The 56,100-nt window shown below is 66.3% G+C and carries 52 protein-coding genes and 1 tRNA gene (1 of these 53 only partly in view); 30 read left to right on the forward strand and 23 right to left on the reverse strand.

Annotated features, from left to right (window positions below; all coding sequences use genetic code 11):
• The 3 genes from ASF81_RS07830 to ASF81_RS07840 all read right to left on the reverse strand — a co-directional run.
• Window positions 1-999, reverse strand: partial view of an NAD-dependent succinate-semialdehyde dehydrogenase gene (locus tag ASF81_RS07830; protein ID WP_055807293.1) — the 5' portion only. It extends 375 nt beyond the left edge of the window; 999 of the gene's 1,374 nt are visible here — the first part of the coding sequence; the start codon lies at window positions 997-999; the stop codon falls past the left edge of the window.
• A gap of 93 nt (window positions 1,000-1,092) precedes the next feature.
• Window positions 1,093-1,344 carry a hypothetical protein gene (locus ASF81_RS07835; RefSeq protein ID WP_055807296.1) on the reverse strand — a complete coding sequence of 84 codons (252 nt, stop codon included), beginning with the start codon at window positions 1,342-1,344 and terminating at the stop codon, window positions 1,093-1,095.
• A 72-nt stretch (window positions 1,345-1,416) separates the two neighbouring features.
• Window positions 1,417-2,316 (reverse strand): hydrogen peroxide-inducible genes activator, encoded by a 900-nt coding sequence (locus tag ASF81_RS07840; protein WP_055807300.1) that lies wholly within the window; start codon window positions 2,314-2,316, stop codon window positions 1,417-1,419.
• A 146-nt stretch (window positions 2,317-2,462) separates the two neighbouring features.
• Here ASF81_RS07840 and katG point away from each other — a divergent pair, with 146 nt between their 5' ends.
• Window positions 2,463-4,733: a catalase/peroxidase HPI gene (katG, locus tag ASF81_RS07845; protein WP_055807303.1), complete on the forward strand. Its 2,271-nt coding sequence runs from the start codon at window positions 2,463-2,465 to the stop codon at window positions 4,731-4,733.
• A 67-nt stretch (window positions 4,734-4,800) separates the two neighbouring features.
• Here the strand turns inward: katG and ASF81_RS07850 are convergent, their stop codons facing one another.
• Together ASF81_RS07850 and ASF81_RS07855 are read right to left on the reverse strand one after the other, a co-directional pair.
• Window positions 4,801-5,574 carry a glutaminyl-peptide cyclotransferase gene (locus ASF81_RS07850; protein WP_082503499.1) on the reverse strand — a complete coding sequence of 258 codons (774 nt, stop codon included), beginning with the start codon at window positions 5,572-5,574 and terminating at the stop codon, window positions 4,801-4,803.
• A 5-nt stretch (window positions 5,575-5,579) separates the two neighbouring features.
• Window positions 5,580-6,407: a TerC family protein gene (locus tag ASF81_RS07855; protein ID WP_055807309.1), complete on the reverse strand. Its 828-nt coding sequence runs from the start codon at window positions 6,405-6,407 to the stop codon at window positions 5,580-5,582.
• A gap of 344 nt (window positions 6,408-6,751) precedes the next feature.
• Between ASF81_RS07855 and ASF81_RS07860 the strand changes: the two genes are divergently transcribed.
• The 6 genes from ASF81_RS07860 to ASF81_RS07885 all read left to right on the forward strand — a co-directional run bounded on the left by ASF81_RS07860 (window position 6,752) and on the right by ASF81_RS07885 (window position 13,089).
• Window positions 6,752-7,306, forward strand: a complete 555-nt coding sequence (locus tag ASF81_RS07860) for a F0F1 ATP synthase subunit delta (protein WP_055807312.1) — start codon at window positions 6,752-6,754, stop codon at window positions 7,304-7,306.
• A gap of 72 nt (window positions 7,307-7,378) precedes the next feature.
• Entirely contained in the window at window positions 7,379-8,911 is a 1,533-nt protein-coding gene (gene atpA, locus ASF81_RS07865; RefSeq protein WP_055754289.1) for a F0F1 ATP synthase subunit alpha, read from the forward strand.
• A 33-nt stretch (window positions 8,912-8,944) separates the two neighbouring features.
• Entirely contained in the window at window positions 8,945-9,823 is an 879-nt protein-coding gene (locus tag ASF81_RS07870) for a F0F1 ATP synthase subunit gamma (protein WP_045809980.1), read from the forward strand.
• 37 nt (window positions 9,824-9,860) lie between these two features.
• Window positions 9,861-11,399 carry a F0F1 ATP synthase subunit beta gene (gene atpD / locus ASF81_RS07875; RefSeq protein WP_055807316.1) on the forward strand — a complete coding sequence of 513 codons (1,539 nt, stop codon included), beginning with the start codon at window positions 9,861-9,863 and terminating at the stop codon, window positions 11,397-11,399.
• Between the two features lie 201 nt (window positions 11,400-11,600).
• Complete coding sequence (locus ASF81_RS07880; RefSeq protein WP_039243854.1) at window positions 11,601-11,870, forward strand: ATP synthase F1 subunit epsilon; 270 nt, start codon at window positions 11,601-11,603, stop codon at window positions 11,868-11,870.
• Between the two features lie 85 nt (window positions 11,871-11,955).
• Window positions 11,956-13,089 (forward strand): serine hydrolase domain-containing protein, encoded by a 1,134-nt coding sequence (locus ASF81_RS07885; RefSeq protein ID WP_055807318.1) that lies wholly within the window; start codon window positions 11,956-11,958, stop codon window positions 13,087-13,089.
• On the opposite strand, the gene ASF81_RS07890 is transcribed toward ASF81_RS07885, so the two are convergent.
• The 3 genes from ASF81_RS07890 to ASF81_RS07900 are packed head-to-tail and all read right to left on the reverse strand — an operon-like array spanning window position 13,074 to window position 16,602.
• Complete coding sequence (locus tag ASF81_RS07890; protein WP_055807322.1) at window positions 13,074-14,588, reverse strand: DHA2 family efflux MFS transporter permease subunit; 1,515 nt, start codon at window positions 14,586-14,588, stop codon at window positions 13,074-13,076. The genes ASF81_RS07885 and ASF81_RS07890 overlap by 16 nt on opposite strands.
• 25 nt (window positions 14,589-14,613) lie before the next feature.
• The gene (gene rarD / locus ASF81_RS07895; protein WP_055807326.1) at window positions 14,614-15,540 is read right to left on the reverse strand and encodes an EamA family transporter RarD; all 927 of its coding nucleotides are present in this window, start codon (window positions 15,538-15,540) and stop codon (window positions 14,614-14,616) included.
• Between the two features lie 15 nt (window positions 15,541-15,555).
• Window positions 15,556-16,602: an aspartate-semialdehyde dehydrogenase gene (locus tag ASF81_RS07900; RefSeq protein ID WP_055807329.1), complete on the reverse strand. Its 1,047-nt coding sequence runs from the start codon at window positions 16,600-16,602 to the stop codon at window positions 15,556-15,558.
• A gap of 142 nt (window positions 16,603-16,744) precedes the next feature.
• On the opposite strand from ASF81_RS07900, the gene zapE reads away from it, so the two are divergent.
• Both zapE and ASF81_RS07910 read left to right on the forward strand, forming a co-directional pair.
• Window positions 16,745-17,836, forward strand: coding sequence for a cell division protein ZapE (gene zapE / locus ASF81_RS07905; RefSeq protein ID WP_055807332.1), 1,092 nt, complete (start codon window positions 16,745-16,747; stop codon window positions 17,834-17,836).
• A 35-nt stretch (window positions 17,837-17,871) separates the two neighbouring features.
• A complete protein-coding gene (locus ASF81_RS07910) occupies window positions 17,872-18,372 on the forward strand; it encodes a YbjN domain-containing protein (RefSeq protein WP_055807335.1) in 501 nt (166 codons plus the stop codon).
• 85 nt (window positions 18,373-18,457) lie between these two features.
• Here the strand turns inward: ASF81_RS07910 and mdh are convergent, their stop codons facing one another.
• On the reverse strand, window positions 18,458-19,420 hold the full coding sequence (gene mdh / locus ASF81_RS07915; RefSeq protein ID WP_045809972.1) for a malate dehydrogenase: 963 nt from the start codon (window positions 19,418-19,420) through the stop codon (window positions 18,458-18,460).
• Window positions 19,421-19,558: 138 nt separating this feature from the next.
• On the opposite strand from mdh, the gene ASF81_RS07920 reads away from it, so the two are divergent.
• A complete protein-coding gene (locus tag ASF81_RS07920) occupies window positions 19,559-20,452 on the forward strand; it encodes an SIMPL domain-containing protein (RefSeq protein WP_055807339.1) in 894 nt (297 codons plus the stop codon).
• Window positions 20,449-20,850 (forward strand): HIT domain-containing protein, encoded by a 402-nt coding sequence (locus ASF81_RS07925; RefSeq protein ID WP_369814906.1) that lies wholly within the window; start codon window positions 20,449-20,451, stop codon window positions 20,848-20,850. The genes ASF81_RS07920 and ASF81_RS07925 overlap by 4 nt, the downstream gene beginning before the upstream one ends.
• Here ASF81_RS07925 and ASF81_RS07930 read toward each other — a convergent pair.
• Entirely contained in the window at window positions 20,847-21,683 is an 837-nt protein-coding gene (locus tag ASF81_RS07930; protein WP_055807345.1) for an aldo/keto reductase, read from the reverse strand. The genes ASF81_RS07925 and ASF81_RS07930 overlap by 4 nt on opposite strands.
• 47 nt (window positions 21,684-21,730) lie before the next feature.
• On the opposite strand from ASF81_RS07930, the gene ASF81_RS07935 reads away from it, so the two are divergent.
• Complete coding sequence (locus tag ASF81_RS07935) at window positions 21,731-22,702, forward strand: alpha/beta fold hydrolase (RefSeq protein ID WP_055807348.1); 972 nt, start codon at window positions 21,731-21,733, stop codon at window positions 22,700-22,702.
• Here the strand turns inward: ASF81_RS07935 and ASF81_RS07940 are convergent.
• A complete protein-coding gene (locus ASF81_RS07940; RefSeq protein ID WP_055807353.1) occupies window positions 22,699-23,703 on the reverse strand; it encodes an LLM class flavin-dependent oxidoreductase in 1,005 nt (334 codons plus the stop codon). The two genes, ASF81_RS07935 and ASF81_RS07940, sit on opposite strands and share 4 nt — an antisense overlap.
• Window positions 23,704-23,805: 102 nt before the next feature.
• On the opposite strand from ASF81_RS07940, the gene ASF81_RS07945 reads away from it, so the two are divergent.
• From ASF81_RS07945 to recA, 7 genes are all read left to right on the forward strand, one after another.
• Entirely contained in the window at window positions 23,806-24,066 is a 261-nt protein-coding gene (locus ASF81_RS07945) for a hypothetical protein (RefSeq protein WP_055807356.1), read from the forward strand.
• A 93-nt stretch (window positions 24,067-24,159) separates the two neighbouring features.
• Window positions 24,160-24,657: a hypothetical protein gene (locus tag ASF81_RS07950; RefSeq protein WP_055807359.1), complete on the forward strand. Its 498-nt coding sequence runs from the start codon at window positions 24,160-24,162 to the stop codon at window positions 24,655-24,657.
• On the forward strand, window positions 24,654-25,451 hold the full coding sequence (locus ASF81_RS07955) for a phosphatase PAP2 family protein (RefSeq protein ID WP_055807363.1): 798 nt from the start codon (window positions 24,654-24,656) through the stop codon (window positions 25,449-25,451). Before ASF81_RS07950 ends, ASF81_RS07955 begins: the two co-directional genes overlap by 4 nt.
• A gap of 1 nt (window position 25,452) precedes the next feature.
• Window positions 25,453-26,403 (forward strand): right-handed parallel beta-helix repeat-containing protein, encoded by a 951-nt coding sequence (locus ASF81_RS07960; RefSeq protein WP_055807367.1) that lies wholly within the window; start codon window positions 25,453-25,455, stop codon window positions 26,401-26,403.
• Window positions 26,404-26,469: 66 nt separating this feature from the next.
• Complete coding sequence (locus ASF81_RS07965) at window positions 26,470-28,320, forward strand: M20/M25/M40 family metallo-hydrolase (protein ID WP_055807370.1); 1,851 nt, start codon at window positions 26,470-26,472, stop codon at window positions 28,318-28,320.
• Window positions 28,321-28,399: 79 nt separating this feature from the next.
• Window positions 28,400-30,040 carry an MHYT domain-containing protein gene (locus tag ASF81_RS07970; RefSeq protein WP_055807374.1) on the forward strand — a complete coding sequence of 547 codons (1,641 nt, stop codon included), beginning with the start codon at window positions 28,400-28,402 and terminating at the stop codon, window positions 30,038-30,040.
• A gap of 169 nt (window positions 30,041-30,209) precedes the next feature.
• A complete protein-coding gene (gene recA, locus ASF81_RS07975; protein ID WP_055807377.1) occupies window positions 30,210-31,292 on the forward strand; it encodes a recombinase RecA in 1,083 nt (360 codons plus the stop codon).
• Window positions 31,293-31,699: 407 nt separating this feature from the next.
• Here the strand turns inward: recA and ASF81_RS07980 are convergent, their stop codons facing one another.
• The 4 genes from ASF81_RS07980 to ASF81_RS07995 form a co-directional block, all read right to left on the reverse strand.
• Window positions 31,700-33,904 (reverse strand): 3-hydroxyacyl-CoA dehydrogenase NAD-binding domain-containing protein, encoded by a 2,205-nt coding sequence (locus tag ASF81_RS07980; RefSeq protein ID WP_055807856.1) that lies wholly within the window; start codon window positions 33,902-33,904, stop codon window positions 31,700-31,702.
• Between the two features lie 17 nt (window positions 33,905-33,921).
• Window positions 33,922-35,127, reverse strand: coding sequence for an acetyl-CoA C-acetyltransferase (locus ASF81_RS07985; protein WP_055807379.1), 1,206 nt, complete (start codon window positions 35,125-35,127; stop codon window positions 33,922-33,924).
• Between the two features lie 204 nt (window positions 35,128-35,331).
• Window positions 35,332-35,553 carry a hypothetical protein gene (locus ASF81_RS07990; protein WP_055807382.1) on the reverse strand — a complete coding sequence of 74 codons (222 nt, stop codon included), beginning with the start codon at window positions 35,551-35,553 and terminating at the stop codon, window positions 35,332-35,334.
• A gap of 58 nt (window positions 35,554-35,611) precedes the next feature.
• A complete protein-coding gene (locus tag ASF81_RS07995; RefSeq protein WP_055807385.1) occupies window positions 35,612-36,847 on the reverse strand; it encodes a PQQ-dependent sugar dehydrogenase in 1,236 nt (411 codons plus the stop codon).
• A 188-nt stretch (window positions 36,848-37,035) separates the two neighbouring features.
• Between ASF81_RS07995 and ASF81_RS08000 the strand changes: the two genes are divergently transcribed.
• Window positions 37,036-37,112: transfer RNA gene (locus ASF81_RS08000), tRNA-Met, on the forward strand.
• 464 nt (window positions 37,113-37,576) lie between these two features.
• On the opposite strand, the gene ASF81_RS08005 is transcribed toward ASF81_RS08000, so the two are convergent.
• From ASF81_RS08005 to ASF81_RS15040, 3 genes are all read right to left on the reverse strand, one after another.
• Window positions 37,577-38,272: a DUF3800 domain-containing protein gene (locus ASF81_RS08005; RefSeq protein ID WP_156363193.1), complete on the reverse strand. Its 696-nt coding sequence runs from the start codon at window positions 38,270-38,272 to the stop codon at window positions 37,577-37,579.
• Between the two features lie 402 nt (window positions 38,273-38,674).
• Window positions 38,675-39,541, reverse strand: coding sequence for a hypothetical protein (locus ASF81_RS08010; RefSeq protein WP_235559276.1), 867 nt, complete (start codon window positions 39,539-39,541; stop codon window positions 38,675-38,677).
• 360 nt (window positions 39,542-39,901) lie between these two features.
• Window positions 39,902-40,210: a hypothetical protein gene (locus ASF81_RS15040; RefSeq protein ID WP_156363194.1), complete on the reverse strand. Its 309-nt coding sequence runs from the start codon at window positions 40,208-40,210 to the stop codon at window positions 39,902-39,904.
• Window positions 40,211-40,382: 172 nt separating this feature from the next.
• Between ASF81_RS15040 and ASF81_RS08015 the strand changes: the two genes are divergently transcribed.
• Window positions 40,383-40,694: a hypothetical protein gene (locus ASF81_RS08015; RefSeq protein ID WP_055754317.1), complete on the forward strand. Its 312-nt coding sequence runs from the start codon at window positions 40,383-40,385 to the stop codon at window positions 40,692-40,694.
• Between the two features lie 7 nt (window positions 40,695-40,701).
• Here the strand turns inward: ASF81_RS08015 and ASF81_RS08020 are convergent, their stop codons facing one another.
• Window positions 40,702-41,367 (reverse strand): TlpA disulfide reductase family protein, encoded by a 666-nt coding sequence (locus tag ASF81_RS08020; RefSeq protein WP_055807858.1) that lies wholly within the window; start codon window positions 41,365-41,367, stop codon window positions 40,702-40,704.
• Here ASF81_RS08020 and argH point away from each other — a divergent pair.
• From argH to ASF81_RS08045, 5 genes are all read left to right on the forward strand, one after another.
• Window positions 41,366-42,805, forward strand: a complete 1,440-nt coding sequence (gene argH / locus ASF81_RS08025; RefSeq protein WP_369814907.1) for an argininosuccinate lyase — start codon at window positions 41,366-41,368, stop codon at window positions 42,803-42,805. The genes ASF81_RS08020 and argH overlap by 2 nt on opposite strands.
• The gene (locus ASF81_RS08030; RefSeq protein WP_055807399.1) at window positions 42,802-43,032 is read left to right on the forward strand and encodes a hypothetical protein; all 231 of its coding nucleotides are present in this window, start codon (window positions 42,802-42,804) and stop codon (window positions 43,030-43,032) included. Before argH ends, ASF81_RS08030 begins: the two co-directional genes overlap by 4 nt.
• A gap of 1 nt (window position 43,033) precedes the next feature.
• Complete coding sequence (lysA, locus tag ASF81_RS08035; protein ID WP_055807402.1) at window positions 43,034-44,308, forward strand: diaminopimelate decarboxylase; 1,275 nt, start codon at window positions 43,034-43,036, stop codon at window positions 44,306-44,308.
• Window positions 44,309-44,357: 49 nt separating this feature from the next.
• Window positions 44,358-45,014 (forward strand): hypothetical protein, encoded by a 657-nt coding sequence (locus ASF81_RS08040; RefSeq protein ID WP_055807405.1) that lies wholly within the window; start codon window positions 44,358-44,360, stop codon window positions 45,012-45,014.
• 78 nt (window positions 45,015-45,092) lie between these two features.
• Window positions 45,093-46,082: a cation diffusion facilitator family transporter gene (locus ASF81_RS08045; RefSeq protein WP_055807408.1), complete on the forward strand. Its 990-nt coding sequence runs from the start codon at window positions 45,093-45,095 to the stop codon at window positions 46,080-46,082.
• A 4-nt stretch (window positions 46,083-46,086) separates the two neighbouring features.
• Here ASF81_RS08045 and ASF81_RS08050 read toward each other — a convergent pair whose 3' ends face one another.
• Window positions 46,087-46,944 carry a glutamate racemase gene (locus ASF81_RS08050; protein WP_055807412.1) on the reverse strand — a complete coding sequence of 286 codons (858 nt, stop codon included), beginning with the start codon at window positions 46,942-46,944 and terminating at the stop codon, window positions 46,087-46,089.
• A gap of 129 nt (window positions 46,945-47,073) precedes the next feature.
• Between ASF81_RS08050 and ASF81_RS08055 the strand changes: the two genes are divergently transcribed.
• Entirely contained in the window at window positions 47,074-49,260 is a 2,187-nt protein-coding gene (locus tag ASF81_RS08055; RefSeq protein WP_055807415.1) for a M3 family metallopeptidase, read from the forward strand.
• A gap of 101 nt (window positions 49,261-49,361) precedes the next feature.
• Here ASF81_RS08055 and ASF81_RS14825 read toward each other — a convergent pair whose 3' ends face one another.
• Window positions 49,362-49,649 carry a UrcA family protein gene (locus tag ASF81_RS14825; protein ID WP_082503502.1) on the reverse strand — a complete coding sequence of 96 codons (288 nt, stop codon included), beginning with the start codon at window positions 49,647-49,649 and terminating at the stop codon, window positions 49,362-49,364.
• A 214-nt stretch (window positions 49,650-49,863) separates the two neighbouring features.
• On the opposite strand from ASF81_RS14825, the gene ASF81_RS08060 reads away from it, so the two are divergent.
• Entirely contained in the window at window positions 49,864-50,829 is a 966-nt protein-coding gene (locus ASF81_RS08060) for a magnesium and cobalt transport protein CorA (protein WP_055807418.1), read from the forward strand.
• Here ASF81_RS08060 and ppc read toward each other — a convergent pair whose 3' ends face one another.
• Complete coding sequence (gene ppc, locus ASF81_RS08065) at window positions 50,830-53,529, reverse strand: phosphoenolpyruvate carboxylase (protein ID WP_055807420.1); 2,700 nt, start codon at window positions 53,527-53,529, stop codon at window positions 50,830-50,832. It abuts the gene before it with no gap.
• A gap of 202 nt (window positions 53,530-53,731) precedes the next feature.
• Here ppc and ASF81_RS08070 point away from each other — a divergent pair, with 202 nt between their 5' ends.
• Entirely contained in the window at window positions 53,732-54,922 is a 1,191-nt protein-coding gene (locus ASF81_RS08070; RefSeq protein WP_055807424.1) for a divergent polysaccharide deacetylase family protein, read from the forward strand.
• Complete coding sequence (locus ASF81_RS08075) at window positions 54,922-55,398, forward strand: RNA pyrophosphohydrolase (RefSeq protein WP_055807427.1); 477 nt, start codon at window positions 54,922-54,924, stop codon at window positions 55,396-55,398. Before ASF81_RS08070 ends, ASF81_RS08075 begins: the two co-directional genes overlap by 1 nt.
• Window positions 55,399-55,447: 49 nt before the next feature.
• On the opposite strand, the gene ASF81_RS08080 is transcribed toward ASF81_RS08075, so the two are convergent.
• Window positions 55,448-55,927, reverse strand: a complete 480-nt coding sequence (locus ASF81_RS08080) for an Hsp20 family protein (protein WP_055807860.1) — start codon at window positions 55,925-55,927, stop codon at window positions 55,448-55,450.
• Between the last annotated feature and the right edge of the window lie 173 nt (window positions 55,928-56,100).

The raw sequence follows: 56,100 nt of genomic DNA on the forward strand, positions 1-56,100 counted from the left end.
CTTGCCGCCGGTCACCGCCTTGGCGCCGTGCTGGATCGCCTCGTCCACCTGTTTGGTCAGGGTCTTCAGCGCATCCTCGGACGACAGCGGGCCCAGGTCGGTGGCCTCGTCCAGCGGATCGCCCATGACGGCCTTCTTCATGCCTTCGACGAAGCCGGTGATGAAGGCGTCGGAGACCGACTTTTGGACGATGAAGCGCTTGGAGCCGGTGCAGACCTGTCCGGCGTTGGACAGGCGGCCTTCGACGCCTGCCGCGACCGCCTTTTCGATGTCGGCGTCGTCCAGCACCACGAAGACGTCGCTGCCGCCCAGTTCCAGCGTGGACTTCTTCAGCATTTCCGAGGCGCGGGCCGAGACCTTGGCGCCGGCGCCCTCCGATCCGGTCAGGGCCACGCCCTGGATGCGGTCGTCGCCGATCAGTTCCGCGACCTTGTCCGAGGAGATGTAGAGGTTGGCGACGAACCCTTCGGGCGCGCCGGCCTCACGTACCAGTTCGGCGAAGCGGGCGGCGCAGCGGGGCACGATGCCCGCGTGCTTGTAGAGCACAGGATTGCCGACCGCGATGGCGGGGGCGACGACGCGGATCAGCTGATAGATCGGGAAGTTCCACGGCTCGACCGCCAGCAGCACGCCGATCGGATGAAACTCGACCCAGGCCTCGCCTAGTTCGCTGTCGATCTTTTCGGGTTTCAGGAAATCGGCGGCCTTCTCGGCATAGTAGGCGGCGATGCCGGCGCACAGATCGATCTCGCCCTGCCCCTGAGCCAGGGGCTTGCCCATCTCCTCGGCCATGGTGCGGGCCAAGTCGTCGCGGTTTTCGGTCAGCAGGCCCGACAAGGATTTCAGCACGGCGAGGCGCGGCTGGATGTCGCCCTTGGACCAATCCGAATGGAACAGGCCGTCGGCCTTGGCCAGGGCGGCCTCGACGGCGTCGTCGGTGTGTTCGGGATAGTCCTCGACCAGTTGTTCGGTGAAGGGATTGAGGGTGCGGTAGGCCATGGGGCGTCCTGAAGCTTCGGTCGAACGCCCGGGGCGGCGTCGATCCGCTGTCAGGAAAGCAAACGCGACCTGTCGGGGCGGGTTGCCTGGCCGTCAGTCCGGATCGCTGAACGGCGGCGGCAGTTGGCCGGACTTGAAGAGGATGGTCGGCTCTTCGTCGTAATCCCCCATTTCGGTGTCGGCCGAGACGGCGAAGGCGACGACGCCCAGACGCAACGGCGCCAGGCGTTCGGCCTTGCGACGCGCCTCTTCGGCGTCCTTGCAGCCGACCTGAGGTTCTGCGCGCAGGGCCTTGCCCCGGCCCTGGACATAGGCCTGGACGATATAGACGGTTTCGGTTGCCATCTGCTTCCAAGCGGCCTGTTCGGCGCTCAGGTCAATCGATCAATCGAGCCTCAGTCCGTTTTCACTCTAGCTTCACTCTAGCTTCAGGGCCTCGGCCAGCAGCCGGGCCTCGGCGGCGCGGCTGGAGCCGGCGCGCCAGGCGACGACGATCTCGCGATGGGGCGGGACGCCGTCGGCCTGGTTTTCGAAGGCGCGAATGGCGACGGAGGGGTTGTCGGCCAGACCGGCCTGCACCGCCATCTTCGGCAGGAAGGAAACGCCGAGGCCCGAGCCGACCATCTGGACCAGAGTGTGCAGGCTGGTGGCCGCAAAGACGTCGTCGCCACGCGGGGCCTCGATGTCCAGCGCCGCCAGAGCGTGGTCGCGCAGGCAATGTCCGTCTTCCAGCAGGATCAGATCCTCGGCCCGCAGCGAGCCGGGACGGATGGGGCCGGGCGCGGCCAAGGCATGGTCGGCGGGGGCTGCAGCCATGATCTCGTCATCGCCGATGCGAGCGTGGGCGATGCCCGGCGCATCATAAGGCAGGGCGATGACCGCCGCGTCGATCTGACCTGCCTTCAGCGCCGCGATCAGCCGGGGTGTAAGATCCTCGCGGATGAACAGCTTCAGGCTGGGATAGGCGGCCTTCACCGACGGGAGCTTGGCGGGCAGCAGGAAGGGGGCCACGGTCGGAATTACGCCGAGGCGGAATCGGCCGGACAGCAGACGCCCGGCGTTTTTGGCCGCCTCGACCAGATCCTCGGTGCGGGCCAGGACGTCCTCGGCGCGGCGAACGGCCTCGGCTCCAACGGCGGTCATGATTACGGCGCCGCGCGCGCGTTCGACCACCGGCGCGCCCAGGATGCGCTCAAGCTCCTGCACCCCGGCGCTGAGGGCGGGCTGGCTGACATGAGCGGCCTCGGCGGCGCGCGAGAAGCTGCCGTGTTCGGCCAGGAGCTTGAGATACTGGAGCTGACGCAACGTGGGGAGCATGGAAGGGAAATAGGCCTGCCCTATGCTGACGCCAAGGATAATCGATTGGCTTTATCCGTTTGACCCGTGTCGTATGACCCCATCATCTACAGGGCGATGCAAAAATCGCTCGCCGTCGTGCGCCAGAGCAGCAGGGAGAAAACACCATGACCGACGAAGCCAAATGCCCCTTTTCCGGCCGGACGCCCCGGTCGGTCGCAGGCGGCGGCGTTCAGAACCGCGATTGGTGGCCCAATCAGCTGCGGGTCGATCTGCTGAACCAGCACTCGACCAAGTCCGACCCGCTGGGGGAGTCGTTCGACTACCGCGAGGCCTTTTCCAAGCTGGACTATGAGGCGCTGAAGGCGGATCTGCGCGCGCTGATGACGGACTCCAAGGATTGGTGGCCGGCCGACTTCGGCCATTACGGCCCGCAGTTCATCCGCATGGCCTGGCACAGCGCCGGCACCTATCGCGTCGGCGACGGTCGGGGCGGCGGCGGGCGGGGCCAGCAGCGGTTCGCGCCGCTGAACTCCTGGCCCGACAACGTCAATATCGACAAGTCGCGTCGCCTGCTGTGGCCCATCAAGCAGAAGTATGGCCAAGCCATCTCGTGGGCCGACCTGATGATCCTGACCGGAAACGTCGCGCTGGAGACCATGGGCTTCCGCACCTTCGGCTTCTCCGGCGGCCGCGCCGATACCTGGGAGCCGGATCAGGACGTCTATTGGGGTCGCGAAACGACCTGGCTGGGCGGCGACGAGCGCTATGCCCACGGCTCGGACGGTGTTGTGAAGCCGGGCGACGAGGCCGTGCTGGTCAGCGATGACAATGCGGACGGCGACAAGCATTCGCGCGATCTGGAGAACCCGCTGGCCGCCGTGCAGATGGGCCTGATCTACGTCAATCCGGAGGGGCCGGACGGCAATCCCGATCCGATCGCGGCGGCGCGCGACATCCGCGACACCTTCGCCCGGATGGCGATGGACGATGAAGAGACGGTGGCCCTGATCGCCGGCGGCCACACCTTCGGCAAGACGCACGGCGCGGGCCCTGCCGACCACGTCGGCGCAGAGCCGGAAGGCGACGGTCTGGAGGCGCAAGGCTTGGGCTGGACCTCCAGCTTCGGCACGGGACATGGCGCCGACGCCATCACCAGCGGCCTGGAAGTCACCTGGACCCAGACGCCGGCCCAGTGGAGCAACTTCTATTTCGAGAACCTGTTCGGCTTCGAATGGGAGCTGGAGAAGTCCCCCGCCGGGGCGCATCAGTGGGTGGCCAAGGACGCGGGCGAGATCATCCCCGACGCCCACGATCCGGCCAAGAAGAAGCGGCCGACGATGCTGACGACCGACCTGTCGATGCGGTTCGACCCGGAATATGAGAAGATCTCGCGCCGGTTCCTGAACGATCCCCAGGCCTTTGCCGACGCCTTTGCGCGGGCCTGGTTCAAGCTGACGCACCGCGATCTGGGGCCGCGTTCGCGCTACGTGGGGCCGGAAGTCCCGAGCGAAGTCCTGCTGTGGCAGGATCCGGTGCCGGAGGTGGATCATCCGCTGATCGACGCGACGGACGCGGCGGCTCTGAAGGCCAAGGTGCTGGACTCGGGTCTGAGCGCCGCCGAACTGGTGGGCACGGCCTGGGCCTCGGCCTCGACCTTCCGCGGCGGGGACAAGCGGGGCGGGGCGAATGGCGCCCGCATCCGCCTGGCGCCGCAGAAGGATTGGGCCGTCAACCAGCCCGAACAGCTGGACCGGGTGCTGAAGACGCTGGAGCGCATCCAGACCGAGTTCAATCAGGCGCAGACGGGCGGCAAGAAGGTGTCTCTGGCCGACCTGATCGTGCTGGCCGGCAATGCAGGCGTCGAACAGGCGGCCAAGGCGGCGGGCCACGACGCCAGCGTGCCCTTCACGCCCGGCCGGACCGACGCCAGCCAGGCGCAGACGGATGTCGAATCCTTCGGCTATCTGGAGCCGGTCGCCGACGGCTTCCGCAACTTCCAGAAGGCCCGCTATGCCGTGCCAGCCGAGTCGCTGCTGATCGATCAGGCGCAGCGGCTGACCCTGACGGCGCCGGAGATGACGGTGCTGATCGGCGGCCTGCGAGCGATCAACATCAATACGGGCGGTGCGACGCACGGCGTGCTGACCGAGCGGCCGGGCGTGCTTGCCAACGATGTCTTCGTCAACCTGCTGGACATGGACGTGAAGTGGACGGCGACCTCGGACGCCAAGGACGTGTTCGAAGGCCGCGACCGCAAGACGGGCGAAGCCAAGTGGACCGGCACGCGCGTCGATCTGGTGTTCGGCTCCAACGCCGTGTTGCGCGCGCTGTCCGAGGTCTATGCCGGGGCCGACGCCGAAGGGAAGTTCGTCTCGGACTTCGTGGCGGCCTGGACCAAGGTCATGGAGCTGGACCGGTTCGACCTGCACGGCTGAGCCGGGGCAGAGGCTGGAAAGAAGAGGGCCGGGCGCGTCGCAGCGTCCGGCCTTTTCTTCGTGCGGATCAGCGCAGCTTGATCTCGAACAGGTGTGGCCAGCGTTTGCCGGTGACGAACAGGCGTTTTCCCGCCGCGTCCCAGGCGATGCCGTTCAGGACGTCGTCGTTGGGGTCGAGGTTCGCGCCCTTGGGGACCAGGGCGGTCAGGTCGATGAAGGCCTTGACCACGCCGGTCTCGGGATCAATGCGCGCGATGCGGTTGTCCTGCCAGATATTGGCGAAGACCTCGCCGTCGATCCATTCCAGTTCGTTGATCTGATCCAGCGGCCGGCCGTCGGCAGTGACGGAGACGCGGCCGGTCTCGGCCAGGGTTTCGGGGTCCAGAAAGCGCAGCTGGTCGGTGCCGTCGCTCATGATCAGGCGGCGGCCGTCGGTGGTCAGGGCCCAGCCCTCGCCCGGATAGGAGAAGCCGCCTAGAGGCGAGAAATCGTCCAGCTTCCAGATGAAGCCGATGTGGTTGCGCCAGGTCAGGCTGTAGAGTTTGCCGTTCAGCGTGGTCATGCCCTCGCCGAAGTAGATGGTCGGCAGGTCGCGCTGACGCTCCACGCGTCCGGTCTCCAGATCGACCTTACGGATGAAAGACGGATAAAGGCCCGTGCTCTCGTAAAGGTCGCCGTCGTGGAAGAAGAGGCCTTCGGTGAAGGCCCCTGTGTCGTGCGGATAGGCCCGCACCACCTCGTAGGGCTGGACCGGGACTTCGGCCCTGACCGGCAGGGCGACGCCTGTCGTCAACAGCAGACCGGCGACAAGGCCGGCGAGCCGGGACGACAGGCGCATCATGAGCCTCAGCCCCGCTCGGCGGCGGCTTCGGCCTCGGCCTTCTGGGCGCGGGCCTCGGCGGCGTTCGCCTCGCTGCGGGCCAGTTCGGCCTTTTCCTTCTTGGATGCGGATTTGCGACCCAGCATGTTCAACGCCTCAACACCGGCCGAGAAGGCCATGGCCGCATAGATGTAGCCCTTGGGCACATGATAGCCGAAGCCGTCGGCGATCAACACCATGCCGATCATCAGGAGGAAGCCGAGCGCCAGCATGACGACGCTAGGGTTCTTGTTGATGAAGTTGGCCAGGGGGTCGGCGGCCAGCAGCATGACGGTCACAGCGACCAGGACGGCGACGACCATGATCGGCAGGTGCTCGGTCATGCCGACGGCCGTCAGGATCGAGTCGATCGAGAAGACGATGTCCAACAGGATGATCTGGAAGATGGCCGCGCCGGCATTGGCGATGACCACGTCCTTCTTGTCCATGACATCGTGGCTGGGCGTGGGATCGACCGTGTGGTGGATTTCCTTGGTCGCCTTCCAGACCAGGAACAGACCACCCGCGATCAGGATCAGGTCCTTCCACGAGAATTCATTGCCCATGACGGTGAAGACCGGCTGCACCAGACCAACCAGCCAGGCGATGATCGACAGCAGGGCCAGACGCATGATCAGCGCCAGGCCGATACCGATGCGCCGCACCTTCTGCCGCTGATGCTCGGGCAGTTTGTTCGACAGAATTGAGATGAAGATCAGGTTGTCGATGCCGAGCACGACCTCCATCACGATGAGGGTCACCAATGCGGCCCAGGCGGCCGGATCGGAGAGCAGGGGGGTTATGCTGTCGAGCATGGGGTTTCCTGGTGGAGGATAAAGCTTGAGCGGAAAGCGCTAGGGCCGACGCAGGTTCCGATCAAGCGATGGGGTGCGGCGTCATGGTCGCACCCCCCTGGGCGCGGTCGCCCTCCCCACGCTGTGTGGAAGGAAACGGCGGCGCGCTCTCGCCCTGCGGCATCGGTGCGCCTTCACGCAATGTTGCGAGCGGCGAAACCCCGTGCTATCAGGCGCCCGGCTTGAAGGGGGCGTATTTACGGATACGGCCTCCGTCGTGCTTTCCGTAAGCATTTCAAGCTTTTGACCGTTGCGAGCCTCGCAGTCGGTTGCGACCCTGACACAACGACCTCGGACCCTAATCAGTGGCTGATGATTTCAGAACGACGGAAGTCGGCGATCGCTACGCACAGGCGCTGTTCGACCTGGCGCTGGAAACCGGCCGCCTGGACGCCGTCCGCGCCGACCTGAAGTCGCTGAAGGCGGCCTGGACCGAAAGCGCCGACCTGCGTCGCCTGGCCACCTCGCCCGTCATCGCCGCGCCGGACCAGGCCAAGGGTCTGGTGGCCATCGCCGCCACGGCCAAGTTCGAGCAGACCACGACCAACTTCCTGGGTCTGCTGGCTCAGAACCATCGCGCCAAGGATCTGCCCGCCGTGATCGCCGGGTTCGAGGCGCGCTACGCCAAGCACGCCGGCGTCGTCGCCGCCGAGGTCGTCTCGGCCCAGCCGCTGGACGCCAAACAGGTCGCCGCCATCACCGCCGCCCTGTCCAAGAGCCTGGGCAAGGCGCCGGAACTGACCGCGCGCGTCGATCCGTCGATCCTGGGCGGCCTGAAGGTCAAGGTCGGTTCGAAACTGTTCGACGCCTCGCTGAAGACCAAGCTCGACCAGATGAAGTTCGCCCTCAAGCGCGCCTAAACGCGCTCCCGCCACCAAGAATGCGCGCCTGAACGGCGCACCCGCAGAAGACTGAAGAACAGAGAGCCCGTCATGGACATCCGCGCCGCTGAAATCTCGGCCATCCTCAAGTCGCAGATCGCCAACTTCGGCGTCGAAGCCGATGTCTCCGACGTCGGCAGCGTGCTGTCGGTCGGCGACGGCATCGCCCGCATCCACGGCCTGGACAATGTCCAAGCTGGTGAAATGGTCGAGTTCACCAAGGCCGGCGTGAAGGGCATGGCCCTGAACCTCGAGCGCGACAACGTGGGCGCCGTGATCTTCGGCGCCGACGCCGCCATCGCTGAGGGCGACGACGTGCGCCGCCTGGGCGAGATCGTGGACGTTCCGGTCGGCAAGGGTCTGCTGGGCCGCGTCGTCAACCCGCTGGGCGAGCCGATCGACGGCAAGGGCCCGATCCAGTTCACCGAGCGCCGCCGCGTGGACGTCAAGGCGCCCGGCATCATCCCGCGCAAGTCGGTTCACGAGCCGATGCAGACCGGCCTGAAGGCCATCGACACCCTGATCCCCGTCGGCCGCGGCCAGCGCGAGCTGATCATCGGTGACCGTCAGGTCGGCAAGACCGCCGTCGCCGTCGACACCATCCTGAACCAGAAGAACGTCAACAAGACCGACGACGAGAGCGCCAAGCTCTACTGCATCTACGTCGCCATCGGTCAAAAGCGTTCGACCGTCGCCCAGATCGTCAAGACCCTCGAAGAGTCGGGCGCGCTGGAGTACACGATCGTCGTCGCCGCGACGGCGTCGGAACCGGCCCCGTTGCAGTTCCTGGCCCCGTTCGCCGGCACCGCCATGGGCGAGTTCTTCCGCGACAACGGCATGCACGCCCTGATCGTCTATGACGATCTGTCGAAACAGGCTGTGGCCTATCGCCAGATGTCGCTGCTGCTGCGCCGTCCGCCCGGCCGTGAAGCCTATCCGGGCGACGTCTTCTACCTGCACAGCCGCCTGCTGGAACGTTCGGCCAAGCTGAACGAGGATTACGGTTCGGGCTCGATGACCGCTCTGCCGATCATCGAAACCCAGGCCAACGACGTCTCGGCCTACATCCCGACCAACGTGATCTCGATCACCGACGGTCAGATCTTCCTGGAATCGGACCTGTTCTATCAGGGCATCCGTCCCGCCGTGAACGTCGGCATCTCGGTGTCGCGCGTCGGCTCGTCGGCCCAGACCAAGGCGATGAAGAAGGTCGCCGGTTCGATCAAGGGTGAGCTGGCCCAGTATCGCGAGATGGCCGCCTTCGCCAAGTTCGGCTCGGACCTAGACGCCTCGACCCAGAAGCTGCTGGCGCGCGGTGCCCGTCTGACGGAACTGCTGAAGCAGCCGCAGTATTCGCCGCTGGCGATGGAAGAGCAGGTCGTCTCGGTCTACGCCGGCACGCGCGGTTACATCGACGGCATCGCCGTCGGCGACGTGGGCCGCTTCGAGAAGGAGCTGCTGGCGCGCATCCATGCGAACCACGCCTCCTTGCTTGAAGGCATCCGCACCAAGAAGGACCTGACCTCGGACCTCGAAGCCGAGCTGAAGGACATCCTGGCCGCCTTCGTCAAGACCTTCGCCTGAACCCGTCTGGTAAGCTGAGAGAGTAAGCGCCGGATGGCCAGCCTCAAGGAAATGCGCAATCGGATCGGAAGCGTGAAAGCCACGCAGAAGATCACGAAAGCCATGCAGATGGTCGCCGCGGCCAAGCTGAAGCGCGCCCAGGACCAGGCCGAAAGCGCCCGGCCCTATGCCCAGAAGATGGCCTCGGTCATCGCCAACCTGGCTGCCGGCGTCTCGGGCGCCGACGCGCCCAAGATGCTGTCGGGCACCGGTCAGGACCAGCGTCACCTCATCGTGGTGGCGACGGCGGACAAGGGTCTGGCGGGCGGTTTCTCGACCAACGTCATCCGCGCCGCGCGCGAGCGGATCAACAGCCTGATCAACGCCGGCAAGGATGTGAAGATCATCGCTGTCGGCAAGAAGTCGCGCGATCAGCTGGCGCGTCTGTACGGCGACAAGGTGGTCCACACCTTCGAACTGTCGGACCACAAGACGATCGGCCTGCCGTCGGCCCAGCCGGTCGCCGAAATGATCGCCACGGCGTTCGAAGAGGGTCAGGCCGATGTGGTCACCCTGTTCTACAGCCAGTTCAAGTCGGTGATCCAACAGGTCCCTACGGCCAAGCAGCTGATCCCGGCCGTGGTCGAGGGCGACGCCGCTCCAATCGACCTGAACGGCGCGGTCTATGAGTACGAGCCCTCGGAAGAGGAAATCCTGGAGACCCTGCTGCCGCGCGCGCTGACGACCCAGATCCTGGCCGCGCTGTATGAGAACCAGGCCGGCTTCTTCGGCTCGCAGATGGCGGCGATGGACAACGCCACGCGCAATGCGGGCGACCTCATCAACGCCCTGACGCTGCAATACAATCGCAAGCGCCAAGCCCAGATCACCACCGAGCTGATCGAGATCATCGCCGGCGCCGAAGCCCTCTGATCCCGACCGAACAGACATTCCGATACGGACCCTGACCATGACCGACACCGTCGCCCCCAAGAAACCCGCCGCCAAGAAGCCCGCCGTCAAGAAGGCGACTGTCGCCGCGGCCGCGCCCGGCGCGGCCGTCGCCACGGGCAAGATCGCCCAGGTCATCGGCGCCGTCGTCGACGTCGAGTTCGACGGCCACCTGCCGGCGATCCTGAACGCCCTGCACACCCAGAACATCGACCAGAAGACGGGCGAGCCTTTCACCCTGGTTCTGGAAGTCGCCCAGCACCTGGGTGAGAACATGGTCCGCGCCATCTCGATGGACACGACCGAAGGCCTGACGCGCGGCCAGCCCGTGACCGACACCGGCTCGTCGATCCAGGCGCCGGTCGGCCCCGGCACCCTGGGCCGCATCATGAACGTCGTCGGCCAGCCGATCGACGAAGCCGGCCCGATCGCCACCACCGAATACCGTCCGATCCACAAGGAAGCGCCGAGCTTCGAAGAGCAGTCGACCTCGTCGGAAATCCTGGTCACGGGCATCAAGGTCATCGACCTGATGTGCCCCTACACCAAGGGCGGCAAGATCGGCCTGTTCGGCGGCGCCGGCGTGGGCAAGACCGTGACCATGCAGGAGCTGATCAACAACATCGCCAAGGCGTACGGCGGTTACTCGGTTCTGGCCGGCGTGGGCGAGCGCACCCGCGAAGGCAACGACCTGTATCACGAGATGATCGAGTCCAACGTGAACGTGGACCCGTCCAAGAACGGCGGCTCGACCGAGGGCTCCAAGTGCGCCCTGGTGTACGGCCAGATGAACGAGCCCCCCGGCGCCCGCGCTCGCGTCGCCCTGACCGGCCTGTCGATCGCGGAATACTTCCGTGACGAAGAAGGCAAGGACGTGCTGCTGTTCGTCGACAACATCTTCCGCTTCACGCAAGCCGGTTCGGAAGTGTCGGCTCTGCTGGGCCGCATCCCCTCGGCCGTGGGCTATCAGCCGACGCTGGCCACCGAGATGGGCAACCTGCAGGAGCGCATCACTTCGACCAAGAAGGGTTCGATCACCTCGGTCCAGGCCATCTACGTGCCCGCCGACGACCTGACCGACCCGGCGCCCGCCGCCTCGTTCGCCCACTTGGACGCAACGACGGTTCTGAGCCGCGACATCGCCGCTCAGGCCATCTTCCCGGCCGTCGACCCGCTGGACTCGACCTCGCGGATCATGGACCCGCTGGTCATCGGCGACGAACACTACAACGTCGCCCGTTCGGTTCAGGAAGTGCTGCAGCAGTACAAGGGCCTGAAGGACATCATCGCCATCCTGGGCATGGATGAGCTGTCGGAAGAGGACAAGCTGGTCGTCTCGCGCGCCCGCAAGATCCAGCGCTTCCTGTCGCAGCCCTTCTTCGTGGCCGAACAGTTCACCAATTCGCCCGGCAAGTTCGTCGAGCTGGCCGACACGATCCGCTCGTTTAAGGGCATCGTCGCCGGTGAATACGACCACCTGCCGGAAGCCGCCTTCTACATGGTCGGCTCCATCGAAGAGGCCGTCGCCAAGGCCGAGAAGATGGCGTCGGAAGCCTGATGCCGAACAGCTCGCCAGCTCTACGGATCGAGGACTGCGTCAATAAGACGTGCCCCTGGTCTGGAAAGCCGGTGAGCGCCGATTCGCTCACGCTCTACCGTGGTCGGGTGGTGGGCTTCTGCAATCCGGGCTGTCGTGACAAGTTCGTGGCGGCCCAGAGCGCCTTTAATACGGCGCTAGATCAACCGATAGGCGCCTGACATGGCTGGCAAGCTCAATTTCTCCCTCGTCTCGCCGGAACGCGAGGTCTTCTCGGGCCTCGTGGACCAGGTCGATGCACCGGGCGTCGAGGGTGACTTCGGCGTTCTGCCGGATCATGCGCCCTTCATGACCGCCCTGCGCGAGGGTCTGGTGACCGTCTATAACAACGGCTCAAAGACCCAGTACGACGTTCACGGCGGTTTCGCCGACGTGAACGGCGAAGGCCTGACCATCCTGGCGGAACAGGCCACCGAGGTCGTCGCGGCCTGATCCCGTCGAAGGATCGAACGATTTGAGGCCTCCCGTTTCGGCGGGAGGCCTTTTTCGTGGGCGGCGGGCGCGCTAGGACCGGCCCATGACCGATCTCATCGACATCCACGGCGTCTGCGCCCCCGGCTATGAGGCCGTGCGCGAGGCATTCGCCGCCAACTTCACCGAGGCTCCCGAGGGGCTGAACGAGCAGGCGGCGCGGTTCACCGTGCTGGTCGAGGGCGAAACGGTCGTCGATCTGTGGGCGGGGCATGCGGATACGGCCAGGACGACGCCGTTCACCGACACCACCCTGACGTCGGTGTTTTCGACCGGCAAGGCGGTGATGGCCATCCTGATGGCGAGCGCGGTCGAGGAGAGTCAGATCGGCTATGATCAGACGGTCGCCTCGCTGTGGCCCGAGTTCGGCGCGGCGGGCAAGGCGGAGGTCACCGTCGCTCAGTTGATGAGCCACCAGTCGGGCCTGCCGGGCTTTTCCGAGGCGGTCGATCCGACGATCTGGTTCGATGTGTCCGCGGTGCTGGCGCGTCTGGCGGCTCAGTCGCCGATGTGGGCGCCGGGTTCAGCCTCGGGCTATCACCCAATCACCGTCGGCTATCTGGCCAATGAAGTCTATCGCCGCGCGACTGGACGGACGATGGGCCAGGCGCTGCGCCAGGACTTCCCGGAGCTGGACCTGTGGATCGGCCTGCCCGAAAGCGAGCATGGACGGGTGGCGCAGATGCGCAAACCCACGGCGGCGCCCAGCCTGGGGACCATTGATCCGATCAAACAGGCGGCCTTCCTGGATCGCGGCTCGGCGCCGGGCGGGCGCGGGTCGGCGGCCTGGCGCGAGATGGAAATCCCGTCGGCCAATCTGCACGGCACGGCGCTGGGGCTGGCGAAGATGCTGGGCGTGGTCGCCAATGGCGGCGTGCTGGACGGCCGGTCGGTGCTGTCGGCGGGAACGCTGGATCAGCTGACGCGCGAGCGTATCCACGGGCAGGACAAGGTGCTGCCCTATACGATCAGCTGGGCGGCGGGGCTGATGCGCAATGACGGGCTGAAGGTGTTCGGGCCTAACGACGCTTTCGGCCATTACGGCTGGGGCGGGTCGATGGCCATGGCCGATCCGTGGCGGAAGCTGTCGGCGGCCTATGTGATGACGCGCCAGTCGCCGCACCTGATCGGCGACCCCCGCCCCAAGCGTTTGCTGGACGCGCTTTACGCCGCCTTCTGAACCGGGCCGGGCGCGGTCAACAGACCGATCAGGCCGGCCAAGACCGCGCAGCCGGCGCACGTCAGGATTACAGCTCGAAATGCCGCATGGAAGGCGTCGCGGGCGACGGGTGTGATTTCGCCGCCCGACATGACCTGGGCCAGCTGGGCGCGCGCGTCAGGCAGGTTGGCGACCCCAGCGAAGACCGCAGACAGCACCAGGCCCAAGAGGGCGACGGCCAGAAGGCTGGCCACGCGCGCCACCGCATTGTTGACGCCCGAGGCGACGCCGGTGTGGCCCGCCTTGACCGCGCCCATCACCGTCGCCGTCAGCGGCCCGACCGCCAGGGTCATGCCGATCGCCAGCACCGTCATCCCCGCCAGCGGTCCATCGACATAGCCTGCGCCCGGCGCAGGAACAGCCAGAAGCGCCAGTCCGATCCCCGCCAGGGCCGGCCCGACGCTGAGCGACAGACGCGCGCCGAACCGATCGGCGACCCGTCCAGCGAGGCCGGAAAACAGGCCCATGACGGCGGCGAAGGGCAGCATGGCGGCCCCGGCCTCGGTCGCGCTCCAGCCGTGAACCCGGATCAGATCGAAGGGCAGGAAGAACATCGCCCCGCCCAGGGCGAAATAGAGCAGCAGGGTCAGCAGATTGATCCCGCTGAACACCGAAGACGAAAACAGGCCCAGCGGCATCATCGGGTGGCTCTGGCGCGCCTCGGCCCAGACAAAGGCGGCCAGCAGCGCCGCGCCCACGACCAGCCCGGCCAGGATGACGGGCGATGCGAACCCCAGATCGGGCGCGGCGGTCAGGGCCCAGGTCAGGGCGCCCAGCCCGGCGACGGCCAGAACCGCGCCCAGACCGTCCAGACCGCGCGCGTCGGGATCGCGGCTCTCGGGCGTGGCGGCCAGGGTCACGACGGCGGTCAGGATCGCCAGCGGGACATTGATCCAGAAGATGGCGCGCCAGTCGGCGGCGTCGGCCAGCCATCCCCCGATCAGCGGCCCGACCATGCCGGTCAGGGCCCCGAACCCGGCCCAGGTGCCAAACGCCTTGCTGCGCTCCTCGGGCGGGAAGGTCGCGCCGATCACCGCCAGGGCGCCGGGCGTCAGCAGGGCCGCGCCGATCCCCTGGATCGCCCGGCCGGCGACCAGGGCCTGGACGGTGGGCGCCAGGGCGCAGCCGATGGAGGCCAGGGCGAAGATCGCGACCCCGATCAGAAAGACCCGCCGCCGTCCGAACCGATCGCCGGCCGCGCCGCCGATCAGAACGAGGGCACCCAAGGTCAGCAGATAGGCGTTCGACACCCACTGGACCGCCGCCGTGCCGGCCGCAAGATCCCGCTGTACGGCGGGCAAGGCGACGCCCAGCGCCGAGCCGTCGATGAATGTCAGGCTGGAGCCCAGCACCGTCGCGGCCAGCACCCAGCGTTTGCGCGCCGTCGACAGCGGATGGGCCGGTTCGGCGGCGGCGTGAACCTGTCCGCCTTCGCAGGGGCCCGGTTGGGCGGTCGTCATGGCCTCGCCTCCGTGTAGGCGAAGGCTACGCCGGTTCCGCCGTGGTCTTCAACGCCTCGCGTGCGGCGCGGCTGCGATTGAAGGCGGCCAGGGCGAAAACGCCGGCGCCGGCCCAGATGAAGACGAAGGACACGATCCGCAGCAGGGTCAGAGGCTCGCCGGTCGCGACGCCGCAGGCGAACTGCAGCGTCGGGGCCAGGAACTGGATGAAGCCCACGGTGGACAGGGGCAGACGCCGAGCCGACCAGGCGAACAGCGCCAGCGGGATCACGGTCGCCGGGCCGTTCACCAGCGCCCAGATCAGGCCGGAGGGCGACCCAAATCCGACCGCCTGACTGTGGGTGGTCAACCAGGCCAGGAAGACCGCGCCGATGGGCAGCAGCACCAGACATTCCACGAACAGACCGGTCTGGGCCGAGGCAGGCACGCGCTTTCGGATCACCGCATAGGCGCAGAAGGTGACGGCCAGGGTCAGTCCGATGGTCGGCACATGCCCGAGGGCGATCGTCTGGATCACGACCCCGATGGCGGCCAGACCGATGGCGAGCGCGCTCCAGCGGTCGATCTTCTCGCGGAACAGCACGGCGCCGGCCGCCATGTTGAGCAGGGGATTGATATAGTAGCCGAGGCTGGCCTCCAGCGTCGCGTGATGCGTGGTGGCGAAGACGTAGAGGCTCCAGTTGGTGCCGATCAGCAGCGCGGACAGGGCCAGCCAGGCCAGGGTGCGCGGCGTGGCCAGCACCCGGCGCGCCTCGCCCCATTGCCCGGCCAGCAGCAGGACCAGGCCGGCAACGAAGACCGACCAGACCGCCCGGTGCGCCAGGATTTCGGGCGCGCCGAAGCCGTGCGCCGCCATCGCCATGAACAGCAGCGGCAGAAGCCCCCACAGGGTGTAGCAGGCGATGGCCGTGCCGACGGCGCGGCCGTCGGCAGGGGGTGCATGGGCGTTCATGACGGTTGAGACCGCCTAGACCGTGATCGAACGATATCCCGACGACGACTTGATCACGCCGGTCTCGTCCAGCAGCTGGGCGATCTGGACCGCGTTGAGGGCGGCGCCCTTACGCAGGTTGTCGGACACGACCCAAAGGTTCAGGCCGTTCTCGACGGTCGTATCCTTGCGGATGCGGCTGACATAGACGGCGTGTTCGCTGGCCGCATCGACGGGGGTGATATAGCCGTCGTGCTCCTGCTTATCGATGACCAGCACGCCCGGCGCCTCGCGCAGGATGGCGCGGGCCTCGTCGGGTTCGATGGGGCGGTCGAACTCCACATTCACGGCCTCGGAGTGACCCACGAAGACGGGCACGCGCACGCAGGTGACGGTGACCTTGATGTCGGGGTCCAGCATCTTGTGCGTCTCGTCCGACATCTTCTTCTCCTCGTCGGTGGAGCCGTCCTCGAGGAAGGAGCCGATGTAAGGGATGACGTTGAAGGCGATCTGTTTGGGGAACTTCTTGGGCGTGGCGTCGCCCAGGCCGTAGATGGCCTTGGTCTGGTTCCACAGCTCGTCCATGCCTTCCTTGCCGGCGCCGGACACCGACTGATAGGTCGAGACGACCACCCGCTTGATCTTGGCCGCATCGTGCAGCGGCTTCAGCGCCGTCACCAGCTGGATGGTCGAGCAATTGGGGTTGGCGATGATGTTCTTCTTGGTCGCGTCCTTGATGGCGTCCGGGTTCACCTCGGGCACGATCAGCGGCACGTCGGGGTCCTTGCGGAAGGCCGAGGAGTTGTCGATCACGATAGGACCGGCCTTGCCGATCTTTTCGGACCACTCCTTGGACACCGCGCCGCCGGCGGACATCAGGACGATATCGACCTTGGAGAAGTCGAACTGCTCTATGTCCTGGCATTTGATGGTCTTGTCGCCGAAGGAGACCTCGACGCCCTTGGACTTGCGCGAGGCGATGGCGTGGATTTCATCGACGGGGAATTCCAGCTCCTCGAGGATGTTCAGCATTTCGCGGCCCACATTGCCCGTGGCTCCGACGATGGCGACGCGATAACCCATTTCTTCTTGTCCTTCGGACGCGCTACCGCTCGGCCCGCGGGGCCTCGCTGCTTGAGCGCATTGTAGTGATGGCCTTGCAAATAGGCGTTCAGGGCCGTGAAGCAATCGCTTTTCGCTGGAGGGAGCGTTAAGCACCGCTCCCATGACCTCCCGTATCCGCAACGCCTACGACATCCGCGTGGAAGAGGGCGTGCTGACGCCCGATCCAGCGCAGGAGAGCGTGATCACGGCGCTGGAGCGGCTGGAGGTCGATCTGGCCAAACGCGGCCTGTTCGGCCGGGCGCCGGAGGTGCGGGGCGTGTATCTCTACGGCCCGCCCGGACGCGGCAAGTCCATGCTGATGGATCTGTTCTATTCGGCGACGCCCGAACCGCGAAAGACGCGCGCCCACTTCCACGCCTTCATGGCCCGCATCCACGATCTGGTGAAACAGTGGCGCGAGGGGGATGCGAAGACCCGCAAGGCCGTGTTCGGCACGCATAAGGGCGACGACCCCATCCCGCCGATCGCGAAGCTGATCGCGTCGGAAGCCCGGCTGCTGTGTTTCGACGAACTGCAGGTCACCGACATCGCCGACGCCATGATCCTGGGCCGGTTGTTCGAAGCCCTGTTCGAGGATCGGATGGTGCTGGCCATCACCTCGAACCGCGCGCCCGAGGACCTCTACAAGAACGGCATCAACCGTCAGCTCTTCCTGCCCTTCATCGACATCATCCGCGAGCGCTGCGTGGTGGTGGAGACGGCCGGGGCGCGGGACTGGCGGTTGGATCGGATGACCTCGGCCCAGGTCTGGCACACGCCGGACGACCGCGCGGCGTTCGAGGCGTTATGGCGCGAGCTGAAGGGGGGCGAACCGGAAGAACCGGCGCACCTGACCGTGCTGGGCCGCGATGTGGTGGTGGAGCGCACCGTGGGGTCGATGGCGCGGGGGACGTTTGCGGAGCTGTGCGCCAGGCCGCTGGGGCCGCAGGACTATCTGGCCATCGCCCAGCGGTTCCACACCCTGTTCCTGGAGGACGTGCCGATCCTGAGCTCGGCCAACCACCATGAGGCGCGGCGTCTGGTGACGCTGGTGGACGCCCTCTATGAGGCCAAGACCAAGCTGATCGTGCTGGCGGCGGCCAAGCCCGAGGCGCTCTATACCGAAGGGGTGGGGGCGTTCGAGTTCGAGCGCACCGTGTCGCGCTTCAACGAAATGCAGAGCAAGGACTGGCTGGCGCACGTCCGCGAATGACAGCTAGGGTAAGGGCTGACCCTCGGAGTGTCTTTATGCGCCGCCTCGCCCTCGCCGCCGCCATCTCTTTGACCTTATCGCCGCTGACGGCGGGAGGAGCGTTCGCCCAGACGGCGCCGGCTGCGGCCAGTCGCGGTCTGACGCCGGGCGAGGTCGGGACCTGGATTACCGGGCTGGGCGGGCGGGTCGGGCCGGTGCAGACCGAGAACGGCCTGACCTTCTTCACCGTGACCAATGCGGGCCTGACCTGGGCGGTCTTCTTCTACGGCTGCGAGGCGTCTGGCTGCGGCGAGGTCCAGTTCAGCGCCGTTGTGCCCGGCGCCGGGGCGACGCTGGACAAGGTCAACGCCTGGAACCGCGACAACCGCTATCTGAAAGCCTTCCACACCGCTGCCGACACGCCGACCGCGACGGTGCAGTACGATGTCGTCGTGCTGTCGGGCGAAGGCGTGACGCAACTGGCGGACCCGCTGACGGTTTGGCTGCAACTGCTGCCCAAGTTTGCGGCAGGCATGGGCTACGTCCCGCCGCAATGATGTCCCTGTCCCAACGAGAGAAGGGAAAAGAAAAAGGGCCTGCGGATCGCTCCGCAGGCCCTTCCTCATTCGATGGTCGCGCGGCTTAAGCCAGCGAGGAATCGATGTCCTTGCAGGCTTGCAGCAGGCCTTGGACCGAGGCGACGGACTTTTCGAACATCGCTTTTTCTTCGTCGTTGGTGGTGAACTCGACGATCTTCTCGACGCCGCCGGCGCCGATCAGGGCGGGGACGCCGACGTAGAGGTCCGACAAACCGTATTCGCCCGACAGCCAGACGGCGCAGGGCAGGACGCGCTTCTGGTCCAGCAGGTAGGACTTGGCCATGGCGATGGCGGATTCAGCCGGGGCGTAGAAGGCCGAGCCGGTCTTCAGCAGGGCCACGATCTCGCCGCCGCCCTTGCGGGTGCGCTCGACGATGGCGTCCAGTTCGTCCTGCGACAGGAAGCCGGCGGCGACGGCGTCCGGCAGCGGCAGGCCGCCGACGGTCGAGTGGCGCACCATCGGCACCATGTCGTCGCCGTGACCGCCCAGGGTCCAGGCGTGGATGTCCTGCACCGACACGCCGGTCTTTTCAGCCAGGAAATAGGCGAAGCGGGCCGAGTCCAGCACGCCGGCCATGCCGACCACCTTCTCCTTGGGCAGGCCTGAGAACTTCTGCAGGGCCCAGACCATGGCGTCGAGCGGGTTGGTGATGCAGATGACGAAGGCGTTGGGGGCGTGGGCCTTGATGCCTTCGCCGACGGCCTTCATGACCTTCAGGTTGATGCCGATCAGGTCGTCGCGGCTCATGCCCGGCTTGCGCGGCACGCCGGCGGTGACGATGCAGACGTCGGCGCCCGCGATGTCGGCGTAGTCGTTGGCGCCCTTCAGGGCGACGTCCTGGCCGAAGACGGCCGAGGCCTCAGCGATGTCCAGCGCCTTGCCCTGCGGGGTGCCTTCGGCGATGTCGAACAGGATCACGTCGCCCAGGGCTTCGCGCGCGGCCACGTGGGCCAGGGTTCCGCCGATCATGCCGGCGCCGATAAGGGCGATCTTCGCGCGAGCCATGGATGTCTCCGTTTATTGCGTGTGCGAAAGGGGATTAATCGTGCGGGCGGTCTAGACCCCTCGCGCGGCTGTCGCAAGAACCTCGCTTTACGGCCTTGGTCAGGCTTGCGAAGGTCCGGCGACAACCGGAGGATTTCGATGCGCCGTTCATTCGCTTTCGCCTTGCTGCTGGCGTCGGTCGCCACGCCTGTGCTGGCCCAGACGCCGCCCGCGACGATCGGCGACCGCTATATCCCCGCGCCCTGGTGGATGCGCGATCCGGTCATCGCCTCCGTCGGCCAGGTGCGGGTGGAGATCCAGGCCAACCGCGCCTTCGTTTCGGCCAGCTTCCAGTCGGTGGACCGCAGCGTCGCCGAGGCCTCGCGCGCCGCCGCCGATCAGGTGCGGGCGCTGAGCCAGGCCCTGTCGGCCTATGGCGCGGACAAGGTGCGGGTCGAGACCAGCGTCACCACGCGTCCGCTCTATGACCAGTATCGCGACGAAAACGGGGTGATGCGCGACAACACCCGCGCCGACCGCGTGGCCCGCTATCAGGCCGACGCGTCGGTCAATGTGACGGTGCGCGATGTGCGCCTGATCGAGCGGGTCTATGCGACCATCGTGGCTTCGCGTCCGACCTCGATCGGACAGGTCAATTTCAACCTGGACCCCGACAACAGCTGGAAGGCCAATCTGCAGGCCGAGGCGATGAAGGATGCGCGACGTCGGGCCGAGGCGGCGGCGACCAACGCCGGCGCGACCCTGGGCCGGGTCAAGATCATCGATCCGTCGGGGCGGGTTTGCCAGACGGACGTGCTGGCGGGCTGGCCTTCATACGCCGCAGGGGGCGGGCAGGAGACGACGGTGGACGACATCGTGGTGACGGGCTCGCGCTCGCAAGCGCGCATGGAATATGCCGCGCCGCCAGCTCCGCCCCCTCCGCCCGGAGGCGGGGCGCCCAGCGAGGCCCAGATCGAGGCGGCTCGGCTGGCGCTGCAACCGCCGTTGCAGGTGATGACCGACAGCGCCTGCGTCATCTACGGACTGAATTGATGGGGTTTTCCGTTGCGCCCGCCTTCGAGGCGGGATCGATCGCCGCCGCCGAATGGCCGCTGTGCCATGTGCGGCTGCAGGACGACGCTCGCTTTCCCTGGCTGATCCTGATCCCCCGCGTCGAGGGGGCGGTGGAGCTGGAAGACCTCAGTGTCGAACAGCGGACAATGTTGATGGAGGAGACGGTGCGCGCCGGGGCGTTGGTTCGTCGGCTGGGTGCGGTTGAAAAACTGAACGTCGGCGCCATCGGCAATGTGACGGCGCAGTTGCATGTCCATGTGGTTGGCCGCCGCCGCGACGACGGTCTCTGGCCCGATCCGGTCTGGGGCCGCGGACCGGTTATTCCGTATGCGGACGGTGAGCGGGCGCGGCGGCTGACGATCGTCTCCGGCGGCTAGATGATATCCAGCGGCACGGCGTGTTTCGGGGGCGGGAAGGCCGCATCCAGCCGTTCCAGGTCTTCCAGGTCGAACTGGATGTCCAGGGCGTCGGCGTTGGCCTCGACGTGTTCGACCGAACTGGCCTTCGGGATGGCGATGACGCCGTCCTGGCGCAGGACGGCGGCCAGCGCCACCTGGGCCGGGCTGGCGGAATGGCGATTGGCGATGTCGCGGATCAGGGGCTGCTCCAGCAGTTCGCCGCGCCCAAGCGGCGAATAGGCCATCATCGGCATGTCGCGCGCCTGCATCCACGGGAAGAGGTCGAACTCCACCCCGCGCGAGGCGAGATTATAGAGCAGCTGGTTGGCGGCGCAGTCCTCGCCCCCCTCGATATCCATCAACTGCTCCATGGCGCGCAGGTCCAGGTTCGACACGCCCCAGCGGGCGATCATCCCTTCATCGACCAGATCGCGGAAGGCCTCGACGGTCTCTTCCAAGGGCACATGGCCTTCCCAGTGCAGCAGGTAGAGGTCGAGCCGCTCGACGCCGAGCCGTTCCAGCGACTTCTCGCAGGCCAGCATCATCTTCATTTCGGACGCATTCTCGGGCCGGACCTTGGAGACCAAAAAGACCTCATCGCGCCGCCCGGCGATGACTTCGCCCACCAGCCGCTCCGACCGGCCGTCGCCATACAGTTCAGCCGTGTCGATCAGGGTCATGCCCAGGTCGATGCCGCGCGCCAGGGCCTGCTGCTCTTCATCGCGCCAGGCCGGGTCGTCGCCCAGCTCCCAGGTGCCTTGGCCGAGGGCGGGAACGGTCGTACCGTCCGCAAAAGTGACGAGGCGGGTCATGTCCGTCCTGAAGATAATGAGCGGCGAAGACGCCGTCGGAGGAAGCGATGCGAACCCGGCATATCAAGACCGACGGTCTGGTCCAACAGGTTCTGGAGGCCGGGTTCGAGGATGACTACGCGCCGCTGGTCCTGCTGATCCACGGCTTCCCAGAACTGGGGATCAGCTGGCGCGCCCAGGTCGAGGCGATCTCGCAGGCGGGCTATCATGTCGTCGCCCCGGACATGCGGGGCTATGGCGGAACAGAGAAGCCGGAGGGAGTGGAGGCCTACTCGATCCTGCATCTGGTCGGTGACATGGTTGATCTGGTCCGCGCGCTGGGCAAGGCGTCCTGCATCGTCGTCGGGCATGACTGGGGCGCGCCGGTGGCCTGGCATTGCGCCCTGTTGCGGCCGGATCTCTTCACGGCCGTTGCGGGCCTGTCGGTGCCGTTCCAGCCGCGCCGGCCCAAGGGACCGCCCACGGCCGCCATGGCCGCCATCTCGAAACGGGCCGGGCTGGGCGACCTCTATATCAGTCGGTTCCAGGCGCCGGATGCGCAGCGCGCGCTGGACGCCGATCCGGCGATGGCGCTGAGGAAACTGTTCTACGCCTACGACGGCGCGACCCCCGCCGATCGCAGATCGACCGGCTTCATGCCCGAAGGCGTGGCCCTGCTCGATACCATCGCCGGCGACGCGACCCTGCCGCCATGGATGAGCGAGGCGCATTTCGACGAATATGTGCACGGCTTTTCGGCGGGCGGGTTCGAAGGACCCCTGAACTGGTATCGGGCGATGGACCTGAACTGGTCGCTGACGGCCTTCGTGCAGGATCAAACGATCACTCCGCCTGCCCTGTTCATCGTCGGCGAGGACGATCCGGTGCGTCACTACGCCGGCGGGCACGAGGCGGGCCTGAAGGACTGGGCGCCGAACCTGATCCGCTCGGTCGTCGTGCCGGGCGCGGGTCACTGGATCCAGCAGGAACGGGCGGATGAGATCAACCGCCTGCTGCTGGCTTTCCTGAAGGGCCTTTAGGCGGCCTGCTTCGTCGCCATCTGATCACGCACCTCGGCCACGATCTCCAGGCTGCGGATGCGGGCGGTATTGTCGAACATCATGCCGGTGACCATCAGCTCGTCCACGCCGGTCAAGGCGATGAAGTCGGTCAGTTGGCGCTTGATGGTCTCCGGGCCGCCGATGGCGGAATAGAGCAGCCGGCCCTTGGCGCCGGCGATCTGCTGCGGCGTCAGGATCGCGGCGATGTCGTCGACGGGCGGCGGCAGCTTACCCGGCTTGCCGGTCGAGAGGCGGGCGAAGCTCTGCTGCATCGAGGTGGACAGGCGCACGCCCTCAGCGTCGGTATCGGCGGCGAAGACATTGATCGCGGCCATGGCGTGGGGCTTGTCCAGGCGGTCCGAGGGGACGAACTCGCGGCGATACAGGGCCAGGGCCTCCAGCAGCAGTTCGGGTGCGAAATGGCTGGCGAAGGCGTAGGGCAGGCCGAGCTGGCCGGCGAGCTGGGCGCTAAATAGGCTGGAGCCCAGAAGCCAGATCGGTACGCGCAGGCCGGCGCCCGGGACGGCGCGGACGGGCTGGTTCTCCGACGCCGGTTCGAACCATTGAATCAGTTCGACGACGTCGCGCGGGAACTGGTCTGCGCCTTCGAAATAGCGCCGCAGCGCACGGGCGGTGGCGCCGTCCGTGCCGGGCGCGCGGCCCAGGCCGAGGTCGATGCGGCCAAGGAACAGGGTCTCCAGCGTGCCGAACTGTTCGGCGACCACCAAGGGCGCATGGTTGGGCAGCATGACGCCGCCGGAGCCGACGCGAATGCGCTCGGTCCCCGCCGCGACATGACCGATGACAATGGCGGTCGCGGCGCTGGCGATGCCGGGCATATTGTGGTGTTCAGCCAGCCAAAACCGCTCATAGCCGAGCCGGTCGGCGGCCTGGGCCAGGGCCAGGGTTTCGTCCAGGCCGCGTCGGGCGTCGCCGCCTTCGACGATGGGGGAAAGGTCGAGAACTGAAAACGGGATCATGACGCCTAGATCGGGTCTGTCCCTCGGGGTTCAAGGGCGAGGGTCTGGAACCGCAACCGGATCAGGCGCTTTAACCTCATCTCGACGAACGGAGACTGCGTCATGACCGACACCGATCCCACCAAGCCCGAAGCGGATTGCGACGACGCCCGCGAAGCCGCCGACATGGGCGAAAAGCCGGATCTGGGTCACAAGGCGGATACGCTGATCGACGCGCTGGACGGCAGCGATTCGGGATCGGACACGCGGGCAGGCTCGCTGCGCGGCGGGTCGGCAGCAGGCACGGATGACGACCCGGATTCGGCCAAGATCAATGCACGTTTGGCCGAAGAAGGCTCGGCCGATAAAAGCGCGGCTGACTAGGACGACGACGCAGACTGAGCGGGCGCCTTGTCGCCGCCGCAACCATGCGCCACGGTGGCGCTCTGACCCTCTCGGTCCAAGGACGATCTCTCGATGACGCTTCGCTTGGCGGTCTCCGCCGTCGTGGTTCTGTTTTGCCTCGCAGGATGTGATCGCTCGGCCCAACCGGTCGAGGCCAAGGCTGCGCCTGAAGCGTCGGCGCCGGCCGTCGCTGATGCGACGCCTCCAGCAGCCGAAGCGCCCGCCGTCGTAGGAGGGGCTGCGCCCGCCGCCGCCGACGGCGCGCCGTCCTTTGCGGTCCTTTATCCCGGCGCACAGGTGGACGGACAGCCGCTGGCCGCTGGCGGCGAGGCTGGGCCGGGCGGCCTTGTCACCTTTACCACCAGCGCCTCGCCGGACGATGTCGTCGCCTTCTATCGCGAGCGCGCCGAGAAGGCGGGCCTGCGGTCCGTCGCCGGAATGAACCAGGGTGACACACGCGCCTATGGCGCGGCGGCGGACGCCACAAACGGCGCCTCGTTGCAGGTCGTCGCCACGCCGACCGAGACCGGCCAAACCTCGGTCCAGCTGGGCTGGAGCGCTGGTCAGTGAAACGGGTCGCCGCCCTGAGTGCGGCGACGGCGATCCTGCTGGCCGCGGGGTGCGCCCGCGCACCCAAGCCAGGCGGCACGATACCGACAACGGGCTTCCTGGGCGATGAAGCGATCGCCCAACTGACGGATGCGGTCTCGCCAGCCCCGGCTCCGGGGTCCGTCGCGGACCTGGCGGACAAGGCGGCCTCGGCGCGGCTTGCAGCGCTGGAGGACGGCGATCGTTGGCTGCTGGCGACCGCCCATGCCGAGCTGCGCCCGCCCCTGGCCCTGCAACATTTTGACTGCGCCTTGGGCGTGCGGATGGGGTCAGCCGAGACGCCAGCGCTGGACCGGGTGATGGCGCGGATCTTCCATGACGCGAACAGTGCGGCCGAACGCGTCAAGGCGCGCCAGGCGCGGCTGCGGCCGGTCGGCGACGACCCCAGTCGCCGCGCCTGCCAGACCCTGACGCCGGCGGGGAGACGCAGCGCCTCATATCCGTCCGGCAGCGCGGCGGTCGCGACGGCCTATGGCGAGGCCTTTGCGGCTCTGGAGCCGGACCGCGCGGAGGCCGTGCGCCGGATTGGCCATGAGATCGGGGTCAGCCGCCTGATTTGCGCCATGCACTATCCGACCGATGTCGCGGTCGGCGAACAGATCGGGCAGGCTGTTGCGGCCAAGGCCGTCGCCACCCCGGCCTTCGAGGCGGACATGGCGGCGGCGCGGGCCGAGTTGGCGGCCGCGCGCCGCAGCGGCCTGACCAACCCGGGCTGCGCGGCCGAGCGCGCGGCCTTGGCGATCCCTCTGCCCTGATATGACGGCGGCGCTGGCTCTCGCCCTCCTGACCTTCCAGACCCCGGCCGACCGGCCGTGCACGCCGCAAGAGGTGGCGGCGCTGACGGCGCCGTCGACCCAGCCCTATCGCCTGACGTGCCAGGCCGACCTGTCGGGCGTCGATATTCGCCGCCGCGTGCTGATCGAGGGCGCGGAAGGCTCAGGGGCCTCACTGGATTGCGGCGGCGGGACCATCCGCGCGCCGGGCCCGGCGACGACCGCCGCCCCGACCCTCGCCGTCTGGTCCCGCCGCGAGGGCGATCGGTGGTCGCGGCCGGTCGATGTGACGATCCGAAACTGCACCGTCGTCGGCAATGTGCGGGTCTGGGGCATGGGAGCGGGCGGGTCGATGCGCGACCTGCTGGCCTCGTCACGCACCGCCGGACACACGCAAGCGGCCCAGTCCGCCGCGCCGATCCGCGTCACCCTGGACCGGGTCCGGTTCGAGGGCGTGGGGACCATTCCCCTCTATGTTGGGCCCGGGGTCACGCGCACCACGGTGACGCGGTCCCGCTTTGTGGGCCGTTCGACCTCCACCGCCGTCTATCTGGACGCCGAAAGCGCAGGCGCGTTGATCCAGGACAACGATTTCGATATCCGCACCGGGCGCGAGCAGATCGCGGTGGACGGGTCGGGCGCCAACCGCATCGTCGGAAACCGGTTAGCGTTGCACGGCAAGGGCGGGGTGTTTCTGTACCGCAATTGCGGCGAGGACGGCGTGATCCGCCACCAGACGCCGTCGTATAATCAGATTACGGACAATATGTTCACCGGCGCGGGCTGGCTGAGGCCACGCGCGGTTGTGATCGGGTCGCGCGAGGGCGGACGACGCTACTGCGGCGACGACCGCGGCTGGCCGTTCGGGTCCAGCGCGGACGACGGCGACGGGGCCACGGGCAATCTGACGGCGCGGAACATCGTGCGGCGCTGATCGGACGCCTTGCGCAGAGCGGTGGTTCGGGGCTGATTGCGGGACAGAGCGATCGGGGGATTGGATATGCGGTGGGTGTTGTTTCTGGCGTCCCTTGTGGCGGCCCTCGGCTTGGCGGTGCTGACCGCGCAGACGCCCAAACCCCTGCCCGCTTCGACGCCTGCGGTTCAGTTCTCGGCCGCGCGCGCCATGATGGACGTGAACCGGATCGCACGAGCGCCGCATCCCGTCGGCTCTGCTGAACATCGGCAGGTTCAGACCTATCTCGTCCAAAGGCTGACGGCGCTGGGGCTTCAGCCCAGCCTGCAGACCGGTGCCCTGTCGCCCGCCGCCGTCTCGCGAATAGAGCGGGAGGGCGGAAAAGCGGGCGGCGTTCAGGCGGTCAATATTGTCGGGGTCCTGCCGGGGCGTGACCCCGGCCTGCCCGCGGTCGCCCTGATGGCCCACTACGACAGCGTGCCGAACTCACCCGGCGCCGCCGACGATGCGACCGGCGTGGCCGCCATTCTGGAAGCCGTGCGCGCGATCAAGGCGCGGGGCGGGGCCGAGCGGACGATGGTGGTCCTGTTTACCGACGCCGAGGAGCTGAATCTGGACGGGGCGCGGGCCTTTTTCAGCGAGCATCCGCTGCGCGACGACATCGGCGCGGTGATCAATCTGGAGGCGAGAGGCGGCGGCGGGCGCGCCATGATGTTCGAGACCGGACCCGGCAACGCCCAGACCATCGCCCGCTATGCCCAGGCGACCCAAAGGGCGACGGGCGGGCCGTCCAGCAACGCCCTGGCCATCTTCGTCTATCGGCTGATGCCCAATGGCACGGACTTCACTGTGGCGGCGGATCGCAAGCTGACGGGGATCAATCTGGCCTTCATCGGTCGTCCGGCGCAGTACCATTCTCCGTCCTCGACACCACAGGCGCTGGATCAGGGCAGCGTGCAGCATATCGGCTCCCAGGTGTTGGAAATGGCCGATGATCTTTTGCGCGCGCCGACCCTGCCGCAGGCGACGCAGAACGCCGTCTATGCCGACGTCTTCGGCCTGTTCGTCGTGCAGCATTCGCCGGCGATCGGCTGGCTGCTGCTGATCGTGGGGGGCCTTGCGACGGCCTTCGCCGCCTGGGGCGCGCGCCATGCGACGGGTTTGAGAGCCATGTCGGTCGTGCGGGGCGCGGCGGATGGTCTGTGGCTGTTGGCCAGCGCGGTGGTGGTGGGACAGGCGGTGCGCGTCCTGGCCGGGCCGATCGGCCGTCGCGTGGATTCGGCCGACCTCTATTACACCTTGCTGCGCCGCCTGCCGGTTCTGGAAATCGCCGTGGCCCTGGCCATGCTGGCCCTGGTTTTGATGCTGACCGCAGGGCGGCGCCTGATGGGCCGGTGGGGCGCAGCTGGAGTTATACTGGCCGCATTCGCGATTGCAGCGGCGCTGGGCGGTTTCAGCCTGCCGGTCGTGGGGGCGACGGTGATCGCCCTGGCGGTCAGCCTGGCGCGGCCGAGGCCGCAGGACGCAGACGCCGTCTGGGGCGGCTGGCTGGGGCTGATCATCTTGGTTCTGATCCTGGGCGGCGGGGTGCAGGCGGTGGCGCCGGAAGCCGCCTTCCTGCTGCTGTGGCCTGGTCTGATCGCCGCCCTGGCCGCCGCATCGACGGCGGTGATCGGCGCCCGCTTGGGCTCGTGGGCATCCTTCGCACCCGCCGTCGTGACCACGGCGCTGGTCGGCGGGTGGTTGCTGGTTCAGGGGCACGGCGTCTTCCTGGGTGTCGGCATGGACATGCCTGGCGCAGTGGGGCCGATCGCCCTGATGATCGCGATGCTGGTCCGCCCGCCGGCGCCGCGATCGGGTCAGGCCTTGCCGATCTTCGCCGCCGCCAGCCTGGCGCTGGCTGTCGCGGTTGCCGTGGGGGCCAGGTTGGTCGCTTGACCCGGATGCGTTTGGCAGTCGTCCGCGCGATCAAAGCGGGCTAAGCATACCGCTGCTGTTTTTCGGGGCCTCGGCGCGTTTGCACCATCTTCACGTCAATCCGTTCACCGTCCTGTCGCTGGCGATAGCGATCCTGGGCGCGTGGACGGCTCTGGATCTGTTCAACCGCACCCGCGACCAGATCGGCGCGACGCGGTTGCGTTGGCTGGGCGTCGCGGCCCTGGCGCTGGGCGTCAGCATCTGGTCGATGCATTTCATCGCCATGCTGGGGTTCGAGGCCGAAGGCCCCGTCTTCTATGATCCCGGCCTGACGCTGGTCTCCTTCCTGCTGGCGACGACCGGCACATCCGCGGCCTTCTTGACGGCGGGCACGGCGCAGGCCAGCCCCCTGCGACTGGCGCCGGCGGCCCTGCTGATGGGCGGGTCCATCGTCGCCATGCACTATGTCGGGATGGCGGCGATGCGGATGAACGCCGTCCTGAGCTATCAGCCCGTGCTGGTCGCCCTATCGGTGCTGGTTGCGGTCGCCGCCGCCTACGCCGCCCTGATCGCGGCCCGTCAGGAGCGGGGTCTGGCCTGGCGCGCGGTCGCCGCCGTGATCCTGGGTCTGGCCATCGTCTCTATGCACCATATCGGCATGGCGGCCCTGATCCTGACCCCGATCGCCGACGCGGGGCCGTTGCAGGGCGGGGCGTCGCCGGTCGTCTTGGCGGTCGCGGTGACGACCGGCGCGGTCACGCTGCTGTTTCTCGCGCTGGGCGCCTCGATCGTCGATCAGCGGGCCAATGTTCTGGCGGCCGTGGACGCCGGCGGCGTCGGCTTCTGGGAAGCGACCCTGCCGATGAAGACGACGATGATGTCGCACCGCGCGCGCGAAATTCTGTCCATCGATCCGTCCTGCCGCCTTGGCCCGAGCGAAGTCGGCGACCGTCTGTCGCCGGAGGATCTGCCTTTGCATCGTCAGGCGCTGGAGCGCGCCCTGGCGGGGGAGGGCGAATACGATCAGGAATGGCGTCTGCCGGCCTCTGGCCGGTGGATCCATCTGCGAGGACGCCTGATCCGCAGTCGTTCGGGCCGGCCGATCAAGATGTCGGGCGTCATCACAGACATCACGGATCGCCGCGAGGCCTTCGCCGCCTTGGCCGACAGCGAACGCTTGCAGCGATTGCTGATCAACGAACTGAATCACCGGGTGAAAAACACGCTGGCCACGGTGCAGTCCATCGCCCACCAGACGGCGCGGCGCACGCCCGATGTCGCCACCTTCACCGCCCTTTTCGAAGCGCGGCTCGTGGCCCTGTCCAACACTCAGAATCTGCTGACGGCCGCGAACTGGGAGCATGTCGATCTGCGCGCCATGCTGGCTCAGGAACTGGCCCCCTATGCCGAGGAACAGGTCCGCCTGACCGGTCCGGCCGTCGATCTGAACGCGCAACAGACGTTGGGGATGGGGATGGTCTTTCACGAGCTGGCGGTGAACGCCGCCAAATACGGCGCCCTGTCGAACGCCTCAGGCTGCGTGCGGATTGACTGGTCGGTTGCTGACGGCCATCTGCTGCTGGATTGGGTCGAAAGCGGTGGCCCAGCCGTATCGCCGCCTCAGCGCAAGGGCTTCGGTTCGGTGCTGATCGACTCGACGATCAACCGCTCGCTGCACGGCTCGGCGGTCATGACTTACGACCCCGAGGGCGCCAGCTTCAGCCTGCGCCTTCCGCTTTAGCCGGCGTCAAAAACGGTCGTAGGTTTTGGGTGTTCTCGTTTTGATCAATGAGAACATCTTGTGAACCAGAACAAACCATGCACATAGTCCACCTCACGAAACGGGGGCGGGTCCAGGCGGGTCTCTCCCAAGCTGAATGACGGGAATCATGGCAAGGGAGACGAAGGCAATGGCTTCACAGGCGGCACTCAAATTGGTGGGCAAGGACGACGGCGACAAGCAACGCGCCCTGGAGGCGGCGATCGCGCAGATTGATCGCGCTTTCGGCAAGGGCTCGGTGATGAAACTGGGCAAGGCGGGCGTGGTCGCCGAGATCGACAGCGTCTCGACCGGCTCGCTGGGCCTGGACATGGCGCTGGGTATCGGCGGTCTGCCGGTCGGGCGGGTGATCGAGGTGTTTGGCCCGGAATCCTCGGGCAAGACGACCCTGGCTCTGCACACCGTCGCGGAAGTGCAGAAGAAGGGCGGGGTGGCCGCCTTCGTCGACGCCGAACATGCGCTGGACCCGGTCTATGCCCAGAAGCTGGGCGTCAATCTGGATGATCTCCTGGTGTCGCAGCCGGACACTGGCGAGCAGGCGCTGGAGATCGTGGATACGCTGGTCCGGTCGGGCGCCGTCGATATTGTGGTCGTCGACTCCGTCGCAGCCTTGACGCCGCGCGCCGAGATCGAGGGCGAGATGGGCGACAGCCTGCCGGGCCTTCAGGCGCGCTTGATGAGCCAGGCGCTGCGCAAGCTGACGGCCTCCATTTCCAAGTCGAAATGCATCGTGCTGTTCATCAACCAGATCCGCCACAAGATCGGCGTCATGTACGGCTCGCCCGAGACGACGACGGGCGGCAATGCGCTCAAGTTCTACGCCTCGGTGCGTCTGGATATCCGCCGCACCGGCGCGATCAAGAACCGTGACGAGGTGGTCGGCAACACCACCCGGGTCAAGGTGGTCAAGAACAAGGTCGCCCCGCCATTCCGCGAGGTCATCTTCGACATCATGTACGGCGAAGGCATCTCCAAGCTGGGCGAAGTCATCGACCTGGGCGTCAAGGCCGGCATCATCGAGAAGTCGGGCAGCTGGTTCAGCTATGACTCCACCCGGATCGGTCAGGGCCGCGAGAATGTGCGCGAGTTCTTGAAGCAGAATCCCGACATCGCCGCCTCGATCGAAAAGGCCGTGCGCGCCTCGACCAACAAGATCGCCGACGAACTGCTGGGCACGCCCGAGCCGGACGAAGGCCAGGACCTGGAAGGCTGACGCCGGCCTCCGAGGCTGGGCGGACTGTCAGAGTCTGTCCCGGTCTCGGTCCGGTCTTTCACCGCTACTCCGTCGCCCCTAGCGACCCGCCACCGACCCCGCGAAGGGCGGCGGAGCGACCCGCTCGACCTCGTGTCGGGCGGGTCTTTTCTTTTGTGAGCGGTGCTGAGCTTTCTTTCGTCATTCCGGGCGAAGCGTAGCGGAGACCCGGAACCCAGCGGCGCGCGTGAGCGCGAAGCTGTCGCGGACTCGATGCCCCGAGATCTTGCGATGGAAAGATCGCCTCCGGCGCCGCTGGGTCCCCCGGTCGCTCTTGGCGCGCCGGAGGATGACGAAAGTCAAACGCCAAACGAAAACGGGCGACCCGAAGGCCGCCCGTTCGTCGTTTTACCGATGTCGCCTGCTGATCAGGCGGCCACCTTCTCCGGGGCGAACTTGCCGTAGAAGGTTTCGTTCTTGGCGGCCATGTCGCGCAGCAACTGCGGGACCTTGAAGCGGTCGCCGTACGTCGCGGCCAGACGGTCTGCGGTTTCGACGAACTTGGCCAGGCCGATGCCGTCGATCATGCTGATCGGGCCGCCGGTCCAGGGCGCGAAGCCCCAGCCCAGGATGGCGCCCAGGTCTGCTTCGCGCGGATCGTCGATGACGCCTTCTTCCCAGCAACGGGCCACTTCGACGGCCTGGCGATACAGCAGGCGCGTCTTCAGCTCGTCGATCTGGGCGAAGGCGGTCGGCTCTTCCGGCTGGTCGATGCCTTTGGTGGTCGGGGCCAGTTCGCCCAGACCCTTCCAGATCGTCTTGGGCTTTTGATCGTAGTCGTAGAAGCCCTTGCCGTTCTTGCGCCCGAAGCGACCGCCCTCGACCATCTTGGCGACGATGTCGGCGCCTTCCGACGGGACGTATTTGTCGCCCAGATCCAGCGCCGTCTGTTTGGCGATCTTGTAGGACAGATCCAGGGCGACGTCGTCGTGCATCTCCAGCGGGCCGCGCGGCATGCCGGTCATGCGACCGACATTGTCGATCAGGGCCGGGCCGTAGCCCTCTTCGAGCATCGCTATGCCCTCCATCAGGAAGGTGGAGAAGCAGCGCGAGGTGTAGAAGCCGCGGCTGTCGTTCACGACGATCGGCGTCTTCTTGATCTTCAGCACATAGTCCAGCGCCCTGGCGATGGCGGCCTGACCCGTCTTTTCGCCCAGGATGATCTCGACCAGCATCATCTTGTCGACGGGCGAGAAGAAGTGGATGCCGATGAAGTCCTCGGGCCGCACCGAGGCCTCGGCCAGGCCGGTGATCGGCAGGGTCGAGGTGTTGGAGCCGAAGGCGGCGCCCTCGGCCAGTTGCGCCTCGGCGCGCTTGGTCACGTCGGCCTTGATCTCGCGGTTTTCGAACACGGCCTCGACGACCAGATCGGAACCCTTGATCAGCTCATAGTCCGTCGTCGCCGTGACCGAACCCAGCAGGGCGTCATACTTCTCCTGCGTCAGCTGACCGCGCGACAGGCGCTTCTTCAGCAGCTCCTCGACATGGGCCTTGCCCTTGTCGGCGGCTTCCTGCGTCTGGTCGATCAGGATGGTTTCTATTCCGGCCAGCGCCTGCACATAGGCGATGCCCGCGCCCATCATGCCGGCGCCGATGACGGTGACCTTCTTCGGATCGGACTTGGGTACGCCGGCCGGACGAACGGCACCCTTGTCCAGTTCCTGCTTGGACAGGAACAGCGAACGGATCATGGCCTGGGCCTGCGGCGTCATCAGGGTCTTGATGAAGTAGCGGGTCTCGATACGCAGCGCCGCATCCATCGGCACCTGGGCGCCTTCGTAAACGGCCTTCATCAGGTTCACCACGGCCGGATAGTTGCCGTAGGACTGCTTGCGCAGCATGGCGTTGCCGACCATAAAGTTCTGAATGCCGGCCGGGTGATAGGGGCCTCCGCCGGGCAGTTTGAACGACTTCTCGTCCCAAGGCTGGACGGCCTTGCCCCCCGACTCGACCTTGCTCTTGATCCAGGCCTTGGCGGCCTCGACCGACTGGCCTTTCTCGACCACCTCATGGACGATGCCGGCGCCCTTGGCGTCGTTGGGACGGAAGGACTTGCCCTCGCTCATGGCCATCATGGCGTTCTGGACGCCGACCAGGCGCGTCAGGCGCTGGGTGCCGCCGCCGCCGGGGAAGAGGCCGACCTTGATCTCGGGCAGGCCCAGCTGGATCTTGTTGTCGTTCTCGACCACGCGGTAGTGGGCCGCCAGGGTGAACTCCAGTCCGCCGCCCAAAGCGAGGCCGTTGATCGCGGCCGCGATCGGCTTGCCCGAGGTTTCCAGCGCACGGAAGGCGCCGTTCAGCTTCCAGCCGGCGTCGAACGCCTTTTGCAGGTCGCCGCCGCCCGACAGCACGCCGCCGGCCATGTCGCCCAGGTCCGCGCCGGCGCAGAAGCCCGAGGCCTTGCCCGAGGTGATGACGGCGCCCTTGATGGCGTCGTCGGTCTTGATGCGTTCGACCAGCTCGGGGATTTCCTTCATCACCGAAGACGTCAGGGTGTTCATCGAACGGCCCGGAACGTCGAAGGTGACCAGGGCGATACCGTCGGCGTCGACGTCGATCTTGAAGTTTTCCATATCCATTTGCTCCTGGATCAGACGCGTTCGATGACGGTGGCGGTGCCCATGCCGCCGCCGATGCAAAGGGTGACCAGGGCGGTCGACTTGTTCGAGCGCTCCAGCTCGTCAAGCGCGATGCCGGTGATCATGGCGCCGGTGGCGCCGAGCGGGTGGCCCATCGAGATACCGCCGCCGTTCACATTCATCTTGGCGTGGTCGATGTCGAGCGCCTGCATATAGCGCAGGACGACCGCCGCGAAGGCCTCGTTCAGCTCCCACAGGTCGATGTCGTCGGGCGTCATACCTAGCTTGCCCAGCAGTTTGCGCGTCACATACTCCGGGCCGGTCAACATGATCGACGGCTCGGAGCCGATCGAGGCGCCGCCCAGGATCTTGGCGCGCGGCTTCAGGCCCAGGGCCTGCCCGGCTTCCAGCGAACCGATCAGCACGCCGGCCGAACCATCCACGATGCCGGACGAGTTGCCGGGCGTGTGGACGTGATTGACGCGCTCGACCTCGGGATAGCGCTGGTTGATCACGCCGTCGAAGGCCATTTCGCCCATCATCGCGAAGGAGGGGTTCAGGCCGCCGAGCGCCTGCATGTCCGTGTTCGGACGGATCGTCTCGTCATGATCCAGGATGGTCAGGCCCAGCTGGTCCTTGACGCCGATCACCGAGTTCTTGAACCGGCCCTCGGCCCAGGCCTTGGCGGCGCGCTTGTGGCTTTCGACCGAATAGGCGTCCACGTCGTCGCGGCTGAAGCCGTACTTGGTGGCGATCATGTCCGCCGACACGCCTTGCGGCACGAAATAGGTCGGGAAGGCCGAAGAAGGGTCGGTCGGCCAGGCGCCCATATCCGAACCCATCGGCACGCGGCTCATGACCTCGACGCCGCCGCCGACGGCGAAGTCGGCCTCGCCGGACTTCACCTTGGCCGTCGCCATGTTCACGGCTTCCAGGCCCGAGGCGCAGAAGCGGTTGATCTGGACGCCCGCCGTGTATTGCGACCAGCCGGCAGAGAGCACGGCCGTGCGCGCGATGTCGGCGCCGAGTTCGCCCACGGGCGTGACGCAGCCCAGGATGACGTCGTCGACCTTGGAGGTGTCCAGGTCGTTGCGGTCGCGCAGCGCTTCCAGCACCTGGGTCGCCAGGCTGAGGCCGGTGATCTCGTGCAGCGAGCCATCCTTCTTGCCCTTGCCGCGCGGCGTGCGGACGGCGTCGTAGATATAGGCGTCAGCCATGGAAGTGCGTCTCCATCTTTGGGCCCATCCTCAACGTGCGGCAGGTCGCGGCACGACGGACAAGGCGGTTCCAAGCGTGGACGCCAAGAACCCTACGTTTACGTCAACGTCAAGTAATAAGCCGCGTGATCGCGGCCGCTTGAGGCGGATGCTTCGACCGACTGACGGTATCAGAACGTGGGAATGCCGGCCGAGCGCCCGCTGTCAGCGAGGCGGAATACGGGTGGCGCCGCCGGTGATCTTGCAGGCGTATTCGGTCTGCGGACGGCCGGTCTGAACGCCAGTCGGCGTCAGAATGCCTTGGTCACGCGTGCAGGCGGCTTCCAAGGCGTTCAGTTCCTGCTGATAGCTATTGGTCGCGCCCATCGTGCCGCAGCCCGAAAGCAGCGGCAGGACAATGGCGGCGGAAAGGATGAGGATACGCATGGTTCGGTGCTCCCTTTGGAGCGTCAACCGCTCCACATAGCCCCCCGGCCCTCGAAGACTACTGCGTCGCCGACAGCCTGACCAGCTTGCCGTTCTGCTCGTCGGTAATGGCCCAGACCGACCCGTCGGCGCCGACCGCCACGTCGCGGATGCGTTCGCCTAAGTCTGTCAGCAGGCGCTCTTCGCCCACCACCCGATCATTCTGGATCACCAGACGCGCAATATGTTTTTCTTTGAGGCCCGCGACCAGCAGGTTGCCGTCCCAGCCGGTGAACATGGCGCCCTGATAGAAGGTTGCGCCGCCGGGTGCGATCACCGGATCCCAGTAATAGACGGGCTGTTCGGTGCCATCCTTTTGCGTCGCGCCGCTGTTGATCTGACCGCCCGCATATTCGACGCCGTAGGCCGCATCCGGCCAGCCGTAGTTGGCGCCGGCCTTGTCCAGATTGACCTCGTCGCCGCCGCGCGTGCCGTGTTCAATGGTCCAGATCGCGCCCGTTCCCGGCTGAACGGCGACGCCCTGAACATTGCGGTGTCCTCGGCTCCAGATTTCCGGCAGGGCGCCGGCGCGGCCGACGAAGGGGTTGTCCTGCGGGACCGTGCCGTCGGCGTTGATGCGGATGGTCTTGCCCATGTGCGAGCCCAGGTCCTGCGCCTGGGGCCGCATCGGCTTGTCCGAGCGTTCGCCCAGGGTGATGAACAGCTTGCCGTCCAGCGCGAAGGCCAGGGATGACCCGAAATGTTTGTCGCCGTCATAGACGGGCAGGGCGCGGAAGATGACCTGTACATTTTCGACACGCGAACCGTCGTCCGACAGACGCCCGCGCGCGACCGAGGTGGCGTTGCCGCCCTCGCGGGGTTCGGCATAGCTCCAATAGATCATGCGATCCTGCGCAAAGCTCGGTCCGACGACGACGTCCAGCAGGCCGCCCTGACCGCGCGCATCGACGGCGGGCAGGCCCGCGACCGGTTCGCTGATCTGGCCCTGGGCGCTGATGATGCGCAGACGGCCCGGCTTTTCAGTCACCAGCCAGCGGCCGTCGGGCAGGGCCGCCAGACCCCAGGGGTGGACAAGCCCAGAGGCGACCACCGTGTGGGTCATGGCCTGTTCGGTCTTGACGCCCGGCGCGCGGGTCTGGCCGGCGAAGGCTGGTTGTTGATCGGGATTGTTCGCCGGACGCGTTTCCAGCGGGGCCCCGGCCTGAGGCGTAGCAACGGCGCTCTCGCTATTTGCGCCACAGGCGGCGGCGAGAACGAGCAGGGATGTCGAGGCGGCGGCGACGATCAGGCGCATGAAGGGAGAGCTCCGGCTGGGCTTTGGGCAGTCGTTACGAAACGGCGAGGCCAGCGTTACCGTTCCTGCCGCAAGCCGTCTTGCGCTCTATCGCCGCAGGTTCTGGTCCGAGACGACTTGAACCGCGCGCCCGACGGCGATATAGGCACGCCTCTTTCGCGCTGGCCCCGGCCGCGCGCAGGGCCCGGGACTGGGTAGCTCAGATGGTTAGAGCGGTGGATTCATAACCCACAGGTCGGCGGTTCGATCCCGCCTCCAGTCACCATTTCTCCCCTGATAATTAATGACTTATTACCTCGACGTTTTGGGGTGTCGCATACATAGACCCAACGGCTCGGGCGAGATCGAAATCTCGCCTTGCGTCGGCTCGCGCCATTGCCAGGATGATGCGTAGGAGGCGAGGTTCAAGCGCGCTGAGCGCCGCAGCATCTTCTGTCGTCGGGTTCATGCCCGATCGTCCAACAATGTCCTGAATCTATGGTCGTCAGGGCTTTCGCATAACGTCCGTTATCCGCTCGCAGGCTGCTCATTGAGCGTGCTTTGGGATCTAGGACGCTCGGTGCCAATTCCGCACCATGGTCAAGCGAATTCACGCGACCGGTCACTTTTCAATTGAAACGCGAGTCTACTGTATGCATTCTCTTCCTCGGCGACCCTCAGCCGATGATAAGGGCCCCTGGGCACTTCTTTCGAGATAGTCGGACTACTGAGGGTCGTCCTAGCTTTCCATCAGTAGTGAAGCTTGGTCCCTCTCCCGAAGAGGTCGTATTCGTGCGTGATGCAGTCGCGGATTAGGTTGTAAGACCGCTCGCAGCCGCGCTCCCACTTTCGCTGAATTGCCCATGTGCAATAGTCCGCCACTTGCAGGCAGGGGTCTGTCGCTGACGGACAAAAGAACGCCGCCCAGCGATCTCTTGGAAGATGCTCCTGAACGACGTCGTGAACCGCGCTCGTGAATGCACCCTGCTTTTTCTTGGTGCTGATCGTAGCCGAAGTGATCTGGAGCTGATCTACGGGCTCAACGAAGCGCGCGAGTGCGTGTCTGAAATGAAAAAACCAGCCGTATTGGTAAAATCTCGCCTCAGTTTCGTAAAGGTGCGGATAGGCTTTAGCCTTTTCCATTACCGTAGCCTGAATCCGGAAGTCGTGCTTTCCCAACACGTCAAAAACTCTGTCGCGGATAGCTTGCTTGTCCTCCGTCGCGTGAAACTGATCGCGGACGGGCGCATCTTCCCAGACTAGTTCTCGGCGGAGGGCCAGCAGGTCGTGGGCGATGGCGCAGTTATCCATCGTGACCGTGCACACGATAAAGTGCCGGCTGACGTTAGGGTTTCGATTAAATGTGAAGCAGCCCGCCTCATCAGCAAATATGAAGCGTCTGGAAGGGGGTTGGCTTGCTTGTACGACGGCGAGATTTTGATTCATTGCCGTAAATACAATCACAGATTCTGTGATTCACACAGCAACATACGAGCCCAAAGCGGTCTTGCTGCGCAGGCGAATGCCACCTCTAACAAGCTATCTCCATTGTCGGAGAGTTCGTGGGTCCAAGAACGATCCCGCCTCCAGTCACCATTTTGTTGTTAGTCAACAGTAACTTAAGTCGTCCTTGGTTTGAGTCGTTTCACGCGTAGACCCATCAGCTTCGCGATATTCATCCAAACGTCCATTTTTCGGCCGCAAGTTTAAGGCTGAACTCGACCCGTAGCGGACGTTAGTTTCTCTTTGCCTAGGATCTAATTGACATCGCGAAGGCCTCGCTGTTCCCAATGACCTTCCTGCCTCCTTCAGTGGAGACAGTTCAGCATTAGACGGACAGGACCAAGCTTAAGGCGCCGAATGCACTCTCCGCCGCATGTTGTTCACAATCAGTCCAGCTTGCGCATACGCTGAGCGAGGAAATGCGTATTGCGAATAGAGGCTGTGAAGATACGCTCTATCCCAGTCCGTCATCCCGGGGCCGGCGTCGTCAAACAGATTAAGCACGGTTTCGTAAGAACTGGTTTCGGCCGCCATGTCGATCTGGGCCAAGGAGATCATGGCAATATAATCACCGAGTTGCCCAGCGCTGACCGACCCGGTTTTCGAGAGATCGACGATGACGATGACTTTATACAGCGCGTCGACCGTCTGATTGGTCAGGCGAGAACCCGTGGTGGCCTCGACTATGGGCGCGAAGGCAATCGGGCAATCGTATCCGCCACAACCCGCCGCCTCTGCGATGTCTGGAGAGATGAACCGGGGTTGGTCGCCTGGCACGCGCACTGCCCTTGAGCCGAACTTATCGACCGGCATACTCAGTGACCACCAGCGCACTGGCTTTTCTGAGATCTGGAATGCCTGCAGTGGTGCCGGCCCTCGATCAAGGCCGCCTACACCAACGCGAAACAGTCTGGCGTCGTTTTCGACCATTTTCTGCGCCAGGGCAGACCCGTCGTTGGTGAAGATGATCACAAGGTTCGGGTCGCAACCGGGCTGTCCCGGACGGAGATGCAACTCGGCCGAAATGTCGCTGACCCGGTCGAGAATCGGCTGTGCCGCCTCCGGACGCAGGTTGACCGTCGCCGGACATATGGGCCCTCGCCAACGCGCTAGACCGCGACCAGTCGCCGGAGCCGCCACACGTCCGACGAAACCATGCACCGCATCCCGCTCGGGCACGCCGGTGACTTCAACCTCCGGCAATGTGGCCAATTGCGGCTCTGTTGCCGGAGCCGGCTGGAGCGGCGTGGCCAACAGTAGGGCAGACAAGATTGAGACTGAAAGCATCAAACGGCTCGCTTCGATGTTGGAGGTGGATGCTAGCGCCTTAAGCCTGAGGGTGACGCCCGAACGTAATCGCTAAGTTCAGCCCAAAGTAGTGTCCGCTAGCCACCCTCAGCGGAACTTCGAAGTGTCCGCTGCTAGGCCGCGCATTCTCGACGACGGAAACGCATCAGGTCATTGCCCTGTAATTGAGCCTGGTTCAGCACGCAATGCGCGTTGCTGGAGATGTGGGTCTGTGCATGATCCCGCCTCCAGTCACCATTTCCACTATGCTGGACTGAACTTAGATCAAAGCGGTCCTGGCGGAATGCCGACGATGGAGCGGTCGTATTGCACGGCATCGCGGCTTTGAATTTCCCGAAGTTCCTTACGCTTGGCCTCGACAAGAGCAGCATATTGCTCGGGCGTGTAGCAGATGGTCTGTTCAAGCCTACGGCCCGTCAGGGCTCGCCGTTCACAGACGCGGCGCGCGCGCGGAGCCGCCGCTGCTTGGTCCGCAGCAGCAACCTGAGGTGACGGCGCTGTCGTGGCGGGAGGGGTTTGGGCTGATGCTTGCAGTGCTAGCGCGGATACAAAAGCCAATGATGTTGCGAACATGCGTCTCTCCTTGATAATGCCAAGGTCTCACGTCTCGCCACAACTAGCAAATATAGCGCGCGAAGTGCTCGATCTTGGGTTGCGTCACACTGTCGTTGATTTGCTGGTCTGCAACCTGCGCCGTTGTGCTGCGTTTTTCGGTCGAGCTTTCAACCTTGACCGGAGTTTCGTCGTGACGATCCGAACCAAAGCCCTGATGGCGGCCGTCGCCGCAATGACGCTGGGCGCGGCCGCCTGCACCCAGGCCGAGCAGGAAAAGACCGAGGCGCATGCCGAGGCTGCGGCCGACAAGACGGCCGATGTCGCGTCTCAGGCCGGAGAAGTGATCGAAGGCGGCGCGATGAAGGCGGCACAGGCGGTCGAGAGCGGCGCCGGCAAGGTCGCCGACAAGCTGGAAACCGAACAGGCCGAGGCTGCGGCCGAGGGCAAGCCTGGCGCGATCAATCCCGCGACCGACCAGCGCGTGCCGGCCAATAACAACTAAAAGTCGATCAGGCGGGAGGCGGCGCGCCGCCTTCCGCCAGGATCGCATCGATCAGGGCGTGGGCTTCTTGGCTGGACCAGTCCGCCTCGCCCTTCATGACAGCGCGGATGCGGCCCCGACGATCCAGGACGATGGTCTGCGGCATGGCGCCCTTGCCGGGGAACTCGAACGGCAGCTGGAATTTGGCGTCGCTGTAGAAGGGCAGGGGCGCGTGGTCGGCCAAGAAGCGTTTCGCCTCGGCTGCGGCTTCGGGTGTGGCGTCCACGTTGATCGGCAGGACGACCAGATCCTCGTTCGCCTCATAGGCTTTCGCCAGCGCCTGAAGCGTGGGCATTTCCACCTTGCAGGGCGCGCACCACATCGCCCACAGGTTCACGACCACGACCTTGCCCTGAAAAGCCGAGAAACGGACGGCTGTGCCCGTGCGGTCGCGGAACGCGTATTCAGGCGCCGGCTTCGCCTCAGCCGGGGTCGACAGCGCGGCCAAGGATCCGACCGCGAAGCGCGCCAGGTCGCTTTTTGGCGCCGCAGCGGCGGTTGTGGTCTGTTCGACTTGCGCCTTCTGGCGATGATTGGCGTATAGCGACATCGCCATGCCGCCGGCGCCGGCGATGGTGCTGACGACGACGACCGCGCCGACGACCGCCCAGATCGCCTTTCTTGAGCCGCTCATGACCGAAACACCTTCTTCCGACGCCAATCCATCCGGAGGTTCGACTGCGCCGGTGAAGCCCGCGGGTCAAGACATGTGGGGCGGACGCTTTTCGTCGCGCCCCGCCGAGATCATGCAGGCGATCAACGTCTCCATCGGCGTGGACCAGCGCCTGTGGCGTCAGGATCTGGCCGGATCGCGGGCCCACTGCCGCATGCTGGCCAAACAGGGCATCATCGCGCAGGCCGATGCGGACGCGATCCTGGGCGGGCTGGAGGTCATCCAGTCCGAGATCGAGGCCGGGACCTTCCCGTTCCGCGACCAGTTCGAGGACATCCACATGAATGTGGAGGCGCGCCTCAATGAACTGATCGGCGAGCCGTCGGGCCGGCTGCACACGGCGCGCAGCCGCAACGATCAGGTCGCCGTCGATTTCCGCCTGTGGGTCCGCGACGCCTGCGATCGCTCGGTCGCGCAGTTGAAGGCCTTGCAGGCTGCGCTGCTGACGCGCGCCGAGCAGCATGCCGGCGACCTGATGCCCGGCTTCACCCATTTGCAGACCGCCCAGCCCGTGACCCTGGGTCACCATCTGATGGCCTATGTCGAGATGTTTGGCCGTGATGCCGGACGTTTCGCCGACGCCCGCGCCCGGATGAATGAAAGCCCGCTGGGGGCGGCGGCCCTGGCCGGTTCGCCCTTCCCCATCGATCGTCAGGCGACGGCGGCGGATCTGGGTTTCGACAGGCCGATGGCTAATAGCCTGGACGCCGTGTCGGACCGCGACTTTGCGCTGGAAAGCCTGGCCGCCGCCTCGATCACGGCCGGGCATCTGTCGCGCTTGGCTGAGGAGATCGTGGTCTGGATGACGCCGATGTTCGGTTTCGCCAGCCTGCCCGACGACCTGACCACCGGCTCGTCGATCATGCCGCAGAAGCGCAATCCGGATGCCGCCGAACTGGTGCGGGCCAAGACCGGGCGGATCATGGGGTCTCTGGTCGCTCTGTCCACGGTGATGAAGGGCCTGCCGCTGGCCTATTCCAAGGATATGCAGGAGGACAAGCCGCCGGTGTTTGAGGCCTTCGACGCCCTCGATCTGGCCTTGGTCGCGATGACGGAGATGGTTTCGGCCCTGCAACCCAACACCCAACGGATGGCCCAGGCGGCGGGCGCGGGCTTTTCGACCGCGACGGACCTGGCCGACTGGCTGGTGCGCGAACTGAATCTGCCGTTCAGAAAGGCGCACCACGTGACCGGCGCGGCGGTCAAACGGGCGGAGGGGTTGGGCGTGGATCTGTCGCAACTGCCGCTGGAAGAAATGCAGAAACTGGAGCCAGGGATCACCGAAGCGGTTTACAAGGTGCTGACCGCCGAGGCTTCGTGCCAAAGCCGCCAAAGCTATGGGGGAACCGCGCCGGAACAGGTCCGTGCGCGCATCGCCGACTGGAGAGCCCGCCTGTGAAAAAATCTCTGATCCTCGCGGGCGCGCTCGCCCTTCTGACCTCCGCCTGCGGCCGGATGGCCGATCTGGAATCGCCGGTGCGCGAGACCGAGCGTGCGCCGCGCAGCAGCCGAGCGCCGGGGCTGCCCGAGCCGGCGACCATGAACCGTCCGTCCAGCAGCGTGCCGATCGACGGCGGCCCGTCCAACCCGATCGGCGCCGGCGCGGCCCAGAACGACCCGCGGTAAGTTGCACCATTTCGACCTGAAGGACGGCGCCCTCCATGCCGAGGGCGTGCCGCTGGAGCTGATCGCGGACGAGGTCGGCACACCGGCCTATGTCTATTCGACCGCGACCCTGAAGCGGCATTACGGCCTGCTGCGCGCCGCCGCCGACGCGCATCGGGACGCTCTGGGCGAGGCTCTGATCGCCTTTGCGGTCAAGGCCAACTCCAACCTGTCGGTGCTGGCGACCCTGGCCAAGCTGGGGTCGGGGGCGGACACGGTGTCCGAGGGCGAAATCCGCCGGGCTCTTGCTGCGGGCGTGCCGTCCGACCGGATCATCTTTTCCGGCGTGGGTAAGACCGATGTGGAAATGGCCTTCGCCATCAGCGTCGGCGTGCGTCAGATCAATGTCGAATCCGGCGCCGAGCTGGATCGGCTGATCGCCGTTGCAGCCATGATGGATGCGTCGCCGGCCATCGCCGTCCGGGTCAATCCGAACGTGGGCGCGGGCGGCCACGCAAAGATCACCACGGGCGGCAAGGGCGACAAGTTCGGCGTGCCGGTCGAGGAGGCGATGGACCTCTATGCCCGCGCCTCGGCCTCGCCCCATGTCACGCCCGTCGGACTGGCCTGTCATATCGGCAGCCAGATCACTGACCTTGAGCCGCTGAAGGCCGCCTTCGAGGTCTTGGCGGACATGACGCGCAAACTGCGGGCGCAGGGTCATGCCGTGACCCGCCTGGATCTGGGCGGCGGGCTGGGCGTGCCCTATTCAGGCGGGACTGAGCCGCCGTCGCCGGCTGAGTATGTCGCCATGGCCGCGCGGGTTCTGAGCGGGCTGGATGTCGAGGCGGCGTTCGAACCGGGCCGGCTGCTGGCCGCAAACGCCGGGGTGTTGCTCAGCCAGGTGATCCAGGTCAACGAACGCTCGGACGGACGGCGCTTTTTGGTGCTGGACGCGGCGATGAACGACCTGATGCGGCCGGCCCTGTACGACGCCTTTCACGACATCCAGCCGGTCAATCCGCGCGAGGGTAAGGCGACGTCCTATGACGTGGTCGGGCCGGTGTGCGAGACGGGCGACACCTTCGCGCGTGACCGCGCGCTGCCGCCGCTGGAGGCCGAGGACCTGATCGTCTTCACCGGCGCGGGGGCTTACGGCGCGGTGATGTCCAGCGAATACAACAGCCGGCCCCTGATTCCCGAGGTGCTGGTCGATGGCGATCAGTGGGCCGTGATCCGGCCACGTCCGACGTATGAAGAGATGCTGGACCGCGAGCCGTTCGCCGATTGGCTTTGATCGCCGATTCTTCTCGACCGTTATAAAGTAACACGCTATAGGGCCGGTCATGTCCTCCGGTCCCGAACAGTCCGTCATGCTTTCCCTGCTGGGCGGCGGCTTCGTTGCGGCCTTCCTGCATGCGGCCCTGCCGACCCACTGGCTGCCCTTCACCCTGGTGGGGCGGGCGCAAGGCTGGCGGCCGTCGCGGATCCTGATGGCGGTGACGGCGGCGGGTCTGGCCCATATCGCCACGACGGCGGTGGTCGGTGGTCTGATCGTGGCGGCGGGTCTGGCGCTGGATCAGTGGATCGAGGGCGTGCTGCCACACCTGGCGGCGGTGCTGCTGTTCCTGTTCGGCGCCTTCTATCTGGCGCGCGCGACCCTGAAGCGCCCGGCCATGGCCGGTGGTCCTGCGGTCGAGACGCCCGAGCCGGCCGTGTCGGACAAGGCCGCCTTCCTGGGTCTGGTCGCCATGATGGCGGTCTCGCCGGGTGAAGTGCTGCTGCCCATCTATCTGTCTTCGGCCTCGGCGGGTCTTGGCGCCCTGGCGCTGCTGACGGTGGTGTTCGCGGCGGGGACCATCGCCGGCATGGCGGTCTTCACGGCATTGGCCAGCGCCGGCGCCTCGATCCTGCGGCTGGAACGCTGGGCGCGATATGAGGGGGCGGTGCTTGGCGTGGCCCTGATCGGTCTTGGCCTAGTCGTCGCCATGCACCAACACTGACGCGATATTACATGATAACATTCAATGCGTTATCATGTATCGGCTTGGCTGTTTCGCCAGAGGGCGTATAGGCGAGCCATGAACGCCGCGCACGACCACAGCCCCAGCCACCGGCATGACCACGATCATGCGGATCACGGCCATGGGCATTCTCACAGTCACCACGGACACAGCCACAGCCACGGCGGTCATAGCCACGGTCCGGTGGACACCGGCGACTGGCGCTATGCCGTCGGCCTGGTGGTCAATCTGCTGTTCGTGGCGTGCGAGTTCGGCGCCGGCCTGATCGCGGATTCGACCGCCCTGTTGGCCGACGCCGGGCATAATCTGTCGGACGTGCTGGGTCTGGCCATGGCGGGCGGGGCGGCCTGGCTGGCGCGACGCGGCGCACATGGAGCGGCGGGCGGTCGGCGGACCTATGGTTTCGGCAAGGCGACGGTGCTGGCGGCGCTGGGCAATGCGTTGCTACTGATCTTCGCTTGCGGGGCCATCGCCTTCGAGGCCGTGCGGCGGTTCAACGAACCCGCCCCGGTCGGGTCGGGCGTCATCATGGCGGTCGCGGGCATCGGCTTCGTCATCAACCTGGGCACCGCGCTGCTGTTCATGAAGTCGCAGCACGACCTGAATGCGCGCGGCGCCTATCTGCACATGATGGCCGACGCAGGCGTGTCGCTGGGCGTGGTGCTGGCCGGCGGGCTGATCATGATGACCGGCTGGTCGGTGGTCGATCCGCTGGTCAGCCTCGTGATCGTGGTCGTGATCCTGTGGTCGACCTGGGGCCTGCTGAAGGACTCGGTCAATCTGGCCATGGACGGCGCGCCGACAGGCGTGGACGTGCCGGCTCTGGAACAGGCGCTGGTCCGCCTGCCGGGCGTGCGAGCCGTGCATGATCTACACGTCTGGGGATTGTCGACGACCGAGACGGCCCTGACCGCCCACCTGGTCCACGACGGCGCCGACACGGCGGCGCTGATCTGCGAGGCCCAGGCGGTGGCGAAGCGCTACGCCATCGGCCATACGACATTGCAGTTGGAGACCGAGCCTCTGCCGGATTGCCCGGGCTGCTGAGCCCTTAGGCCTGTTCGAACGTCACCGGCGCGCCCCAGAACTGCGACACCAGTTCCGACTGCGGCCCGGCCTGGCCGGTGGTCAGGAAGTCGCGACGCCCGCTGTCGCCCAGATCGTATTCCGGGTGCGCCTTGAAATAGCGCTCTAGCGCATCCGCCACCGCCGTCGGCTGTTCGATCAGAACGGTGCCGGCCGGCAGAGCTTGGGCGAACAGTTCGGCGACGATCTCATAGTGCGTGCAGCCCAGGATGGCCTTGTCCGGGTGGCGGCCGATGCGACGACGCAGCGCATCGACGTGGTCGTCGATCACCACCTTCAGCTCCTCCGGCGGCGCGCCCAGTTCGATCAGGCCCGCCAGGCCGGGGCAGGGTTCGGAGAAGACGGCGATGTCCTCGCGCCGCTTGTCGATCTCGATCTCATAGACGCGGCTGATGGCGGTGGCGGCGGTGCAGAAGACGCCGGTGATGTCGATGGCAGCGACCTTCTCGCCCTCCTGCGGGCGCTCGGCTTCAAAGCTCCAGGGCTTGCCGGTCGCCGCCTCGATGGTCGGGACGATGATGCCGAGGATGTTGACCGGGCGGCCCAGACGCTCGCGCAGACCCGGCAGCCAGGTCTGTTGCAGGCGGCGAAGCGCAATGGCGCTGGCGGTGTTGCAGGCCAGGACGACGACGGAGGCGCCGGCGTCGAACAGCCTTTCGCAGCCGGTTTTCGTCAGTTCGACGATGTCTTCGCCGCCCCGCCCGCCATAGGGGGCGTGGGCCTGATCGGCCAGATAGACGAAGTCCCGCTGGGGGAAGCGTCGGGTCAGTTCGCGGTGGACGGTCAGACCGCCCACGCCGGAGTCGAAAACGCCAATAGCCATGGCCCGGCTTTAGAACAGTGCGACGACGTATCCAACCGGATTGGCGACAAGTTTATGCCCGCGTCAGGTGACGGGGGCGATCCGTGCGCCTAAGTGTATCGCAACCATGATCTTGTTTCGGAGCATTCCATGCATAGACGCCAGCTTCTCATCGCGGGCGGAAGCCTGATGGCCCTGTCGGCCTGCGCTTCCACAGGCGCGACCTCGGGCGGTTCTGCTGCGGCGCCGTCCGCCGCCAGCGTCGCCGAGGAAGCGCGCATCGCCCGCGCCGTGCTGCCCAGCCAGACGCCGCGCGCCGAACTGCTGCAGGCCTGGACCGGGAAGTATGATGGCGTTCCGCCCTTCGACAAGGTGACGCCGGCCAAGCTGCGCGAAGCCATGCTGGAAGGCATCGAACTGCAGCGCGCCGACATCGCCGCCATCGCCAACAACGCCGAGGCCCCGACGTTCGCCAACACCATGGCGGCGCTGGAGCTGGCCGGCGAGCCGCTGGACCGGGCGTCCAACGTCTATGGCGTGATGACCTCCAACATCGGCGGCGAAGCCTACGACGCGGTCGACACCGAGCTGTCGCCGCTGCTGTCGGCTGCTTCGGACGAGATCACCTTCAACGAGAAGCTGTTCCAACGGGTCAAGACCGTGGCCGACACCGCGGACGCGGCGGGCCTCAGCGCCCAGCAGAAGCGTCTGGCCGAGCGTCGCCGCGACGCCTTCATCCGTTCGGGCGCCAATCTGGACGCGGCCGGCAAGGCCGAACTGGGCCGGATCAACACCGCCCTGTCCAACGCTTTCACCCGCTTCGGCCAGAAGGTCGTCGCCGACGAGAACGCCTGGACCCTGATCCCGAACGAAGCCGGTCTGGCGGGCCTGCCGGCCTCGAACAAGGCCGCCGCCGCCGGGGCGGCGCGCAGCCGCAACCTGCAAGGCTGGGCGATCCTGAACACGCGTTCGGCGGTTGATCCCTTCCTGACCTTCGCCGACGACCGGGCCCTGCGCGAGCAGGTCTGGAAGAAGTTCGTCAATCGCGGCGATAACGGCGACGCCAACGACACCAACTCGACCATCGCCGAGATCGTGAAGCTGCGCGACCAGCGCGCCAAGCTCTTGGGCTACCGCAACCACGCCGAATTGCGCATGCAGGACACGATGGCCAAGACCCCGGCCAATGCTCAGGCCCTGATGGATCGCGTCTGGGCGCCGGCCAAGGCCCGCGTCGCCGAGGAAGTCGCCGACATGAAGGCGATCGCCGGCTTCGACATCGAGCCGTGGGACTACCTCTACTTCGCCGAGAAGGTGCGTAAGGCCAAATACGACCTGGATCAGAACCAGCTGAAGCCCTACTTCGAGCTGAACGCGGTCCGCGCCGGCTCCTTCGCCATGGCCGAACGCCTGTACGGCTTCCAGTTCAAGAAGCTGCCCAAGGGATCGGTGCCGACCTTCGAGCCCGACGTCGAGGCCTATGAGGTCTATGACAAGAGCCGCGACGGCCGCCTGATAGGTCTGTACTACACCGACGATTACGCCCGCCCGGGCAAGCGTTCGGGCGCCTGGATGACCACCTATCGGTCGTTCTCGCAGCTCGACGGCTCCAAGGTCATTCTGGCCTCGAACAACAACAACTTCACCAAGCCGGAGCCGGGCGAGCCCGTGCTGATCTCGCTGGACGACGCCGAGACCCTGTTCCACGAGTTCGGCCACGCCCTGCACTATCTGTCGTCGGTGGTGACCTATCCGTCGTACGGCAACACGCCGCGCGACTTCGTCGAATATCCGTCGCAGGTGCACGAGCACTGGGTGCTGAGCCGCCCGATCTTGGACGGCTATCTGAAGCACTATCAGACGGGCGCGGCCATGCCGGCCGAACTGGTCAACAAGATCGAGGCCGCCGCCACCTTCAACCAGGGCTATGCGACGGTCAGCTATCTGTCCTCGGCCATCGTGGACATGGACCTGCACACCCAGGCCGTGCCGCCGACCGATATCGACGCGTTCGAGAAGGCCAGCCTGGCGCGGATCGGCATGCCCAAGGAGATCGTGATGCGGCACCGCCTGCCGCAATTCAATCACCTGTTCACGTCGGACGCCTATTCGGCGGGCTACTACAGCTATCTGTGGTCCGAGACGATGGACGCCGACACCTGGGCCTATTTCGAAGAGTCGGGCGACGTGTTCAATCCGGACATCGCCGGCCGCTTCAAGTCGATCATGCTGGCCCCCGGCAACACCACCGATCGCGCCGAAGCCTATCGCGCCTTCCGCGGTCGCGACCCGGACGTGGCGGCCCTGCTGAAGGTCCGGGGCTTCCCGGTTTCCTGATCAAGGGTATTCCGTTCTTCGTGACGGATGAGGCCTTGGTGAAAGCCGCCTATCTATAAGTCGGACGCCGCCGGACGATCTGTCCGGCGGCGTCTTGCGTTTCAAGCGTTGAAGGCGAAGCGCCCGCGCGCATATTCGGCTCGGCGAGGGTCGGGCAACAGAGACAACGCTTCCTGCCGGAAGCTATTGCGACAGACCGGGCGCTCAATCGATCGGACACTCCGGCAAAAGCGATCTGCGGCGCCGTTGACGCGTGCGTCGAATGCAGCCGCTCCATGTCGGGTCGACAAATCGAGATCGCCATAGGGGATGTGGGCTTCGAACTGCGCGGCGTTTGCTGAACCGGCCGAGAGAACCGCGGCGGCCGTGATAGAGACGATTTTGAGCATGATCCTGAGTTCCGTTTTGCAACCCCTTGTTGTCCGGGGTGGCTAACGGTGAAGCTGGATCCGATCGAAACGGCGAAGCTTATGCGGCCGAATGGCGCCGCTTCAATAATCCGACGTCATGACATTTCGGTCAAGGTCGACCCGTCTGCGCATCCGATGCTTCTACTGAGGCTTCTCACGCTCTAAGTCAGGGCAGGCATCTGCTGGAGATTTCATGACCGTCGTCGCCTCCTACGTCTATCGTGACGGCCAGCGCGTGCGAGAGGCGCCGCTGACGCCCGAGGGGTTGGCGCTGGAGCCGGGCGAGTTCGTCTGGGTGGGGCTGTACGATCCGACGGACGCAGAAATCGATGTCCTGGTGGAACGGTTCAAGCTGCATCCGCTGGCGGTCGAGGACGCCCTGGCGGCGCACCAGATGCCCAAGGTCGAGGTCTATGGCCGTGAACTGTTCGTGGTGGCGCGCACGGCGATGAAGATCGATGACCGGCTGGCCTATGGCGAAACGCACGTCTTCGTCGGCGACGACCATGTGGTCAGCATCCGTCACGGCTCGGCCCGCGCCCACAACCATTTGCGCACACAGCTGGAAGCCTCGCCCCTGCAGCTCAAGAAGGGTCCCGATTTCGTCCTGCACGGCATTCTGGATTTCATCGTCGACGCCTATGCCCCCATCGTCGACGATGTCGAGGATAGCGTTCTGGAGATGGAACAGCGGACGCTGGACGCTTTTCTGTCACGCCTGGAAATCCGCCGGCTCTTCACCCTTCGCCGCGAGCTGCTGAAGTTTCGGCGCATCCTGGGGCCGATGGAAGAGGTGCTGGGACGGCTCCAGTCGCTGGACCTGCCCTGTATCGATCCGGACGTTCGGCCCTATTTCCGCGACGTCGGCGACCACGTGCGGCGGGTGAACAGCCGGTTGGGGGGGCTGAACGACATTCTGTCGTCGGTCTTCGAGGTCGCCAATCTGCTGGAGCAACAACGTCAGGGCCTGATCACGCGCAAGCTGGCGGCCTGGGCCGCCATCCTGGCCGTGCCGACCGCCATCGCCGGCATCTATGGCATGAACTTCGAACACATGCCCGAGCTGCGCTGGGAATACGGATATTATGCGGTCCTGGGCGTGATCGCAGCCATCTGCGCGGCGCTGTATGTGACCTTCAAGCGAACGAAGTGGCTGTAGTCAGCCGCTGTTTCGCAAGCCCGCCGCCACGCCGTTAATGGCCAGAAGGATGCCCTCGCGGACGCGGGGGTCGTCGTCGCCTGCGCGGCGGCGACGGATCAGTTCGATCTGGACATGGTTCAGCGGCTCGACATAGGGCATGCGCAGCCGGATCAGCCGGTCCAGCTCCGGCTGACCGCCCAGCAGGGCGTCATGGCCGGTGATGGCCAGGATGGCGTCGTGGGTGCGCTGCCACTCCTCGCGGATTTCACCATAGATGCGCGAAGCCAGAGAGGCGTCGGGGACAAGGGTGGCGTAGCGGCGGGCGATGGTCATGTCGGACTTGGCCATGACCATCTCCATGTTCTGGACCAGAGTCTTGAAGAAGGGCCAGGCCTCGGCCATCGCCTTCAGCTCGCCCATGTCCTTACCCTGCACCGCCGAACCGAAGCCGAACCAGCCGGGCAGCATGACCCGGCTCTGCGACCAACTGAACACCCAGGGAATGGCCCGCAAATCCTCGATCCGCGTCGAGGCGGTGCGGGACGACGGGCGCGAGCCGATCTTCAGATCGGCGATCTCGGCGATGGGGGTGGCGGCGCGGTAGTAGTCGACGAAGCCGTCAGTCTCATAGACCAGCTTGCGATAGGCGCCCATCGACCGGGCCGACAGGTCCGACAGGGTCGCGCCGTGTTCGGCGGTAAAGGCGTGATCCGTGCCCTTGCCCAGCGAGGCCAGCATGGCGCCGCAGGTCAGGGCGTCCAGATTGCGAAGCGCGATTTCCGGCTCGCCGTATTTGTTGGCGATGACCTCGCCCTGCTCGGTGGTGCGGATGCGGCCTTGGACCGTGCCTTCAGGCTGGGCCAGGACGCCGGCGAAGGACGAACCGCCGCCGCGCCCGACCGTGCCGCCGCGCCCATGGAACAGTTGCAGCTTCAGCCCGTGCTTCTGCGTCACCTCGACTAGGGCGCGCGAAGCCTCGTGCAACTCCCAGCCTGAGGTCAGGTAGGAGCCGTCCTTGTTCGAATCCGAATAGCCGATCATCACCTCCTGCACGCCGCGCGCCTTGGCGACGGCGAGGGCCGACGGCTCCTGCAACAGCCGCTCCAGCGTTGGGCGGGCGGCGCGCAAGTCCTCGATGGTCTCGAACAGGGGCGCGGCCTGAATGGGACAGGCGGCGGGGTCTTCGGGTCGGTAGAGACCGACTTCCTTCAGCAACAGATAGACTTCCAGCAGGTCGGACGCCGCATCGGTCTTGGACACGATATGGGTGCGGATCGCCTGGGCCCCGAAGGCGGCGAGCGCGGTCGCGGCCGCCTGAAGGATGGCGCGCTCCTTCAGTGTTTCCGGTTCATAGTCGGCATAGGGGCTGAACAGCAGGCGCGACGAGGCCAGTTCGGCGGCCAGCACCTTCAGCCGGCCTTCTTCGTCCAGCGCCAGATAGTCGGACTGCACGCCCGCAACCTTCAGCAGGTCGGCGACAACACGTTCATGGACGTCGGCGTTCTGGCGCATGTCCAGTGTCGCCATATGGAAGCCGAACACCTCGACCGCCGTGATCAGGTCGCTGAGCCGGTCGTCGGCGAAGACGCCGCCGTGGTGCGACACCAGGCTGTCGTGAAGCGTCTTCAGATCGGCTTCGAAGGCGTCGGGGCCGGGATAGGGTTCGGCCTGGACCGCGGGGCGACGGGGCGGGGGGGCGTCGCCCAGCTTCTCGTGCGTGGCGGCCAGGCGAGCATAGACGCCGGTCAGGGCGCGGCGATAGGGCTCGTCCGCGCGGTGGGGCGAGGGATCGTGGGCGGCGTCGGCCAGGGCCTGAAGCTCGGGCGACACCTGCGCCAGTTCGGCGGCGAGGCTGAGTTCGGCGCCCAAGGCGTGCACCTCGTCCAGATAGAAGGTCAGCACGGCCCGCGCCTGGGTGCGGAAGGCGGCGGCCATCACCGTGGCGTCCACGTTCGGATTGCCGTCGCGGTCGCCGCCGACCCAGGTGCCGACGCGCATGAAGGGCTGCAACTCAGGCGCGTCCAGCAGCCGGCGCCAGGCCGACAACTGCTTGGGCGCGACGTGCAGGAAGATGCGGTCCAGGAAGGAGACGACGGTGTCGATCTCGTCCTGCACCACCAGGCCCTGTGTGCGGACCAGACGCGTGGCCCACAGGATGACGATCTGGCGGCGCAGCGGTTCGGCGATAGCGTCTAGGGAGCAGGCGTCGCCGGCCTTGTCGCAGGCGTCCAGCAGGTCGGTGATGGCGGCGATGCGGTCGATGACGCTCTTGCGCCGGACCTCGGACGGGTGGGCGGTCAGGACGGGCGAGATCAGCGACTGATCCAGCAGGTCGCGCACGGCCTCGCGGTCCACGCCTTGATCGGCCAGACGCTTCAGCGCGCCTTCCGGCGTGTCGGGCCGGGCGCCGGCCTCGGCCTGGCTCTGGGCGCGACGGCGGGTCGAGCGATCCTCGGCGATATTGGCCAGCAGCGAGAACAAGGCGAAGCCGTGCGCCAGACCGGCCGCCTGATCCACCGACATGGCGGTCAGCAGCTTCTCAAGACGCTTTGCGGGGTGCGAGGCCGGGTCGCGGTGATAGGCGATCGAAGCCTGGCGCACGGCCTCGACATGGTCGAACAGGGCCTGACCGCCCTCGTCGCGGATGATTTCGCCCAGAATGCCGCCGAGCAGTCGGACCTCGTCACGCAGGGCGTCGTCGGCGGCGGGGTTCATCATCTCAAATATCCTGGGACGGCTTGGGGTCGGCGCGGGGAGGTCGGCATCTGGAAGGGCGAAGTCGCCCGCGTCAACGCACGATCCGTGACAGCCGTCCCCAGAAATCACCGCGTCGATCATGGTGAACCGCCCGTTAGGTTTTCTTAACCGACGGCGCCCGATGATGCGGGCGTAGGATTCCAGATCGGTTCCACTCTTGCCCATGTTCGCCAAACGCCAATCCGCACTCGCCGCCACCGCCGGGACCGCCCCGCGCGCCAAGGACGGCCCGAGCCTGAAGCCTGTCGTCGACGCCCTGAAGAAGCCGCCGGTCGCGGCCGGTCTGGCAGGCTTGCTGCTGCTCAGCACCAGCGCCCTGTTCCTGACGGTGCTGGGTGATCCCAAGGCGGGAACACCTTCGGCCCATGTTGAGCTGGAACGCGATGCGCCCGCAGCGCAAGCGCCGGCCCCGACGGGCTTCGAGGCCTTCTCCATGGGCGCGATGGGGCTGTATCAGAATCTGGCGGGCGGCGCTGATCCGGCTGCGGGCGGCGACGCCGTCATCACCCTGCCGGACGGCGGCAGCGTCTCGGGTCAGGGCGCGCCCATCACGGCGCCGGTCCACGCCGCCTCTCCGTTGGCCAAGGCCCCCATCGCCGGTCTGTCGCAGCCCGGATCGAACGGTCCCCTGCCGATGATCGCGCCCGACGGCCGCGTGCCGGCCCAGGTCTATGCTCGCCCGTTCCGTCCGAACGGCAAGCCGCGCGTGTCGCTGATCGTCGGCGGGCTGGGCCTGAACGCCGTCACCACCCGCGCGGCGATCGAACGCCTGCCGCCGGAGGTCACGCTCAGCTTCGTGCCCTACGCCGACAATCTGCAGGGCTGGATCGACCAGGCGCGCGCGCAGGGCCATGAGGTCATGCTGGAAATGCCGATGGAGCCGACCGGCTATCCAGACAACGACCCCGGCCCCTATACGCTGCTGGCCGACGGCGGCGCCGACGACGTGACCGCCAAGATGGACTGGCTGCTGAGCCGCGCCACCGGCTATTTCGCCGTGACCAACTATCTGGGCGACCGGTTCGCCGGCTCGGACACGGGTATGAACGCCTTCCTGAGCGTCCTGCGCCAGCGCGGCGTCGCCTTCCTGGACGACGGCTCGTTCCAGCGTCGGCCGGGCGCCTGGGCGCGGGCCAGCGCGGACCGCGTCATCGACCGGACCCAGTCGCCCGCCGCCATCGTCGCCGCCCTGAATGGTCTGGAGGCCCAGGCCAAGCTGCGCGGTTCGGCCCTGGGGGCCGGCTTCAGCTATCCGGTGACGGTCGAGGCCGCCGCCCGCTGGACCGCCGGTCTGGAACAGCGCGGCCTGCAACTGGCGCCGGCCTCGTCCATGTCGATGCGGCCGGGGCGCTAGTGTCCGGTCTCGACGCCTACCGCCCCAATGTCGGGGTCGTGCTGTTCAATCGCGAGGGCCTGGTCTGGTACGGCCAGCGGCACGCCACGCCCGGTCCGCATAACTGGCAGTTCCCGCAGGGCGGCGTCGATGCGGGCGAGGATCTGGAGGCCGCCGCCCGCCGCGAACTGCACGAGGAAACCGGCGTCACCTCGATCGAACTGCTGGCGCGGACGGACGACTGGATCCTGTACGACTTCCCGCCCGAAGCCATGAACAACGCCAAGGCCTGGCGCGGTTTCAAGGGTCAGAAGCAGCAGTGGTTCGCCTTCCGCTTCACCGGAGACGAGGCCGAGATCGATCTGGCGGCCGACGACGAGGTCGAGTTCGACGCCTGGCGCTGGGGGCCGCTGTCGGACGCCTGCGACCTGATCGTGCCGTTCAAACGCCCGGCCTATGAACAGGTCGTCGCCGCCTTCTCGCACCTGGCGGCATAGAAAAAGGGCGGCGCGAACGCCGCCCTTTCATAGTTCGCCTTGAAACAGCTTAGGCCGCTTTAGCCTTCTTCTCGGCCTGGCCTTCGATCAGCGGCTGGCCTGCGCCGATCTCGATACGGCGGGGCTTCAGCGCCTCGGGCAGTTCGCGCTTCAGCGAGATCGACAGCAGACCGTTGACCAAATTGGCGTCGTTGACGACGACATAGTCGGCCAGCTGGAAGCGGCGTTCGAAATCGCGCTCGGCCAGACCGCGATGCAGATAGGTCTTCTGCGTGGCGGTATCGTCGTTGGCGGTCTTGCGGCCGGTCACGGTGAGCAGGTTTTCCTTCACCTCGATATTCAGCTCGTCGGGGCTGAAGCCGGCGACGGCGATCTCGATGCGATAAGCGTTCTCGCCCGTGGTTTCGATGTTGTAGGGGGGATAACCCGTGTCCTGGCTGGTCGCGCGCGAGGCGTTTTCCAGCAGACTGGCCAGACGGTCGAAGCCGACGGCCGAACGGTACAGCGGGGTGAAATCATAGGTACGCATCAGCATCCTCCTGAGGATCAGCAAGGTTGAGCCGCCCGGCGTTTTGGCCCGGACGGTAGGGTATCAGATCGACGACCCGAAACCGGCGCCGTCAGTCTGGAGAACCCGAAATCGGCGTCCTCGGAAGCCAAGATGGGAACCGGCGAAACGGCGTCAAGGGCGCCGCCCGCACG

Source organism: Brevundimonas sp. Leaf168, from assembly GCF_001423685.1.
Taxonomy (GTDB): Bacteria; Pseudomonadota; Alphaproteobacteria; order Caulobacterales; family Caulobacteraceae; genus Brevundimonas; species Brevundimonas vesicularis_C.

Excerpts from the sequence above, each read along its gene's own strand:
- ASF81_RS07835 (WP_055807296.1), bottom strand. The coding sequence starts at position 1,344 with ATGGCAACCGAAACCGTCTATATCGTCCAGGCCTATGTCCAGGGCCGG.
- ASF81_RS07840 (WP_055807300.1), bottom strand. The coding sequence starts at position 2,316 with ATGCTCCCCACGTTGCGTCAGCTCCAGTATCTCAAGCTCCTGGCCGAA.
- katG (WP_055807303.1), top strand. The coding sequence starts at position 2,463 with ATGACCGACGAAGCCAAATGCCCCTTTTCCGGCCGGACGCCCCGGTCG.
- ASF81_RS07850 (WP_082503499.1), bottom strand. The coding sequence starts at position 5,574 with ATGATGCGCCTGTCGTCCCGGCTCGCCGGCCTTGTCGCCGGTCTGCTG.
- ASF81_RS07855 (WP_055807309.1), bottom strand. The coding sequence starts at position 6,407 with ATGCTCGACAGCATAACCCCCCTGCTCTCCGATCCGGCCGCCTGGGCC.
- atpA (WP_055754289.1), top strand. The coding sequence starts at position 7,379 with ATGGACATCCGCGCCGCTGAAATCTCGGCCATCCTCAAGTCGCAGATC.
- ASF81_RS07870 (WP_045809980.1), top strand. The coding sequence starts at position 8,945 with ATGGCCAGCCTCAAGGAAATGCGCAATCGGATCGGAAGCGTGAAAGCC.
- atpD (WP_055807316.1), top strand. The coding sequence starts at position 9,861 with ATGACCGACACCGTCGCCCCCAAGAAACCCGCCGCCAAGAAGCCCGCC.
- ASF81_RS07880 (WP_039243854.1), top strand. The coding sequence starts at position 11,601 with ATGGCTGGCAAGCTCAATTTCTCCCTCGTCTCGCCGGAACGCGAGGTC.
- ASF81_RS07885 (WP_055807318.1), top strand. The coding sequence starts at position 11,956 with ATGACCGATCTCATCGACATCCACGGCGTCTGCGCCCCCGGCTATGAG.
- ASF81_RS07890 (WP_055807322.1), bottom strand. The coding sequence starts at position 14,588 with ATGACGACCGCCCAACCGGGCCCCTGCGAAGGCGGACAGGTTCACGCC.
- rarD (WP_055807326.1), bottom strand. The coding sequence starts at position 15,540 with ATGAACGCCCATGCACCCCCTGCCGACGGCCGCGCCGTCGGCACGGCC.
- ASF81_RS07900 (WP_055807329.1), bottom strand. The coding sequence starts at position 16,602 with ATGGGTTATCGCGTCGCCATCGTCGGAGCCACGGGCAATGTGGGCCGC.
- zapE (WP_055807332.1), top strand. The coding sequence starts at position 16,745 with ATGACCTCCCGTATCCGCAACGCCTACGACATCCGCGTGGAAGAGGGC.
- ASF81_RS07910 (WP_055807335.1), top strand. The coding sequence starts at position 17,872 with ATGCGCCGCCTCGCCCTCGCCGCCGCCATCTCTTTGACCTTATCGCCG.
- mdh (WP_045809972.1), bottom strand. The coding sequence starts at position 19,420 with ATGGCTCGCGCGAAGATCGCCCTTATCGGCGCCGGCATGATCGGCGGA.
- ASF81_RS07920 (WP_055807339.1), top strand. The coding sequence starts at position 19,559 with ATGCGCCGTTCATTCGCTTTCGCCTTGCTGCTGGCGTCGGTCGCCACG.
- ASF81_RS07930 (WP_055807345.1), bottom strand. The coding sequence starts at position 21,683 with ATGACCCGCCTCGTCACTTTTGCGGACGGTACGACCGTTCCCGCCCTC.
- ASF81_RS07935 (WP_055807348.1), top strand. The coding sequence starts at position 21,731 with ATGCGAACCCGGCATATCAAGACCGACGGTCTGGTCCAACAGGTTCTG.
- ASF81_RS07940 (WP_055807353.1), bottom strand. The coding sequence starts at position 23,703 with ATGATCCCGTTTTCAGTTCTCGACCTTTCCCCCATCGTCGAAGGCGGC.
- ASF81_RS07945 (WP_055807356.1), top strand. The coding sequence starts at position 23,806 with ATGACCGACACCGATCCCACCAAGCCCGAAGCGGATTGCGACGACGCC.
- ASF81_RS07950 (WP_055807359.1), top strand. The coding sequence starts at position 24,160 with ATGACGCTTCGCTTGGCGGTCTCCGCCGTCGTGGTTCTGTTTTGCCTC.
- ASF81_RS07960 (WP_055807367.1), top strand. The coding sequence starts at position 25,453 with ATGACGGCGGCGCTGGCTCTCGCCCTCCTGACCTTCCAGACCCCGGCC.
- ASF81_RS07965 (WP_055807370.1), top strand. The coding sequence starts at position 26,470 with ATGCGGTGGGTGTTGTTTCTGGCGTCCCTTGTGGCGGCCCTCGGCTTG.
- recA (WP_055807377.1), top strand. The coding sequence starts at position 30,210 with ATGGCTTCACAGGCGGCACTCAAATTGGTGGGCAAGGACGACGGCGAC.
- ASF81_RS07980 (WP_055807856.1), bottom strand. The coding sequence starts at position 33,904 with ATGGAAAACTTCAAGATCGACGTCGACGCCGACGGTATCGCCCTGGTC.
- ASF81_RS07985 (WP_055807379.1), bottom strand. The coding sequence starts at position 35,127 with ATGGCTGACGCCTATATCTACGACGCCGTCCGCACGCCGCGCGGCAAG.
- ASF81_RS07990 (WP_055807382.1), bottom strand. The coding sequence starts at position 35,553 with ATGCGTATCCTCATCCTTTCCGCCGCCATTGTCCTGCCGCTGCTTTCG.
- ASF81_RS07995 (WP_055807385.1), bottom strand. The coding sequence starts at position 36,847 with ATGCGCCTGATCGTCGCCGCCGCCTCGACATCCCTGCTCGTTCTCGCC.
- ASF81_RS08005 (WP_156363193.1), bottom strand. The coding sequence starts at position 38,272 with ATGAATCAAAATCTCGCCGTCGTACAAGCAAGCCAACCCCCTTCCAGA.
- ASF81_RS15040 (WP_156363194.1), bottom strand. The coding sequence starts at position 40,210 with ATGTTCGCAACATCATTGGCTTTTGTATCCGCGCTAGCACTGCAAGCA.
- argH (WP_369814907.1), top strand. The coding sequence starts at position 41,366 with ATGACCGAAACACCTTCTTCCGACGCCAATCCATCCGGAGGTTCGACT.
- ASF81_RS08020 (WP_055807858.1), bottom strand. The coding sequence starts at position 41,367 with ATGAGCGGCTCAAGAAAGGCGATCTGGGCGGTCGTCGGCGCGGTCGTC.
- ASF81_RS08040 (WP_055807405.1), top strand. The coding sequence starts at position 44,358 with ATGTCCTCCGGTCCCGAACAGTCCGTCATGCTTTCCCTGCTGGGCGGC.
- ASF81_RS08045 (WP_055807408.1), top strand. The coding sequence starts at position 45,093 with ATGAACGCCGCGCACGACCACAGCCCCAGCCACCGGCATGACCACGAT.
- ASF81_RS08050 (WP_055807412.1), bottom strand. The coding sequence starts at position 46,944 with ATGGCTATTGGCGTTTTCGACTCCGGCGTGGGCGGTCTGACCGTCCAC.
- ASF81_RS08055 (WP_055807415.1), top strand. The coding sequence starts at position 47,074 with ATGCATAGACGCCAGCTTCTCATCGCGGGCGGAAGCCTGATGGCCCTG.
- ASF81_RS14825 (WP_082503502.1), bottom strand. The coding sequence starts at position 49,649 with ATGCTCAAAATCGTCTCTATCACGGCCGCCGCGGTTCTCTCGGCCGGT.
- ASF81_RS08060 (WP_055807418.1), top strand. The coding sequence starts at position 49,864 with ATGACCGTCGTCGCCTCCTACGTCTATCGTGACGGCCAGCGCGTGCGA.
- ppc (WP_055807420.1), bottom strand. The coding sequence starts at position 53,529 with ATGATGAACCCCGCCGCCGACGACGCCCTGCGTGACGAGGTCCGACTG.
- ASF81_RS08070 (WP_055807424.1), top strand. The coding sequence starts at position 53,732 with ATGTTCGCCAAACGCCAATCCGCACTCGCCGCCACCGCCGGGACCGCC.
- ASF81_RS08080 (WP_055807860.1), bottom strand. The coding sequence starts at position 55,927 with ATGCGTACCTATGATTTCACCCCGCTGTACCGTTCGGCCGTCGGCTTC.